A 57,671-nucleotide genomic window follows, 5' to 3' on the forward strand; every position below is an offset into this window, starting at 1 on the left:
GGAGATTCCGTTTCGCCGTGGCATTCCAAAGGTTAAAATTTCGCCCCATTTTGGCTCTATCGCTCAAAAATGGGGCAGACTATTTTTTATCCAACAGAATTACCCGTGTTCACCAGATAGCGATCTTACTGCCTGCGGACAATAATTATTCCTTTTCATAAAACGGTTTAATTAGCTGTTTTATAATGATTTAAAACCTCCTTCATTTATCTTGCATCTGCTTGCCTTCACCTTCAATTCGATAAATTGGCACGCTTAGTGCAAATTTATTTTTGGCGACTCAGATATCCACACTCATTGGTTTGTTAATCGGTTGAGCGGGAATAGCCGTTTCGCCGTTATTTTTGCCATTTGGGTAAACCGGTTTACAAGGAAAGGGAAATCGGTAATGGCGAATAACGGCGAGGCTAAATGCAGGCAATATCGGCCTTTTTCAGGCCCTGCCAATGTGCTTTCCGCCCGCCTCTTTCGTGATGGAGCAGATTTATGTCCAGAGACCTGTCAGGCCCGCCGAGGGTTGAGATGATTAATATCACCAAAACCTACGGTTCAATCCGCTCTCTTCGCGGCGTTAATCTCAGCCTTGCTCCGGGAGAAGTCCTCGGGCTGGTCGGCGATAACGGCGCGGGTAAATCCACACTCACTAAAATTCTGGCCGGCGCGGTGGTTCCCAGCAGCGGCACACTGCGTATCGACGGTGAAGAGGTTAATTTTAGCAACCCTTCAGATGCTCGTCGTTGTCACATCGAGATGGTTTATCAGGACCTGTCTCTTTGCGACACCGTTAACGTGGCGGGTAACCTGTTTATGGGCCGCGAGCCGCAAACTCGCTTGCTGGGCATTCCTTTTCTTGATGAAAAAAAGATGCATGAACAGGCCCACGAGATGCTGAAAGGTTTGGGGATTTCGATTCCTGATACCCGGCTTCTGGTGCGCAATCTGTCTGGCGGTCAGCGTCAGGCAATCGCCATCGCACGCGCTGCGGCGTTTGAACCCAAAGTGTTGATTATGGACGAACCCACCGCCGCATTGGCCGTTGCCGAGGTTGAGGCCGTGCTCGAACTGGTCAGGCGGGTTAGCGCTCGCGGCGTTTCGGTGATCCTGATAACTCACCGCTTGCAGGACCTGTTCCTGGTCTGCGATCGAATAATGGTGATGTACGAAGGCACTAACGTTGCTGACCGAAAAATTGCCGACACCAGCCTGTCTGACATCGTCAACCTGATTGTCGGGCAAAAATTCGAGGCACATTCGGCTCGTGAAACTGTCCCTCACTGAGTCTTTCATAAGGTAAGCCCATGAGCATTGTGAATATGTCCAGTCCACGACTGATTAAACATTCGCTATCACGCCGCATCCTGCACAATCATTCTGGCGTGGTCAGCATTGCGGTTTTCTTTATTTTTTGCTGCGTGGTTTTCACTTTCGCAACCGATGATTTTCTTTCGAAATACAACTGGCTGAATATTTTACGCCAAAGCGCCCCGCTGTTGATTGTCGCCGCAGCCATGACTCTGGTTATCACCACTGGCGGAATCGACCTCTCGGTAGGATCTACGCTGGCGTTGGTGGGCGCGCTTTCGGCTATCGCGCTAAACAACTGGGGCTGGCCGTGGCCGGTAGTATTGCTGGCAGGTCTGGCTTTAGGCGCAGTGATTGGTGCGATTAATGGTTATTTTATCGCTTACGAAGGCATACCGGCGTTTATTGTCACGCTGGCAACACTGGCAGTGATTCGCGGCGTTGCGCTGCTGCTGACGCAGGGTTATTCAATTCCAATCCCTGAAAACAGTGACTTTATCTGGCTGGGGCGAGCCTGGCTACTGGGGCTGCCGCTGCCGGCGATCCTTGGCGTGCTCGCACTGCTGGCAGGTCACGTGTTACTGACTCATACCCGTTTTGGTCGCTATGTTACCGCTATCGGTGCTAATGCCGAGGGCGTGCGCCGTGCGGGGGTGAACACACGATCTATCACGCTGTGGGTGTATATGCTGAGCGGCATGGCGGCGGCGCTGGCGGGAATGATTATCACCGCCCGCCTCGGCAGCGGTTCATCGAACCAGGGTGAAGGTTTCGAGCTACAGGTGATTGCGGCTGTGGTGTTGGGCAGCACCAGTCTGTTTGGCGGATTCGGCACTATCATCGGCACGCTGCTCGGCGCGCTGTCGATTGCGGTTATCCAAAACGGTTTGATCCTCTCCCACATGTCGCCGTTTTATACCCAAATCGCCACCGGGTTAATTATTTTACTGGCCATCTGGCTTAACACGCGCATTTTCAATCCCGCTCGAACTAGTAAAGGATAGCGCTCATGACTTCTGGTTCATTATTTCGCCATCCCGACCCGTTTCCGCTGGGTGTTACCAGCGGTCATGTGACTACCGTGCTCGGGCCAATGCCGGTGAGCAGCCTGGGTGTCACGCTGATGCATGAGCATATCCTGCTCGATGCTTCAGGTAAGTGGGTGCCGCCCTGCTGCTGTAGCGATCGCCATATTGCTGAAATGCCGGTCAAAATCGAAAATCTTGGCGAGCTTTCGCTAAATCCCCTGGCAAGTCGGGACAATTGCCAGCTTTTTGACGTCGATCTGGCAATTGAAGAGCTGATGAATTTCAAGGCGCAGGGCGGGCAAAGCGTGGTGGATCCGACCAATATCGGCATCGGGCGCGATCCGAAAGCGCTGCAACGGATTTCACGCCTGACCGGGCTGAACATCATTATGGGCACCGGTTTTTATCTGGAACCTTCGCATCCTGCCTATGTTAAAACCCATTCTTTGGAAACGCTGACCGATCAGATTATCTATGACGTGGGCGGTTTCACCGACAAGCCGGAAGTCATTGCCGGGCTGATTGGCGAAATCGGGGTCTCCAGCGCCTTTACCGCCAATGAGGAAAAGTCGCTGCGCGCCGCAGGACGGGCCAATGCCGCAACCGGCGTGCCCATTGAGGTGCACCTGCCTGGATGGGAGCGTTTGGGCCATAAAGTGCTGGATATTCTGGCGGAAGAAGGGGCTGACCTGCATCACACCGTGCTGTGTCATATGAATCCCAGCTTTGATGATAAAAATTATCAAAGAACGCTGGCCGAACGCGGCGCTTTTTTGGAGTACGACATGATAGGCATGAACTATTTCTATGCCGATGAGAGTGCCCAGTCTCCTTCAGACGAGGAAAATGCGCAGGCGATTAAATCGCTTATCGACGATGGATTCATTAATCAGGTATTACTTTCTCAAGACGTGTTTCTTAAAACAATGCTGACCCGCTTTGGCGGCCACGGCTATGGTTATATTTTAAAACATTTTGTTCCCCGCCTGCGCCGTCATGGGGTGAGCGGCGAACAGCTGGAACAGCTGCTGATTAACAATCCGCAGCGCGTTTTCGGCACTATTATTGTTTGATACTCGTTTGCCCACACCAGGGAAACCTATGAAATCTGAACTTTCAGTGATTGAACTGACGCAAAAACTGCTGGCTTTTGACACCATCAATCCACCGGGCAATGAGAAAGACTGCCTGCTGTGGCTCAGTGAATATCTTCGCCAGCACGGCTTTGAGGTCGCCGAGCATCCGTTTGGTGAAAAAAGAATGAATATTATCGCCAGTATCCGCGGGAATTCGTCAGGAAAGCCCTTGGCATTTTCGGGACATCTGGACACTGTGCCGCTGGGCAATGCCCCGTGGCAGTATGATCCGTTTGGCCGCGACGTGGAAAAGGGTCGGCTGTATGGCCGTGGCAGCAGCGATATGAAAGCGGCCGTGGCGGCGTTTATTGTGGCCTGCATCAACGAATACGAGTCGTGCAAAACTGGCAGTGGCGTAGTGCTGTTACTGACAGGCGGTGAAGAAACAGGTTGTGACGGCGCGCGGGCGTTGATTCAAAACGCCGAAATCGAGCTTCCACTGCCCTCGGCGGTGATTGTCGGCGAGGCTACCGCCAACTATCCGGTGATTGGTCACAAAGGGGCATTATGGCTACGTTGCGAAACTCATGGAAAAACCGCGCACGGCTCAATGCCGGAACTGGGAATCAACGCCATTTATCTGGCGGTGGATGCGATGGGTAAAATTCGCAGCTTCGAACTCGGCCCCGCGCATCCGTTGATGAAAAAGCCCACGCTAAACGTCGGCGTTATTCGTGGCGGGTTAAATATTAACTCAGTGCCGGATCGCGCCAATTTTGACGTCGATATGAGAACCGACCCTACACTAAACCATTCAGATATCAGGCAAAAATTGCAGTATCATTTAAGTGACGCCGTCACTATTTCAACACTGGTTGACCTGCCTGCGGTGTTAACCGATCGCCTGCACGGCTGGGTCCAGCAAACCATCGCACTGTGCCAGCCTTATCACTCCACGCCGATAGAGCCGCGTATTGTGCCCTATTTTACCGATGCCGCCCTGCTGCTTGCTGCGCTGGGCAATCCCCCCTGCGTGATCCTCGGACCGGGCGAACCTTCCATGGCTCACCAAACAGATGAATACTGCGAAGTGCAGCGTTTGGAGCAGTGCCTGACAATTTACCAACAGCTTGTCAGGGCGACGGCGACGCCTAAATCATAAATCCCAACCTGGGCATGGCAAAAGGGATGGGAACTGGCATAAACGTGGTCGCAGTAGCATTCTTGAATAAACGTTTTTTCACCCTTGCCACTTCAATATCTTTCAACAAAGCCCGATCCCGCGGAACCAATACCATTGGCTTGCCAGTGGCTGCCCGCTTCAGCGTAGAGCACGTATATATAGTATCCTCTCCATAGGCTATCACTGGGCAATTCAATCTGTTGGCAAGCTTCTGAGCATGTAAATTGCCGTAACAGCTGATTAGGTGCAGTGATTTTCCTCGAACGTTCTGCTCAAGGTCAATTTGGAACTTATCTTTCACCCGTGAAACCATGCCACAGGCGTCCACCTGATTAGTGCCATCGACCGAAAGATAGTCCGGCTTACCGTGCATGATGACGGCCGGATTGTCCCCTGCCGCGAAATTCCTGATGTAACCATTTTCACCGATGGCAATTTTTTCCCCATTTGCAGCTATATCATAATCGTAATAAAAAACGCGTGTTTCTGGATTGGTATCTATATTTTCCACGTTTTCTTCTAATGTGGCCGAGCCAGCCATTTTGCCAACCAAACCCTCACTGCTTCTCAGCGCCCCTGTAAATCCCGCCCCCATCGATAGAATGCCCGTCGCCATAGACAACCAGCCCAAAGTTGCCGAGGCCTTTGGTTGGCTATCTTCGGTGACTGCGCTGGCGATGCCGGTGATATCTGCTGCCAGAGTACTTCCCCCGACAACCAACGTTACGCTGGAGGCTCCAGCCAAAGCTCCCATGATACTTCCCGCAGCGGCAATTGACGCGCCACCGGTGTAAACGGCCGCCAAAACGCCCACAATACTCAGCCCTATTCCCAACCCGGCTTGCCAGCTCATATGGCCAGAGGGATCGGCACGATTAATCGGGCCACCCTCACAATAGGCATAGGGATTAATTCCCCCGGAACCAAACGGGCTCCAGCTGTCCGGGTTGTTAAAGCGCATCAGTAGCGGACTGTAAGCCCGATATCCATTACCTAAATGGCTTACACAGCCAAGAGGATCGCTGCGTTCGCCGCTAAATCCTAAAATTGTTTCAGTCATAAACGTTCCAATTGAGTAAAAGGCGTATTTATGACCTCTCTACCGGCATATTAGAAATCATATAACATCACAATAATCATACTGTTGGCCCAGACCCCGTAGCGGGTGCGTAGACTTAACAAATCCTCAATCCAACCATAATAAAAATCGGACTTAGTTCACAATTCACGAAAATTCCATTTTAAAATGTATCATTCGGTTCGCAATAGCACTTATTGTATAACCCTAGATAAGACAAGGCTTTGCGCACGGTTTTGTATAAATTATCATCATAAATCACCCTAACCATTTACTTTAGTTACGAAACTATCTATTCACCCATTAAAAGAAGTGAATTAACATCAGCGAAACATTTAACAATATATCGGTCACATTTAGTCAATGACGTACCTAATGATTCGATATTTTCAAACAATGGCGTTTTTTGCATCACCTTTACATCAGTTTTTTTACACGACAGGGCTCCGAACTAAACGGAATGTTTTAACCGACTGATTTTACGGAAAACCACCATGATCAATCTTTCACGCCGCCGAGTTGTACTTGGTACTGCGAGCGTTCTTGCGGCCGGTTTCGGCAGCCAGTTGCTTGGCAGCAGTGTGTTCACCAATCTGGCGCTGGCAGCGCCGCCTCTGGCCTCGGCGATAACGATGCCAGACAACTTTATGCAACTCTCGAAAAAGCTGACCGCAATGGACAACCTGGAATCCCATTTGGGTCAGGCTCTGTACAGCTGGCTGCATCATGCAGAGTTGGATGCTCAACTTGATGCGTTGACTACCCTGCTTGACGCCCACAGCGATGTGATTGGCGATCCTTTGCATCAGTTGTTGGCACAGCAGCCCGCGGCGTTGGGGCAGCTTTACCAACAGCTGGTTAATGGCTGGTATCTAGGCGTAGTTGGCCAGCCCGGCACACAGGTCTGTATCGGCTTTGAAAATATTGTGAGCTATGAACTCGTGAAAGACAGTCTATTACCCCCAAGTTATGCGGTTGGCGAACCGAACTTCTGGATCCACAAGCCTGAAAGCGAGGTAGCAACCCATGGCTGAAGCATTGAACGCTGACGTAATCGTCATTGGTGCAGGTATTGCCGGTTCTCTGGCTGCCGAAAAGATGGCTAAAGCCGGAGTTTCCGTGCTGATGCTGGACTCAGGCCCGTTTTTCAAGCGTGACGAAGCGGTTGAACTGTTCCGCCAGTCGCCGCTGAAAGGCGATTTTACCGAGCCTTATCCGGCAAAACCGTGGGCACCACAGCCAAAGTTCCAGCCAAAAGATAATAACTATCTGATTCAAAAAGGCCCGGACGTGTATGCAGCGCAGTATCTGCGCGGTGTCGGCGGTACTACCTGGCACTGGGCCGGACAGGCTTTCCGTCTGCTGCCTAACGATATGAAAATCAACACCCTTTATGGCGTGGGTCGCGACTGGCCAATCAGCTATGAAGACTTGGAGCCTTATTACTCCGAAGCTGAAATTAAAATGGGCGTTTCAGGTGATGACGATTTAGGGTCACCGCGTTCTCAGCCTTACCCGCTGCCAGGCATCCCATTGTCTTACGGCTTTGAACGAATTAAAGAACGCGTTGCGCCGCTGGGCTACATTGTCGGTATCGGCCCTCAGGCCCGTAACAGTATTCCTTACGACGGTCGCCCTGCCTGCTGCGGTAACAATAACTGTATGCCGGTTTGCCCGATCGACGCGCAGTATCACGGCGGTATCTCTGCTCGCCGCGCCTATGAGGCTGGCGTACGCATCATCGCCAATGCCGTGGTTTACAAAATTGAAGCCGACGACAGCGGTAATATCGTGGCAATCCATTATCTGGATAAAGAAAAGCAGACGCACAAAGTTACGGGTAAACGTTTCGTTCTGACCGCTAACGGGCTGGAAAGTCCAAAACTGCTGCTGATCTCTACCAGCGACAAGTATCCCAACGGTATCGCCAATAGCTCTGGCATGGTGGGTCGTAACCTGATGGACCACCCTGGCACCTCGGTCGAATTCCTGGCCGACGAGCCGGTTTATTTTGGTCGTGGTCCAATGCGTCCGGGCAGTATTAACAACCTGCGTGACGGCTCTTGGCGTAACGAGCGCTCTGCGCTCCGCGTTGACCTGGCAAACACCTCGCCGGTGCGTTCTCTGACCGAACGTCTGGTGAAACAGGGCTATTACGGCAAGGCACTGAATGACAAGCTGGCCTATCAGGCACCCCGCTACGTGCTACTGAACTGCCTGCTGGAAATGCTGCCAGAGCCGGAGAACCGCGTTGTTCCCAGCAAGACCGAGAAGGACGAATGGGGTATTCCACGCCTCGAGGTGTATTACAAGTTCCCGGAATACGTCAACAAAGGCTATGACCAGTCGATGATTGACTTCAAGAAGATCGCCGAAGCCATGGGCGGAACGGAAGTTGTTTACAGCAAACGCGGCGTTTACAACAACAACCAGCACATTACCGGCACCATGATCATGGGCAGCGATCCTAAGGATTCGGTCGTGGACGGCAACTGTCGTACCCACGATCACCCGAACTTGTTTATCGCCGGTACCGGCATCATGCCTTCTGCTTCAACCGTTAACTCGACGTTAACGGGAACAGCGCTGGCGCTTCGCATGGCGGACTCGGTGCTGAAAAGCCTGGCCTGATTCTTCTGAGGAACTGCGATAACTCACCGGTGGGTATCGTATGAGGATGTGGAAATGAAATTAAAATATTTGCTGGCAGCACTGTTGCCGCTGGCGGCCGCGACCAGTGCTTTTGCCGATGATGCGTCAAACTCTGCTGACATGATTAAACGCGGTGCCTATCTGGCAACAGCGGCGGACTGTACTGCCTGTCATACCGCGCCCAACGCCGATAAAAATGCTCAATTTGGCGGCGGTTATCCGCTAGCATCGCCATTTGGGGTAATTTATGGCACTAACATCTCTTCCGATAAACAGTTTGGTATCGGTAACTGGACAGACGACGAGTTTGTGCGTGCCGTGCAGGACGGCGTAGGTAAAGACGGGCAGCAACTTTATCCGGCAATGCCTTATGACTCCTTCACCAAAATGAAACGTGAAGACGTGCTGGCGATTAAAGCCTATTTGCTGTCATTGCCGGGCGTACATTCGGCACCGGCTAAAACTGACCTCTCCTTCCCGTTCAACCAACGTTGGGGCATGACCTTCTGGAAATGGTTCAACTTTGATAAAGGCGAGCTTAAGAACGATCCGAGCAAAAGCGATGACTGGAACCGTGGTCGTTATCTGGTGGATGCGATGGAGCACTGCGGCACCTGCCACACTCCGCGTAACTTGACCATGGGTATGGACAACAGCAAAGCCTTTGCCGGTGGCGATTTGGGGTCCTGGGTAGCATTTAACATTACTCCAGACAAAAATGCCGGCATCGGCACCTGGTCACAGCAAGAGCTGGTCACTTACCTGAAAACCGGTGACGTGGCGGGCAAGGCGTCGGCATCCGGTGCTATGTCTGAAGCTATCGAGCACAGCCTGCAACATCTGACCGACAGCGACCTGAACGCGATTGCAACCTACATCCGCTCAGTGCCTGCCATTGCAGATGACAAGCAGACTCAGCCACGCGATTCCTGGGGCAAACCGGCAACCAACGTGTTCGCCGATCGCGCCAACGCCGTGCCGTTTGACCAGTCCGCCTCGGCGCTGTTCAACAGCAGCTGTGCGGCCTGCCATGGGCAATCGGGTGGCGGCATTGGTAAAGGCTTCCACGCCTATCCTTCGCTGTATAACCACACCAGCACTGGCGCGGCCGACAGTCGTAACATGGTTTCAGTCATTCTCAATGGCGTACAGCGCCATATGGATCAGGGTGAAGTCATGATGCCATCCTTTGCCAACCAGCTGAACGATGAGCAAATTGCCCAGATAAGCAACTATGTTAGCAATCAGTTTGGTAATCCGGCGGGCGCTACGGTCACGGCGAAAGAAGTTGCCAAGATGCGTAAAGCGGCAGACCTGACTTATCCTTCAAAAACTGAAGACGGTACTCAGAAATAAATCAGGGGCTATATTGAGATTGAGACAATCTCAGATAAGATTTAAGGCAATATCAGACTTAAATCAGAAGCAACGCCTTGACTATCTCTGAAAAAACCACCTAAAGGCCGAACTCACGTTCGGCCTTTTTATTGCCATTGGGCAAGGGAAATTGCACAAGATTATTCGCCGAAGCGGGCGACCAGAGTCGAATTATCAATGGCGTGACCTTTAAGCTTTTCGAACAACTGTTCGTAACTCAGCCCTTTGGGTAACGCATCAGGCGCTAAATCAGTGGCTATAAGCTGCACGATATAATGATGAGAGCCAGTGCCTACCGGTGGGCAAGGCCCGTTATAATAGCCGTGCTTCATCGTGTTGCTTCCGCCGATAAACCCTTTCCCCTCACTCAACGCGTCGCCAGCAAAACCTGTGGTTGAGGCAGGTATGCCATAAGCCACCAGATGGTTCACGCCGAGGCCATGATTGGCATCTACATCCCTGATGGTCAGGGTAAAGCTTTTGGTGCCTCCGGGCGCATTATGCCAGCTAAAAGCCGGTGAAAAGTTATCGCCAACGCAGGCCGGGTTCTCTTTAATGTTACCGGCGTATTTTTTAGCCAATACGCCATTGTCGTTAAACGCCGGAGAGCTCAAAGTGAACATCGGCGCCGCGTTGGCCAAGGGTAACCAGGCACACACGGCCAATCCCGCGATGACCTTGTTAATCGAATGAGAGTTTAATAAAGCCATGTTCGACATCCTTGATAAATAAGCATAAGAACCTTAAGGATAGCAGCCAGGATTGCCAACAACGGCGAATAGGTCTTTTAAAATGAAGTTTATGTTAACAGTCATAAACATGAGGGTTGAATTGCAGAGCAAAAAAAAGCGTCCTGTTAGCGCTCAGTCTCCTGAACGCTAACGGACGCCTTTGTTTTTAAACGCTGACTAAGCCAGCTCAACTCAATATTGCGCGACTTAGTGCTGTGCCATACTTTCTATCCGAAATTATAAAGCAGTTTACATGCCACTTTTAAACATCAAGATAATAAAAATATAAATCATATAATTATAAATTTATGGCATTTTAATCAGCTTCAATTACCGCGCAGCCATGCACCACCAAGGAGTCAGTGCACCTTTTATTGGCAGCCCCACGATGTCAAAACTAAAACTCGGAACGTAAGAATGATAACCCACCAGCAAATTTAATATTTCATAGTCATGATTAATTGAAATAAATAATTCATATTGCTAATTTTGATTCAGGCTCTGATTTTGAATCATTATTAATAGGTGGATAAACACAATGTTAAAAGTTGCGCTGTTGGGGGCGGGCAGAATTGCCAGGGTTCATGCAAAACACATCGACGATAATCCTGACTCGGTGCTGTTCTCGGTCTCAGGTTCGTCCTCAGGGAATGCCGGGGAATTAGCTGAAAAATATCACGCTAAAGTGCTTTCGGTCACAGAGGCGATTAATCATCCCGAAGTCGACATTGTGTTGATCGCCACGCCAAATGATACTCATGCTGATTTCGCTCTTCAGGCAGCGCGGGCGGGCAAAGCTATCTTTTGCGAAAAACCAATCGACTTGCATATCGAGCGGGTACGAGCCTGCGTAGAAGAGATAAATCAGCTAGCCGTGCCGTTTATGATTGGTTTCAACCGACGCTTTGACCCAAACCATGCGGCGCTGCACCGCGCCCTGAGTGCCGGTGAAATTGGCGAGCTTGAGCATTTGCAGATATCTTCCCGCGACCCTTCGCCCCCGCCGCAGGAAAATTATCCGGATTCCGGCGGCATCTTCCGTGATATGACGATTCATGATTTTGATATGGCGCGTTTTCTGCTGCAGGAAGAACCGATTGCTGTTTCAGCCATCGCCGCTGCGCTGGTGAACCCAAAAATCAAGGCTGGCGGTGATGTTGATGTTGTCGTGGTAACACTGCAAACCGCGTCAGGAAAAATTGTGGTTATCAATAACAGCCGCCGCTCAGGCTATGGCTACGATCAGCGCATTGAAGCGCACGGCCAGCTGGGCTGTTTGCAGGTCAACAATGTGCCCGCGACTACGCTGGTGAAATTTACTGAAAACAATGCCGTCCAGTCACAAAAGCCGCTTTATTCTGTGCTTGACCGTTATCACGCGGCTTTCCAACAGCAGTGGCAGGCGTTTGTTACGGCAGTGAAAGAAAATAAAACATTGCCAATTACTGCTGACGATGGCCTCAAGGCCCTAATGCTGGCCGAGGCGGCCATTGAATCATTGAAAACGCAGAAAGTGGTGACGGTGACGCTTTGACAAAACTCCCCCTAAATCTGCCTGATAGAATTACCCGCAAATGCTGGAGGGAGTTTTTCATCATCAACCCAGCACAAACCCTTTAGCCATAGTGACATGCCGGTCACACATGTGGTCAATCACGTCGGCGTCGTGGCTGACCAAAATCATCGTCAACTCACCCGCCTCTTTCAACTCATTGAGCAAGTTGAGGATTTCTGCCTGCACTGACATATCCAGCGCCGAGGTCGGTTCGTCGAGCAGCAGCAGTTTTGGCTTTAGCAACAGCGCACGCACGATCGCCACGCGCTGGCGCTGTCCGCCGGAAAGCTGATGTGGATAACGATGGATAAGCGCCGGGTCGAGACCAACCTGACGAAAACCGTCGGCCACCTTTTGCTCGATATCCTGTTCTTTCAAAAGCTTAAGCGGCTCACTTAGCGTGCGCAGCAGTTTGTGTTTTGGGTGCAGCGACGCATAAGGGTCTTGAAACACCATCTGCACTTCACGGCGCAAGATGCCGGTAAAAGGTTTCCCCGGCGATAATCGATGCCCCAGCAGAGTCATGTTACCGCTCCACTGCGTATTTAATCCCGCCAGCACCCACAGCAGTGAGGATTTACCACAGCCCGATGGGCCAACCAGACCAAAACATTCGTCCTGATGAATAGTCAGGTCCACGTCGTGCACCACCGTGCGAACGTCATAACCTTGGCGATGTGAAACGCTGAGCTGATGCAGCTGGGCAATAATTTCCTGACTCATAACTGCCCCTCTTCACTAAGTTTCGCCAGCAACGCGCGGTCCAATACTGGCAGCATTTCGCCGTGAGTGGCTTTGCTCGGGCGGCATGACCACAGCGTGTGAGTGTAAGGATGCGTGGCGTGAGCCAGCTGGCTTGACGGCAGGCTATCGACAATTTGCCCTTTGTACATCACCATCACCTGCTCGGTATATTCCGCTACCTGCTGTAAATCATGGCTAATCAGAATCAGGCCCATATTGCGCTCATCAACCAGTCGCTCGATCAACTTCAACACTTGCTCGCGCACTGCAAAATCCAGCGCTGAGGTTGGCTCATCGGCAATCAGAAATTGTGGATGATTAATCAGCGCAATCGCCAGCATCACTCTTTGCCCCATACCACCGGAAAGCTGGTGCGGATAAAGCTTGCTGAGCTGCGCCGGATGCGGCAAACCCACCGCGTTAAGCATGTCGAGCCGCTGCTCTTTGCGCTCACTGCCGCTAAACTTACCGTGCAGGCGCAGCGGTTCCTCAACCTGTTTGCCGATCGGCTGTGCCGGATTCAGCGCATGTTTCGGGTCCTGCATTACCATCGCAATGCGATTGCCACGCAGCTGGTTCCACTGCCTTTCTTTCAAATGAGTTAAATCCTGCTCACCCAACGTCAACTGACTTGCGTGCATTACGCAAGGATTGGGCAGCAGCCCCATCAGCGCACGAGCAGTCATCGACTTGCCCGAGCCTGATTCGCCAACCAGCGCGATTCGCTGCTGACCGACGCTAAAGGAAATCGATTTAACCAGCTCAATCGGCTGCGGTCCCGGAATGTAGACAGTCAAGTCACGAGCAATCAGGCGATCGTTGTGCAAATTTGCCGCGTGGGGCTGAGAATTAGTTACCATGACGGGTATCCATTTTATCGCGCAGGCCATCGCCTATCAGGTTAAACGCCAGACTGGCAAACAAAATCGCGCCACCGGGTGCGGCAGCGACCCACCATTGGTCGAAAATGACTTTGCTACCTTCGGCGACCATCGCCCCCCATTCGGCGGTCGGCGGTTGAATGCCCATGCCGAGAAAGCCTAAACCAGCCGAAGAAAGGATAATACCGCCCAGACTCAGTGCAGCACGAACGACCGCGCTAGGCAGGCATAATGGTAAAATATGGCCAAACATCAGGCGAAAACCACCAATGCCCTGCATCCGCGCTGCAGCCAGATAATCGCTGCGACGCAGAGCCAGTGTCTCGGCTCGCGCCTGACGCGCAAACGACGGCCAGCTGGTAAACGCCAGCGCCAGTGCGCCATTCATCAGCCCCGGCCCGAGGATTGCCACCAGCGCCAGCGCCATCACCAGACTGGGTAACGACAGGATAATATCGGTGAAACGCATCAGAATACGTTCTACCCAGCCGCCGAGATAACCGGCGCTGATGCCAATCAGCAAACCAAAGGGGATCGTCAGCAGCAGGATAAGCGACACCAGCAGCAGTGTCGGTCTGGCACCATAAATCACTCGCGACAGCAAGTCACGGCCAAAGCCGTCGGTGCCTAACCAGTGGACGGAAGACGGCGGCAACAGGCGGATTTCAATGTGTTGCAGATTAGGGTCGAACGGGGCCAGCCACGGGGCAAACAGCGCTGCCAGCAACAGCACCACTGCCAGCACAGTGCCCACCGACAGCGTGGTGACATGGCGCAGGCTTTTGCCAGTGGCCACACCCGCCAGTGGCGGTTTTTCAGGTATAAGTTGGGTCATAAATGCTTACCGGGTCCGCGGATCGAGTAAATAGGTCAGCGCATCCGCCAACGTATTAAGCAATACAAAACAGGTGCCTATCAGCAGCGTCGAGCCGAGGATAGCCGGGGTGTCTGAGGCAAACAGTGCGCTGGTCAGATAGCGGCCCACGCCCGGCCAGGCAAACACCGTTTCGGTTAGCACCGCGCCTTCCAACAGGCTGGCATATGACAGGCTCAGCACGGTAATCAGGGTGCCCAGTACGTTAGGAAACACGTGGCAAAGCAGCACGCGAGCGCGCCCAGCCCCTTTGGAACGGGCCAGTATCACGTACTCTTTGTTCATTTCGCCGAGCATCGAAGCACGCAACAGGCGGGTGATGCCTGCCATCGAAAGCAGACCCAGCACCGTTACCGGCAGCCACATGTGACGGATAGCGTTAAAGAACATCTCACGATCGCCGGAAAGCCAGGTGTCAATCAGCACGAAACCGGTACGCGGCTCCATAGTATAAAGATAGGCATCATCGAGCCTGCCCGGCCCGCCCGCCCAGTGTAATACGGCGTAAAACAGCAGCAACCCCAACAGGCTAAGCCAGAAAATCGGCACCGAATAGCCGAGCAGCGAAACCAGCCTGACCAGATTATCCTGCCAGCTGCCGGGCTTATATACCGACAGCAGCGCTAGCGTGATGCCCAATATAGCGCCGAGGATAATCGCGCAGGTTGCAAGCTCAATCGTGGCCGGGAAAGTATGCATCAGGTCGCTGGCCACCGGCTGACCGGTGATGCTCGACATGCCCATGTCACCGTGAGCCAGGTGTTGCAGATAATGCCAAAACTGCACTGGCATTGGCTTGTCCAGCCCCAGACTTTGGCGCACTTGAGCATAGGTCGCTGCGCTGGCGTGGTCACCGGCGATTTGAAGCGTTGGGTCAACCGGAGCAAGATGAGAAAGTGCGAAGGTAAAAGCCAGCAGCCCTAACAGAGTCAGCATTAAAGAAACCAGGCCGCCCACCAGGCGGCCTGACCAACGCCAACCCTGTCGGAAGAAACCGACCGGGGGAGTACTGTCTATCATTACTTAGTGACCTTGCTGTAGAACACCATGTCAGGATTGATGCCCTGCACGTACCCTTTGATGTTGTCACGTACGGCGATCAGGCTGCGTGCCTGTAGGCCAATCACGAACGGCGAGTTTTTCTGCACTTCAAGCTGCAACTGGCGATAGTCCGCCACGCGTTTTGCTTTGTCATTTTCAGCCGTTGCCGCGAGCGTTAACTTGCTCAGCGCTGGAATACTCCAGTTGGCGCGCCATGCCAGCGTATTACTGCCATCTTCCGGATTATAGGCAAAGGCCGCGGCGTTGGTGTTCGGATCGAAATAATCCGGTCCCCATGAAGACAGCGTCGCGTCATAGTTGTGGGCCTTCACGCGCAGGGAAATCTGCGAACTGACTCCTGGCTCCAGCTTGACGGTAATACCGCCCAGCGCGAAGTTGGCCTGCAGCGCCTGTGCGATATCCAGATAAGGCGGCTGGTTGGTCACGGCGATAGTGAAAGTCACGTTTTTCAGGCCGGCTTTGGCCAGAATTTCTTTTGCCTTGGCCGGGTCAAACTTGTAGGGATTGTCGTTCAACGCGCCCAAATAACCGTCCGGCAGGAATGCTTGATGCACCTGGAACTGGCCTTTCAACAGGTCTTTGGCGATACCGTTATAATCCCACAGGTAACGAGCCGCTTCCCACAGTGCCGGATTGCCCAGCGCCGGAGAGGCCTTGGTGTTGAAATACAGGAAATACAGTGAAGCGTAAGGCACGGCCAGAGGTTTAACGCCCGGTTTGCCCTGTAGGCTAGCCATTTGGTCGGCGCCCAGATTACGTGCGATATCGGCATCGCCCTGCTCAATCAGCAGGCTACGCGCAGCGGCATCGGGCACGTTTTTAATCAACACGGTCGGGATCTTTGGCGCGCCTTCAGGCGAACTTGGATTAGCCTGCAACACCAGTACCTGATGTGGAACATAAGTGCGGATCTTGTACGGGCCGCTGCCCGCCGAGTGGTCACTCAACCACTGGTGTCCGAGATCGTCACCCTTGGCATTCTGCGTAACCAGTTTGGAGTCAACAATCGATGAAACCGGCGCAGAAAGCAGGCTCAACACGAAACTCGGGCTGACATTCTCGGTCCAGCTGATTTTAACGTGCCGGGCATCTACTTTAGTCAGAAAACCATCCACATTTTTGGCATTCCAACCCAGCTGGGTCAGGATAAATGAAGGTTCGAGATTAAGTTTCACCACGCGCGACAGCGAGTAAATGATGTCGTCGGCGGTGAGCGGATTGCCGCTGGCGAAGGTCGCTTTTGGATTCAGAGTAAAAGTCAGGCTCTTGCCGTCACTGCCCGCCTGCCATGAGGAGGCCAGCACTGGTTTCAAATCAATGGGGTTGTTAGGGTCAGACTGAACCAGACGCTGATAAATATTATTAAACGCCTGCACGGTGGTCAGCTCAAAACCCTGCGCCGGGTCGAAGCTAGAGGCATCATCCAAAGATTGTGCAATGACCAGTGTATTGGCCGGTGTAGCCGCCTGTACGGTAAAAGTTGCAGCAATAGCGGCAAAAAGAACTGAAGGGATCAATTTCATTAGTTGTGCTCTTCAACATAGCGGAATTGCTAATAATTTCGCGAGTGTATGGTAGTTATGAACACACAATAAAGTCATTTGAGGTCTATGGTTATGCAATTTTTGCATAACATAATTTAAATGGATATAACTTGCTCAAAACGGTCAATATACCACCTATCCTCAACCGGCTTGCAGTGTATAAGCAGGAAGGACAAGCTCATTGAGAGGGGTCTTAGTGATGAAGTATTGTTTGAGTTGTAATCTCTATAAGGGGGTATTCCACCTGTTCGAAGACGTTTCTCCCAATGAATCTCCTTCATATCCATCTTTAAGTGCTGTTGCTTTCATTTCTTCTTTAACTTTCGCCTCTTTATCGGCCTGGTCCTTGGCTATCAACTCCCGATTAGCTATAGCGCCAGTTGAAAAATCCGATTCGTCAACAGGGCTTAATTTAGCTATTAAAACACGATTGCTGGCAATAAATTTTTTCGCGCTCTCGTATTTATCCTTTATCACAGCCAGTGTAATTTTAGTTTCCAGTGGCATCTTGTAGTTCTGGAATTCTTTTATGGCGGAGGTAATGGATGGGGCAATACCGTCATCTGTGGGGCTTAACCTTGATATTGGTAGCTGAACATTTTCATACTCTTTATTAAGAACATCTTCAAGCTGTTCAAGTAAATCAACAATCTTGCCCTGCTTATTAATGGATAAGGGCTTTTTGGCTTTGTTTCTTTCATATCCAATTTTATATAAATCAGACAATGGGAGATATTTCAAAACTTTCAAAATAATTTTTAGCTCACCAGAAATAATTGATTTATTAAGTCCTTTTTTAGCATGACCTTCAACACTATTTTTAAATTCTTTGGCATCTATATCAGCACCAAGATAGGCAGAAGCAATGCTGGCACCAATGTCTTTGGTAGAGGGATAAATCCCCTTGGCAGTTTTATTCCACCCCATTTTCTTTCCCAATTCACGTTCAACGTTTTTATAAACTTTCTTGCCAAAATAGCCGCCCATCGTCGCCCCTGCCAGTCCCCCCATCAATGTTCCTGCTGGTCCGGCAACCAATGTGCCAACACCTCCACCTAATGCCATACCGGCATAAGCGCCAGCAGATTTTACTCCGCTAGATACCATGGCTTTAGCCGTTTGAATTTTGAGCGCTTTGGCCAACTTAAGTTCATGCATGAAAGACAAACGAATATTCAAGTCCTCCATTTGAGTATCAGATTCGTCAATTAAATTATAGGCCTGCCGCACAGTATACCGGTCATCGCTATCCCTGGGAGATTGAGGGTAATTTTTGGAAAAGTGCTTTTTTATCGTCTCTCTGTAAAACTGATTATTAGAAAAACCACCAAAATCGCGATCTCTTTCCTCTCTTTCTTGCGTGGTTTGAGGCTGCTGGCGTAATTTATCGCTATAGTGCTTAAACATATAGGTTGATTGAGGCATAGTATTTTTTCCAATGGTTTACTGGATCTTGGCAAACCATTAGATACTGATTGATATTATTAAAAAGGAGGAAGACTTCCACGCCTAACTTGAAGTCAATATTACCCATATTTGTGAAAAATAACCAATCACACACCATTCACGTATTTTCATAATTAAGCCTTAGCCTTATTCTTTACTTACAACTCTTGATGCCAGTGGTTCTCGATGGCCATAAAAGAGTGGTATCTAGTGAAAGTCGACAAAATACCTTTCTCCTGCTTCGACCGCTCTGGTAGTGATATAAGCCATCAATCGGTTATTTACCTGCACGGCAGCAATATTATTTCCGCTCGGCGCAAACTCTTTAGGTAGATTGTTAGGGATAATGTTGCGCAAGATGTTACCGGTGGCAAAGGCGTCTGTGCTGAATTTTTCCGAGCTGGTTCCCCAATTATTAACATCGGGGTAAAAGCCCAGTACCGTATTTGCAGCAACCGTCTTGGGGCCGGGGTTAAAAACGCCCATCTTCGAATTTAATTCTTGATCATTTTTTTGTGACAGGGAATGTGAACCGACATTTTTCATCAAGCTATTCATCCACTCGCTCTGCTGAGTTCCTTCCATTATTTGTCGATGCAGTTCAGTGATAATTTTTAATTCCAACCTAATGCGATTTTTTTTCGGCATGGTGGCGAAAACGGCCTTCATGCTGCCCCAGTCCGTCACTTCGATATCTTTAACCTGTGCATGAGAATCAAGGCCCAGCACCTCATAAATCAGGCTATTACGAAGATTATCAGGATGATGATAAATAGGCTGGCTATTATTAATCACTGCTTTTTTCGGTAATGGGGATCGCTCAGAAAAAGGATTTCTCGAATCATTGACCGGCATATTATGCATGATTCCGGCTATTGCCGTTTTCTGTGGCTCGATTGACTTATTTGTCGCAACAAATAGCAGAGCCGTATCGATAACGGGCTGCGGCTGATTTCCTGAACGACGTTTAATTCTTATTATTGATTTGACTAAGGTATTCTCTTTTACCCCACAGCCACGGGAAAATCGTGACATACTTATCCCTCTAATTTTAAAAAAATCTTTATTATCCAACCAGGCAAACACGCTTTTGATGGTATCACCCCTGCAATCGTAGCTCTTAATTACGTTATTAATAAATTTTTGGTCATTGTTTCCAAAATCTATTATTAGCCGCGGCAGGCCTGTATTCAGCAGTTCTCGAGACTGCAAGCGATTAACGATTACCACCAGCGAGTGAGGAGTTACCTCATTAAGGCGAGCGAACTGAGCCGGGATGATCCCGGCATTCTGCAGCGTGGTTTGATTTGCAATCCACGCCCGAGATGCCTTGCCAGGATCTTTAAAACACTGCGCATCCAAAATAACCTGCTCCACTATAGTTTGCTGAAACACCGTCAGCGGCAATCGTGCTTTCTTCTCTTGGTTAATATAATTTTGGAATGTCCGATAATTAACATAGCAAAATTCGGAAAAGTCTTTGGGCTTAATATCATGGCTGTCCATGGCTGGCAGGTTATCCATCCAGGCAGTGACGCTTTTGGCGGGTATATTCAGGCATTCAGTATGGTTAACGATGCAGTTCAGTAAGTTATTTTGCTGCGCTGTCAGCCTGCCGATGACCTCTGCTCTCTTCTTTTCAACAGATATTGATGTCTGGAGAAACGCATGTCTGAGCATTATGCTACAACTATCCCGTATTGACGATTGATTATCCGGTGTCGTCGCGGTTGGCTGTGAAGCGGGTATTTTAATGCTATGGTTAACGTCTAATAAATTATTTGAAATTAAATTATAACCCGCAGCAGCCTGTGATGTTGAACTACCAGGGGTAATTAATACATTCTCGCCAGTTAGTATTGAAAAATCACTCATTATTATTTAACTCCAATTTAATTTAAAAAACCCCATTAATAATCCGCGACGAGTAACAAAATTACAATCTCACTTCGATTATTAATAAATAATTTTAGTATTATTACAAAGTTATCAGTGACATTGCTTGATAATTGCACTTTATAAAAAAACAGGCTTAAACGCTCACAATTATTTTCATTGAGGAAATAACCTTCGCTACTTCTGCCTTAATCTTATTCCATGCTTAGCGCTGTTAATTTTTGTGATTTTTAATCGCCATAAACGGGTTGGATCTAACGCCGTAATCGACGAAGTACTCCTCTCCCGCCGCGATCTCTCGAAGAGTGACATAAGCCGTCAATTTGGAGTTCACCTGCACCGCTGCAACATTATTTTCGACCAGAAGTGGCTCTTTGGCTAACTTGCCACTGTTAATGTTGTGCGCAATGCTGCCCGCCGCCAAGGTGTCTGCGTTGAACCTTTCCAGGCTGCTTCCACCTTTATAAATAAGAGTGTTCACTGGACCAGTGTTGTCCACTACTTTCCCCGCAGCCCCTTGTTCTAAAAATATGCCATCATAAAAATCTATTACCGTATTGGCAGCAATTGGCTCCGAGCCGAGATTAAAAACCCCTATCCCCATAATTATAATTTCATTAGCACGATGTGGCAGAGAGTGCGGTTCAGAATTCTCCATCAAGCAATTAACCTGCCCGTCATTCTGAGATTTATCCTTTATTTGCTGATATAATTCGCTGACAATTTTTGATTCCAGCTTTATACGGCTTTTAATAGGCATTTTCTCTAAAACCGTCTTCATGCCGCCCCAGCTCGTCACCTTACTATTTTTAACCTCATTAGCAGAATCAAGACCCAACACCTCAACACTTGGATTTTGTCGAGGATTTTCAGGATGGTGATAAACAGGCAGGCTATTATCACTCCCGGCGGCTTCCTGCAAACGAGGCTCGGTAATAATACGGCATTCCGATTCATTTCCCGATTCATCAAGAGTAATTTCGACTATTCCCCTGTTTGACGGATCGATTTCCTTTTTTATCGCAATCATTGGAATCTCTGGGTTTAGGACTGGGTTTAGGACTGGCTTTATAACTGGGTTCATCTGATGGCGAAGACGGAATTTCATATAGGCTATAGCTTTACTTAAAACTTTGGCGCTGACCCCACAGCGGCTGGCAAATTGTGACCTGGTTATTCCTCTAACCTCAAAAGTATGCTGATTAGCCAACCAGGCACGTGCGCTTTCTTTGCTATTTTTGCTGCAATTATGGCTTTTGACCATATTATCCACAAACGGTAAGTCTTTGTGTCCAGGCCCTAAGGTTAACTGCGGCAAATGTTTCTGCGGCTGCAAACATTTGATGAGCACAATCAAGGTTTGCGGAGGGACTTCAGCCAGGCGGGAGAACTGAAACGGGGTGATCCCCACGCCCTGCAGCGTGGTTTGATGCTGAATCCACGCCTGAGTTGCCTTGTGTGGTTCTCTTGCGCACTGTGCATCTCTGACCACCTGCTGACCCAGGGCTTGCTGAGACGCCGTCAGTGGCAATCGTGCCCGTTGCTCGTGAGAGATATAGTTCCTTAATGTACTCTCGTTAACACCACAAAAGTCGGCAAAGTCTTTAAGCTTGATATTATTGCTAATCATGGTGGGCAGGTAATCTAGCCAGGCGCAGACAGCTCTGGCCTTTGCCCCGAGGCAATCTGCGTGGTGAGTGATTTGGTTCAGTACCTGGTTTTGCTGCACTGTTAGCCTGTTGGTGACTTCCTGCTTTCTCATCTGCAGACACATAAACTCATGTCTGAGCCTTAGGTTGCAATTATCCAGTATTGCCGATTGATTATCCGCTGTCGTGCTGGGTGACAGCGATAAAGGCATTTTGGTGCTGTGGCTGAGGTCTAGAATATTATTTGAAATAGAACTAAAACTAGCGGCAGCCATTGATGTTGAATCGGCAGAGCCAATTAATACGCTTTCGCTCCCTAATATAGAAAAATCACTCATTATTATTTAATTAAAATGTAATTGAAAGTTAGCACAATAATAACCTTTGCCGAGTGATTTATCTTTTATTTTTCACTCATCATGTCGTAATAAAAAATGAAGTTATTAATTCAGCAGTGCGTTATTTAACAAGTACAGTTTTTTATTTAAAAAATAACCGGTTAATATTTAACCCACATTTTTATTATATGAAAAAAGCCCTTCTTCACAGGAAGAAAGGCGTGGGTATTAAAGCTGTCAGAAATTTGACGGTTTTAGAAATCGTAGGTCGCAGAGAGTTTAAACTCACGCGGATCGCCCTGTGTCAGATACCCGCCGGTAGCCGAGGCCCAGTATTTCTCGTTGGTGACATTTTCCACGGTCGCGCGCCAGGTCAGCGTGCTGTCTTTGAGCGGCATGGTATAACGCAAACCCACGTCCAAACGGGTCCAGGCATCAACCTTCAAGGTGTTTGCTTCATCAGCATACTGGGAACCGGTGCGGATAAGCTTGCTGGTCGCCGTGACGCCGGTTAAGCCCGGTAAATCCCACTCGCCGCCCAATACCCACTGATAACGCGGAACGCCAACGGCGTCATTACCGTTGTAGGTTCCGCTTTGGGTCTTGGTGACATCCGGATTCATCAGCGTTGCGCTGCCGTTGATGCGAACGCCCAGCACCGGCTCACCGAAGAAGTTCCACTCAATGCCCCGATTACGCTCTTCGCCGTAGTTGCCAAAGGTATAGCTATCGCCTACAAGCGTGTACATCCCGATAGGTTTCTTGATTTCAAACAAGGCCAGAGAGGTGGCAACACGGCCAAAGTCGGCCTTCACGCCTACTTCATTTTGTTTGGAGGTTTCAATACCAGAAACTTGACCACCGTTGGTAACCGCTACGCCGCCATAGGTCGTTCCAGCCGTTTCACCCGCCTGTAGCGCTTCTATGTGGTTAGCGTAGAAGGAAATGTGTTCCCACGGCTTGATGACCAATCCAACTGCAGGAGTGACTTTTGTCTGGTCGAACGACGAACTTTCGGAACCGTCGTAGTTGTAGTTCATCACCATCACGTTTTGACGGCGCAATCCGGCTATCAACTGACCGCGACCGTCAAGTACGGACAAGGTATCGGAAAGCATCACCCCCTGCGAGCGCGTGCGGTTGGTAACGCCCGGATCAGACATATTGCCGCCGCTGTAAAGCGTGGTTGGCTGCACGTCGACGGCGATCGGATCATAAAGATTGCTGCTAATCGTGGTGCCGCTCAAGGTGTAGGCAGAACGCGTTTTGCGATACAGCGAGGTTACGCCCAGATTGACATGATGAGTGATAAATCCGGTATCAAATTTACCGCGAATACCCGCCTGCCCCGCAATGCTGTCTGCGCGATACGGCACCGTCATGCGGCTCATTTTAGTATCGCCGCTGTTATCAGTCAGCGTTGGCGAACTGTAGATCCCGTCTTCATGATCGTGATTTGCTCCACCAGCGGCGTAAACGGTCCAGTTATCGGAAAGATCATATTCAGCTTTCAACAGACCAAACTCGTTGGTCATGTCGGTGTAGGCCCACTTTTGGCCATAATTACGGGTGGCCTTAGGCGCGTCCGGGATCTCGGTCGCGCTGCCGAGATAAACCACCGGACGTCCACCGTGAATCGTTTGCCTGGTCACGCCAAAATCAAACGAGGTGTGGAAACGGTCGCTGCGATAGTCCAGGCCAACCGTGCCCATGGTCAGGCGCTTTTTCTCGTTGTCGATGGCCGTGTCGCCTTCGCGGTGTACCATGTTGACCCGCACACCAAACTGATTGTTATCACCAAAACGGCGGCCAACATCCAGCGCGCCGCCAATCTGCGACTTGGCATTGTAATCAACCGACACGCGATTGATTGGCTCGTCGGTGGCGTGTTTCGGTTCAATATTGACACTGCCACCTACGCCAGTGCCGCCGGGAGGAACGCCGTTCAAGAAAGCGCTTGACCCTTTAAGCAGCTCGACGCGCTCAGCCAGCTCCATAGGCACTACCTGCCGAGGCAAGATGCCGTAAAGGCCGCCGTATGCAATATCTTCGCCGTCGAGTGGAAAGCCGCGAATCACGAAAGTTTCGGCATAATTGCCGTAACCATAGCCGGTTTGTACCGAGGCATCATTGTTTAACACATCGCCCAGAGTCCGGCTTTGCTGGTCTTGAATCAGTTTTGAGGTATAGCTGACGATACTGAACGGCACGTTTTGCGCGCTCTGCTCTCCCAGTATCCCCAAACGGCCGCCGTTGGCGAAACCGCCATCAAGATAGGCAGGTACCAGCTGGTCGCCGCCGGACTTAAAAACTGTAGGTGATGCGGTGACTGTAATGGTATCACCGGCGTTGCTTGTCGCAGTTTTCGCAGGCGAAACAGTTTTGGCTATTGGGGAAACCACGGTGGCGGTGTTATCAACGTTGGCAGCCAGCACCGGCACACTACTTAAGGTTAAGGCAATAGAAATCGAAAGAGATAGCAGCGTGCGTCGAGAAATTTTGCCTCGCGCCGCCTTATTTTGCTCGTGCATAATCAACCCTGGATGAAATGATAATGAGAATAGTTATTAGATCGATTCGGATTATGCTGAATGAGATGAAAATTGCAAGTCCCTGAGCCGGGATTACACATTCCTTACCTGTTTAAAAGTCGATAAAAAACCCGGAAGCTAAAAGCGTTCCGGGTCAATGAAGGTTGCTATTGCGCTGTTTGCGGAGGCTAAACCTTAAATTAGTTGGATATCTGACGAGGTGTTTGCTGAAATACCTAATAACATTCTTACCTGATTGACCAGCTCACTCATGCAGTCATCACTCATGCCGTAAGTTTTTAGCTCTTTCTCTAGCGCAAACAGATATTGCGCATTGGTCCCCAGCGGCCCGCTGGCTTTGGCGATTAGCGGGGCAATAACCTCATAGCGGGTATCAGACTCGAAAAACGGGTGCTTGGGATCCATGATAAACACCAGCGCCGTGACGATTCGGCCATCAGTCAGTTCAAGCTCACACCAGGTCGGGCAGTAGCTGCCAGTGAGCATTTCACGTTTCCACAGCAGCTCAAGGTCTTCACGCAACTTTTCTTCCGGCAGGCGGAATGCCAGACCGGTAGTCATGCCGCCTTCAGTCAGCGCCAGCATGCGACCAGGTTGGGCATGGGAACCTCGCCCTGCGGTTAAACGAAGACAAAATGCGCGATGAAAACCGTGCAACGTGGCGGGGCAAGATTCTTCGGAGTCAAAGATAGGATTCCACATCAGCGATCCATAGCCGAAAATCCACACTGGGCTTTTGTCCGGTCTTTTCGCCAATGTACAGTCAAGCGAGGCCGAGCGCTGCTCTGCAGTCAGTAAAATTGACTCATCAATGCTGCCGAATGCTGTTTTGCAGTCTGCGTTACGCAGAAAATCTCGAGTTAACACCATTCAATACCTCCACTCATTAACCTTGCCATAGCTTTGTACGCGTCTTCTCCCCTACAAAGGATTCATGTAACTTTAAATTTTATGCCCACACATAACTTAGGCTGATAGAACAAACCTTATTCGTTTATTAACCAGCAATCAAGAATGAGTTGGGTCACAAAACGAAAATAAACAATAAAAGTGTAAGAAAATGAGCATTAATTTGAAATAAACGACTCCGCCGCCGTTTCAGCGCCGGAGAGGTGAGAAAAAGATGAGGTTAATTGGTATTTTGCATCTGCTGGGTAAGCAACGTGCGCAGTGGAACGCTGCTTTTAATAATCGGGGATTTGATCACGATGTAGCTAAAATACTTGTCGATACCAATGTTCTTATCCAATAAAGATTCTATGACTTCCTGATAGTGTTCGATGCTGCGAGTGATGAAACGCAGCAGGTAGTCATAGCCGCCAGTGATGAGATGGCATTCAATCAGTTCGTCATATTCACGGATACAGTTTTCGAATTTTGAAAACTCTTCGCGGCGGTGTCCCTGCAGGGTTACCTCGGTGAATACGGTGACAGAATCGGTGATTTTTGGCAGGTTAACGTGAGCCTCGTAACCGGTTATATAGCCAGCACTTTCCAGCCGTTTTACCCGCTGCAGGCAGGGACTTGGTGATAACCCCACCGCATCGGCCAAATTGACGTTGCTGATGCGACCGTCTTTTTGCAGTTGAACCAGTATATTGATGTCGATACGATCAAGTTTTAAAAAGCCGTTCATAGCACCTCACTGTCTTCTTGAGCGTCGACCCGGAATAAAGAGCAGGTTTCCCTCTGCGCCTGATTCGACCCTGAATGTCATAAAACCATTACTAGGATATACCACGGTTTTATGGGTAAACACCAGAGCCAGACGCAGAGAGTTCATTAGCCTGTTTTGTAACAAAACCCTATGAAATTTCAGGGGAAAATATTAGTCGAGACGGCCAGTTCCACGCGCCAGTGCGATATCAAAGATATGCATGGCTTCTTCAAGCTGCGCATCGGTGGTCACCAGCGGTGCCAGGAAACGAATCGTGTTGCGATACAGCCCGCATTTAATTAACAGCAGCCCTTCTTCGCAGGCGCAGTTAAGGATCTTTTCAGTCAGGGCCGCGTCCGGTTTGCCGGTATCGTAATCAACGATTTCTACCGCCTGCATAAAGCCAACGCCGCGAACATCACCGATACAGGCATATTTTTCAGCCAGTTGGCGCAGACGGCTTTCCAGCTGTTTGCCAAGCTCGACAGAACGTTCAAGTAAACGCTCGTTTTCCAGCACGTCGAGCACCGCCAATGCCGCAGCACAGGCCAGCGCGTTGCCGCCGTAAGTACCGCCGAGGCCGCCTGGGGTTGGCGAATCCATGATTTCTGCTTTGCCCACAACGCCAGAAATAGGCAATCCACCGCCAAGACTTTTCGCTACGGTTATCAAGTCAGGAGTAATATCCAGATGCTGGAAACCGAACATTTTGCCGGTGCGACCAAAGCCGGTTTGCACTTCATCACAGATTAACAGAATGCCGTGGCGCTCGGTCAACTCGCGCAAGGCCTGCATAAAGGCTTTTGGCGCTGGCAGGAAACCGCCGTCGCCCTGCACCGGCTCAATTAAAATAGCCGCAACGCGATCGGGCAAAGTCTGCGTGGCAAATAAAGTATCCAGCGCTTTCAGGGAGTCTTCCGGCGTAATACCGTGGAACGCATTAGGATAAGGGATACGATAAATATCGCCGGGGAAAGGTCCAAAATTCTGCTTATAAGGCTGGCTCATGCCGGTAAGCGCACAACCTAATAACGTTCGACCGTGGAACGCGCCGTCAAATACAATCACGCCGGAACGATTAGTATAAGAACGGGCGATCTTCACGGCATTTTCTACCGCCTCGGCACCCGAGGTAAACAGCACTGACTTATAATGCTCGCCTTTGCCAACTAATTTATTTAAGCGTTTTGCCAATTCAATATAAGGAGGGTAAGCCACGACCTGGAAACAGGCGTGAGAAACATTTTCCAGCTGACGCTGAACGGCTTTAACTACTTCAGGATGATTGTGCCCAACGTTTAATACGCCGATGCCGCCTACAAAATCGAGATAGCGACGACCGTCGTCACTCCACACTTCCGAGCCTTTGGCCTTGGCGACCACCAGGCTATGTGCTGTCACTACTCCGCGTGGAACATGTTGTTCACGCAGCGCAAGCCAGTCGATATCATCTTCAGTCACAGGTTGTGTGCTTAATACATTGTGCATTGCTATACCTCATCCGGTTAATTCGGGCGCTGTCAGAATTTGAATCAGTATCTCAATACACCGCTTTATTTCGTGCCGTAATGACGGTTCAGAAAAAATATCATGCGGTAATTAGGCGCTGACAGCGCAGGAGGTATCTTTAAATCTCAATCATGCCGGTTTCCACGCTAAATAAGCGCGATTCACCGGCGGCCAATTGCAGCAAGGTCCCTGCTTGCTGCGCTGCAAGAAAGCCTTCCGGGCGACAGGTGGCAGGCAGAACGAATGCCGCAACCTGCTGATCGGCATTATTCAATATCCAACGCGTGGCGTGACTGAACTGGCGAGTATCAAACAGCGTGCTGAAACCATAGCCTAATGGCGAGGAAATACTGAAACTGACCTTTTCGCCATACTGCGGCAGGTTATCGGCAAAAAACACAATTTCAGGATCGCACATTTCTGGACGATTCATCCCATCAAAGCGGGTCGGTTCCGCCTCAAGCCCGCGGGTATAATCGAGCCATTTCGGCGTTGGGTGGACGTGTCCCGGAATTGAGGTCCGCAGCCTGAAAGCCTCGTCAGGAATCGTTTGGGCAAACACGCCGTCGGCCACCCAGGCATAGTTCATATGACACATATACTGAAGCGGCATCGCGTTGCCTGAAAGATTAGTCACCGCCATCTCGATACACAGCCGAGGCCGGTCCGCCAATAGAGTGACTGCCGGATTAGCCCGATAATGGTGCCCAAAACCTTTGATATATTCCACTTCGCCGCGCAGTGAAACACCCTGTTCGTCGAGTTCCAGCCAGGCGCTGTCCATGCGAGCGCAGGCCATTTCGCCGTGCAATGGATGAGTATCTTCCGCAGCCGGACATCCATTAGCCAGCAAGCCTGAGTGAAAGGCAAAACAGCCGTAAGTATCGACAATATCCTTACCGGGCAGTGGCTGCTTAAAGCCGCTACCCATAGTCAATGAACGACCATCAAAGGTGGCATCCCAGACAATCTGCCCGTAATACGGCAACACAGTCACGGTTCCACGGCTATTGTTCAGCTTTACGGCTTCAATTCCACAAGGATATCGAAATAGCTCGACCTTAAATTTATCGTTAGTCAACAACACCCGCGGCGTGTCGGTAAACATCGCCGTGGTCAACGGTATAGTGGTTTTCATTGTGCTTCCCCGGCCAGATTTCCCTGGGTTGCGGGCTGTTTTTTATGACGCAGCTCGCCCCAGAAGTAAAAACCAACCCAGGCGAAGCACAGCAGCGATACGCCAAACGCCAGCTGCATAGAGCCGGTGCGGTCAGAAACCAGTCCCTGCAATGCAGGTACAAAGGCGGCACCAACGATAGCCATCACGATAAATGCGCCTGCTACTTCTGTGTATTTATTATCAACGGTCGACAGCGTGCCGGCATAAATGGTCGCCCAGCAGGGTCCGAAGAGCACGCTGACGAAGACTGCCGCATAGACTGCCGTGAAGTTGGGTACAAACATCACATAAAGCAGCGTGGCAACGCCGATGATCGAATAAGCAATCAGCACTTTTTCGGCGCGGAACCGGGTCATCAGGAAATTGGCGACAAACTTGCCGATAAAGAAGCAGATAAAGCCATAAATCATAAAGTTGGAGGCGTGGCGCTCGTTAACTGCCCCCAGATTCAGGGCGAGACGAATGGTGAATGACCACACGGCAACCTGCATGCCGACATAGATAAACTGAGTAATAATGCCGCGTTTAAAGTGACGATTTTTCGCCAGATAACTGAAGGTTTCCCCCAGACTCGGCAGCTTTTTCTCGGCACTCTTCGGCTTGCAGCGCGGATAGCGCGTCATCAGGAACAGCACCATGACCACAACCAGAACCATCACCAGATATTTGTAAGGTGCCAGCGTATGCTCCAGCATCGTCAGGCGAAACTGATGCAACTGTTCTGCGTTGAGACCTGCCATCTGGCTGTGCAGGCTATCACCGTCCTGAAACACCAGATATTTACCCAGCACAATGCCCATCAGCGCGCCAACAGGGTAGAAGGTCTGACTGATGTTCAGGCGCAGCGTGGCGTAATCGCGGTGACCAATCATTGAACTGTAAGTGTTGGCCGCGGTTTCAAGAAAGCTCAGGCCGATGGCAATCGCAAAAATTGCCGCCAGAAACATGGTGTAAGTCGCCATGTGTGAAGCCGGGTAAAACAGCACGCAGCCGACAATGTACAGCGCCAGCCCAAGCAAGATAGCAATCTTGTAGCTACTGCTGCGGATAACCAGCGAAGCCGGGATGGCAATCAGAAAATAGCCGCCGTAGAACGCGCTTTGCACCAGCGCGCTGGCAAAGTCACTAAGCTCGAAAACACTTTTAAACTGGGTGATCAAAATATCATTGAGGCTGGCGGCGCATCCCCACAGCGGGAACAGGCAAGACAGCAGAATAAACTGCAGCAGTGGCGTCTTGTTCAAATAGCCATCGGGTTGTTGAATGATGTTCTGGTGCATGATGAATCCTCAGTTAGCAGTGAGAAAACCATGAAAAGTATCGGCATCGGGGTAAGACAGTTGAGTTCCCCGTTGGGTAACGCTGCAGGCGGCATAGGCGGAAGCCGACTGCATGGCTGTGGCAATATCGCCATCTTTGACCAGGTAATGGGCGAAGCAGCCAATAAAGGCATCGCCCGCGCCACTGGTATCCACCGCCTGCACCGGAGTTGGGCTGACACGATGAATTTGATCACCTTGCATCCACACCGAACCACGGTTGCCCAGAGTAATAATCAAGTTTTTCAAGCCGCGTCCCAGCAGCATACGCCCTGCCCTTAGCACTTCTTCTTCCGTCGCCGTGGGTAAACCGGTGAGGATCTCCAGCTCGGTTTCGTTGGGCATAAAGAACTCACACTGGCAGGCATAGTCGATATCAAGGTCGGCGACCGCAGGTGCCGGATTGAGGATCACGGGAATGCCATGCCTGCGGGCAAAATCGATGGCGTAATACACCGTCGGCAGCGGGATTTCCAACTGCAAGACGATAAGACGACAGGCTTTTAGCGCCTCGGCGGCGGCATCAATATCAGCCGGAGCCAGCTTTGCGTTTGCCCCTTTGATAATCAAAATGCGGTTTTGCGACTGATCGTCGACAAAAATTGGCGCTACGCCGCTGGAAGTTCCCGCTGCGACCGTGACATAGCGCGTATCAATGCCAAATTGCTGCAGATTCTTTACCGTATTTTCAGCAAATAAATCTTCCCCCACCTTGCTGACCATCATGACTTTGGCACCCAGTTTGGCAGCGGCAACGGCCTGATTGGCCCCCTTTCCCCCACAGCCCAGCGCGAAGTCCGGCGCTTCCAGCGTCTCTCCGGCTTTAGGCATCGAATTGGTGTAAGTAATCAGATCAACCATGTTTGAACCAATGACGGCAATTTCCATCACATCTCCCCTGTAAAATTAACTCTATAAATGTTGTAGAAATAACAATAACAGCGGTTGAATGTTAAATGCGTGACATCAATCCCACTCTTGAGATTACGTTGTACGGGGCTTAACGAGTTAATACCGCTGATGTCAAAATGTTATAATTTTAACAAAAAGGGCGTTTTTGACAGAAGAGCTTTGAATTTACGACGCTTTTAAAGTGAATTGAGTAAACCTGATTACTGAGGAGGCGGCGAACGAGAATCAAGCAGAGAGTTCAGCAGTAAAACCGGCAACTCATGCTGCCGGATTGAACGGATAGTAAAACGGGAAATTCGAGAGATTAAGCCCCCAATTGACACCTGACTACCTCGGCAAACCAGCGCACGCCGTGAGTAATGATGTTGTCATTGAAGTCATAGCGCGGGTGATGCAGCGGGGCGAGTGGTTTCGCGCTGCCGTCGCCTTGCCCAAGCCACAGATAAGCGCCCGGTTTTTCCTGCAACATAAACGAGAAATCTTCCGAGGTCAGCGCCGGTTTCGGGGCCACGCTGGCATCCAGTCCGGCAGCGCGGGCGGCTTTCAGCGCAACTTCGGCTTCTTCCGGTGTATTGATGGTCGCCGGATAGTAGCGGTGATATTTCACGTCGGCGTCGAGGCCGTGCGCGGCGGGAACGTGTTCTGCGATACGGCGCAGGCTGGCTTCGATAATGTCCTGCGCGCGCAGGTCAAAACTGCGCACCGTGCCGGTGATTTTGGCTTCCGCCGGGATCATGTTATGCGAGAATCCGCCCTGCACCTGCGTAACAGTCAGCAACGCCGGATCAGTCGGGTCGATGCAGCGCGAAACGATAGTATTCAGCTGCACCACCAGCTCGCTGGTCGCCAGCATCGTATCTGGTGACAGGTGAGGCTGCGCCGCGTGGCCACCTCCGCCGAAAACGCGAATATCAAACCGGTCAGCTGCCGCCATAATCGGCCCTGGACGTGTCTGCGCTACGCCCTCTGCCAGTTCTGGCCAGTTGTGTACCGCAAATACGCTGTCACAGGGGAAGCGGCGAAATAATCCGTCATCGATCATCGCTTTAGCCCCGGCCTGCCCCTCTTCGGCGGGCTGGAAGATAAAGTTTACCGTGCCGTCAAAATCAGCGGTTTTAGATAATAGCCACGCCGCGCCGAGCAGCATGGTGGTATGTCCGTCATGGCCGCAGGCGTGCATGACGCCGGGATTCTGGCTGATATAGTCCGGCGTGCCTTGCTCGACAATCGGCAACGCGTCCATATCGGCACGCAGCCCAACGCTTTTCCCCCCGGTTCCCTTGCGTAATACGCCCACCACGCCGGTTTGGCCGATGCCTTCATGCACTTCAATACCCAATTCACGCAAAAATTCTGCCACCACTTTTGCGGTGCGATGAACCTCGAATCCCAGCTCGGGATGGGCGTGCAAATCGCGGCGAATATCAGTCAGTCGGGAAAGTATTTCTGCGATTAATGACTCGTCGCCAGTGGCGGCAATACTGCTCATATCAATACCCCTTGGTTTTATCTATTTCACCATGCATTGGCTGTCCTTGAGCAAACCGCTGCAGATTGGCCAGCAGCGCGGTCACTGCGGTTTCTGGCTGAGTCTGACTGGCGATATGCGGCGTGATCCACACTTGCGGATGCTGCCACAGCGCCTCTCCCGCCGGTAAGGGTTCGGGATCGAAAACGTCGAGCACCGCCGCGCGCAACTGCCCGCTATCCAGTGCGACGAGCAAATCTTCGGCGACCAGCTGTTGTCCGCGCCCCACCTGAATCAGGCCAGCCCCTTTTGGCAGTTGAGCAAACAGCTCGGCATTGAGCATTCCGCGCGTTTGCTCGGTCAGCGGCAGTAGGCAAACCAGAATATCACTGTGCGACAAAAATTCACCCAGTTGCTCGACGCCCGCCCAGCCCGTCACTCCTTCAGGCGCATTGCCGGAACGGCTCCAGCCGTGGCACTCAAAGCCGAAATTATTCAGCATCTTAAGTGTAGCCTGACCCAATTCGCCCAGCCCTAAAACGCCAATGCGTCGTTTAGCGGCGCCGAGCAACGGATGACTCTGCCAAAGCTGCTGTTTTTGCTGCTGTAAATACTGCGGAATATCGCGATGCAGCGCCAGTGCGGCAAAAGTAACATACTCCACCATGCCCTGCGTCAGGCCGGGTTCGACCATTCTCACCACCGGCAAAGACGCAGGCAACTGGCGTAAATCAAAATGATCGACACCGGCAGCTACCGAGAATAAAACTTTCAAATTTGGAAAACGATCGGCCAGGTTTTCCGGCGGTATCCAAGACACCAGAAAATCGACCTCAGCGAAAATTGCAGGATCACCGTCGCTGAAATCCAAATCATTCCACTGAATAAAACGATATTCCGGCGCAATTTCTGCCAGAATTTTTTGCCATACTTTGCCGCGTGCAGGGTCCGATTTATAGAGAAGGGTTTTCACGTTTGCTCCCGAACTTAGCCTTAGGCCAGCGCCTGCGTTGCCAGCACGAAGTTGCACCAACCCCCGGCGGAAACAGGAGGATGGCCGTCTTTGTACATCGTAGTTGGGCGGTCAACACAGGGTAATCCCAGCGTTTCCAGCCACTCTGCCAATCCGGACTCTGCCTCGACGTCAAGGCGCATGAATTTCCCGCTGCTTTCACTCAACAGCTGTTGAATCAACGCCTTGGCATCGTCAAGGCTGGCGGCAATCACCGGCCCGATGTTATAGCCACGGCCAAACTTGCGCAGCAGCGCGAAACCGGCGGGCTTGTCGTCGCGCGTCAACAGCAGGCCTTTTTCCATGCAAAACGGGCTCTGCGGGTCCAACAGCGCCTGATACAGCGCCGGACGCCGCATGCCGCTCGACAACGTATCCAGCTCGCTCAGCGTATTGACATCCTCCACGCACAATGGGCGAAAACGACAGTTATTTTCCAGCTCTGGAGCAGTAATTACAGGCAGTTCGCGGCTCTGCTGCTGGCGAATACCGCCCGTAGTGACAAAACCGAGCTTCTCATACAACGGCTTGCCTTCAGGCGTGGCGTGCAGGCGAATTTTGCTGCCGTCAAGCTTAGCGATAAGCGTGTTAAGCAATGCTTTGCCCACACCGCGCCCCTGACAGTCCGGGCTGACAATAACCAGCCCCAGCGTCGCGGACTCGCTGCCCCACCGCCAGTAAATCGCGCTGCCCAACACTTGACCGGCGGACTCGGCTACCCAGCCTTTGCCACAGTGAAAAGCCAGCTGCCAGTCTTCGACACGATGCGACCAGGACACCGCCTGAGATAATCCGTGGCACGCCGTTAAATCGGCGGCTGTCATTTCACGTAAAATAATTTCTGGCAAAATTTTTGCAGACTGCTCAGTCATTTACATCATCCCCGGTTTTTTGATATCGCTGCCGTCGCTGAAGCGGTCAAGGCGGAAAGGCGTAGGGTCAACCACTGGCGCGCTGTCGGTTACCAAATCAGACATCAGACTGCCCGCGCCCGGACCAATGCCGAAACCGTGTGCGCTGTACCCGGCTGAAATAAACAGTCCTGGCAGTTTATCAACGCTGGAAATCACCGGCACTGCGTCCGGCGTGCTGTCTATCATCCCGCCCCACGACTGCACCACTTTTACTGCGCCAAGTGCCGGATATTCGCGGCGCATGGCTTCAATACCCTCTTGCACCATAGCGTGGTCCGGCTCAGGGTCAAGCACGCGCACTTTTTCAAATGGCGATCGGCCATCAAATTCCCATGACCCCATGGCTTCCGGGCCTTCGATAAACGCGCCGGGACTGAAATGTACTTTGAGATTTTTTCGCCGCGCCTGAAAGGTCGGATAAAACTTCTTGGCATAACGCAAACCTTGTGGACCGATGGCCACCCTTCCACGTCCAGAAACTGACAGCGTGTAGCTACCGTCGAGCTGCGGGCGGCAGGCGAAACCTTCGGTATACAGCGGCATCTTGATCACCTGTTCGATAGGCGCGGTGCGCATCGCAGTGCCAATCACGTTGCCCAGCGGCAGGTCAATGCCGTGGCGACGACAGAACATTGAGCTCCACGCCCCGCCCGCCACCACCACCGAGCTGGCGCGAATCAGCCCGCGTTCGGTCCACACGCCGCTAACCCGACCAGCGGAAACATCCAGCCCGCGCACGGCACAATACTGAAACACCAGTGCGCCGAGCTTTTGGGCGGCAATTGCCAGACCCGGTGCGGCAAGTGAAGGTTCGGCGTGGCCGTCAGTCGGGGAATATACGCCGCCGAGCCAGGTCGATACGCTGCCCGCCGTCAGCTCTTTGGCCCGCGCAGCGGTAAGAATTTCGCTATGCATGCCGTAATTTTTCGCCATCTGGCCCCATTTTTCCCAGGCGTCAATCTCTTCCTGCTTTTTGGTCGCATACACCAGGCCGGTATTGCGGAAACCCAGCTCTTCGCCTGTTTCCTGTTTTAATTCTTTCCAACGTTGCAGCGCGTGGATCGAGAGCGGTAACTCGCGCTCATCGCGATTCTGCTGGCGGCACCAGCCCCAGTTGCGGCTCGACTGCTCCGCGCCAATCAGGCCTTTCTCGAGTAAAACCACCGAAACGCCCTTGCGCGCCAGTTCGTAAGCGGTAGCAGCACCGGCAATGCCTCCGCCAATAACCACCACGTCAACTGCATCGGGAAATAAATGACTGTCTTGTACAAACCTGATCGGTGCTGGCATCGACTGCTGTTCCTTATAAATCGTATAACTTGGTGCAAAGGATTAATTCAATAGAAGTTATTTACTGCCTACTTTCAAGCGTAATATTGAACAAATTTACATCGCTTATTCTGCCTGCTCGGCATCCTGCTCCTCAAGCCAACCCTGACGCAGCTCCGGCACCGCTCTTTTCAGCCGCTCGTAGTAAAGGCTGCTAGAGGTTTTATCGTAATCTTCACGGCTGACCTGGGTCGCAACTTTGCCGTTATTAATCACGATAATATCGTCGCAAACCGAGCGCACAGCGTGCAAATCATGGCTAATAAACAGGAACGACACATTCAGCTCGCGGCGCAGTTCGGAAATAAGATCCAAAACGGCAGCAGCGACTACGGAATCCAGCGCAGAAGTGACCTCGTCACAAAGTATCAGATCAGGCTCTGCCGCCAGCGCGCGCGCCAGATTGACGCGCTGCTTTTGACCGCCCGACAGTCCTGAAGGTTTGCGATGCAGAATGCTGTGTGGCAAACGGACGAGATCCAGTAGTTGTTTCAGTCGAGCATCCAGCGCCTTGCCGCGCAGGCCGTGGAAAAACACCAGCGGGCGTTTCAGGATAGTCGCGATTGTCTGGCTCGGGTTTAGCGCGGTATCGGCCATCTGGAATACAAACTGCACGCGGCGCAGCTCGTCAGGACTGCGAGCTGACATATCGCCTTTCAGATAACTGTCGTTAAAAAGAATATAACCTTCGCTCGGAGCAATCATGCCGGCAATTGCTCGCGCCAACGTCGTTTTACCGGAACCGGATTCACCAATAATGCCGATCGCCTGTCCGGGATAAAGTTTGAAATTAATGTCTTGCAGGATGCTGATTTTTGGCTTGCCGTTGGCATCCAATGGACCATAACCGGCAGAAAGTTCACGGACTTCCAGCAAACATTTAACCGGAGCCTCTTCCGGCTGCCATGGACTAACGCGCGGTTTATGCTGCGCTGCGGCAAGCAAACTGCGGGTATAAGGCGATTCTGGTCGTTGCAGCAGTGCTTCCGTGGTGCCGTACTCGGCAATCTGGCCTTTTAATAACACCAGAATCTTGTCGGCCATCTGCGCCACTACCGCTAAATCGTGGCTGACGTAAATCGCCGTGGTGCCGCGTTGCTTGACTACGCGACGAAAAGTTTTCAGCACTTCAAGCTGCGTGGTCACGTCCAGCGCGGTAGTTGGCTCGTCAAGAATCACGACTTCAGGATCGCCAATCAGCGCCATTGCGGCCATCACGCGCTGTAGCTGCCCGCCCGAAACCTGATGCGGATAGCGATTGCCGATGGTTTCCGGCGACGGCAGTGCCATCTCACGGAACAGGTCAACGGCTTTTTTCTCGGCATCAGCGCGTTTCATGGTGTGATGAATCAACACCGGTTCGATGACCTGATCCATTAATCTCATGGCCGGATTAAACGAGGCCGCTGCGCTTTGTGCAATATAGGCCACTTTCGAACCGCGAAACTCGCTAAGCTGGCGCGACGAAAGTTTCGTCACGTCCGTGCCCACAATGTCTAGCTGGCCGTGACTTATTTTACATCCGTGACGCGCATAGCCCATTAGCGCCAGCGCGATAGTGGTTTTGCCGGAACCGGACTCGCCAATCAGCGCCAGCACTTCGCCCTTTCGCACCTCGAAACTGATGTCTGAAACGAGAGTAATTATCTCGTCGCTGTCGTTTTTCGCCTGCACTTCCAGCTGGCTGACGTTAACCACCACCGGAGCCTGATTCTGCGTGGCCTGTGTCATATCCTTGATACCCGGCTGTGAATTAATGGGAAATGTATTCATGCCGCCTCCTCTTCCAGTTCGAGTCGAATCACGCGCCGAGACTGCAGGCTGTCAATAAACAAGTTCACGCCAATAGTGAGACTGGCAATCGCCACGGCCGGAACCAGCACCGACGGCGAGCCGTCAAACAGCGCCTGCAGGTTTTCGTGCACCAGCGTGCCCCAGTCGGCGTAAGGCGGTTGCACGCCCAGGCCAAGGAAACTCAGACCGCTGAGTAGCAGCACAATGTAAACGAAGCGCAGGCCAAAATCGGTCAACATCGGATGCAGCATATTGGGCAGCACATCCGTCAGCGCGATATAAACTTTACTCTCGCCGCGCAGGTGCGCCGCCTGCACGTATTCCATCGAGCGCAGATTGGAGGCCATGGCGTAGGCGATACGAAAAGCGCCGGGCCAATAGCTGATTACCGCGGTGAGGATCAGCATCGGCAGTGAAGAGCCGAACACCGCCACCATCAGCAGCGCCATGATCTTGCCGGGCATAATCAGCATCGCGTCATTGATACGGCCTAAAAGTTCTTCGATCCATTTACCTGACATTGCGGCGACCAACGCGAGCACGGTGCCAAGTACGCTGGCCAGAATTGCAGCGGAAAGTGCCAGTCCAATCGAGTAACGCGCGCCGTAAAGCACGCGGGTCAGCATGTCGCGCCCGAGATAATCCGTGCCGAGCAGGAAGGCGCGACTAAAACCTTCGTTAATACCGCCGCCGGCAATATCTTCTATGCTGTACGGCGCAAGCCAGCCGCCAAACAGCGCCATGCATAGCCAAAATAGAGAAATCACCAGGCCAACGCGGCCGGTAGTGGATAACGAACGCCAGAAGTTCAGAGTCGTTTTTAACACCATGACAGTTCTACGCATCACTGAGTCCCCTCTGGTAAATAACTTATTGTTTCAGCTTCGGATTAAAGGCAATGGTGGCGATATCGGCCATCAACAGCAGCAGAAGATAACAGCCGCTGAACAGCATCACGCACAGCTGCACGATGGGCAGGTCGCGGTTGCTCACCGCATCGACCATCTGACTGGCAAGCCCCGGATAGCTGAAAATAGTTTCGATAATAATGACGCCGCCAAACAGGTAGGAAAGGCTCAGCGAGATAGCATTGGCAATCGGCCCTACGGCGTTGGGCAAGGCGTGGCGCAACACGGCCCGCAGCGGGCGGACGCCCTTGAGCAGCGTCATTTCAAGATAAGAACTGTCGAGCTGGTTGATAATCGCCGAACGTGTCATGCGCGCCATTTGCGCCACCAGCACGCAGCACAGGGTAAATACCGGCAGCGCATAGGCCTGCAGGTAGCCAAGAAAATCCTGATTGGTGGAACCCAGCGACATCGCCGGGAACCAGTGCAGATGCACCGCAAACACCATTACCGAGACAGTTGCCACCAGGAATTCTGGCACGGCCACCACCGACATGGTGCCTACCACCAGGATGCGGTCAATCAGCGAACCCCGTTTCATCGCCGCCGTAATCCCGATAATCAATGCCAGCGGCACTGACACCAGCGTGGTAATCCCGGCCAGCTCAAAAGTGGCGGGAATACGCTGGGCGACCAGTTTGGTGACCGGCATATTGTTGGCAAACGACGTTCCAAAATCGCCGTGCAACATGCCGCCAAGCCACTCAAAATAGCGCTGCCAAATCGGCAGATTCAGGCCTAGCTCTTTACGCAGAGCGGCAACCGTTTCCGGCGTGGCCGCCTGTCCCAGCAGCTGCTGTGCCGCATCGCCCGGCAACATGCTGGTGATAATAAATACCAGCGCCGAAACGATAAACAGCGTCAAAATGCCCGAACCAATACGACGAAGAATAAGTAACAGGATAAGCTGATTCATGACTACCTCCGGATTATGCTGATAGCCAGACAAGCTCAGTGAAGCGATAGCCCATCATCATGCCCGACGGATAAGACTCTACCCCTTTGACCTTGTTGCTGTAGCCATCCAATGAACTGATAAACAAAGGAATAATGGTTCCGCAGTGGTTATAGACCAGTTCTTGCATATCGCCGTACATCTGCTTGCGCTTAGCCTGATCGCGCTCACCGCGTGCCGCAGTAACCAGCTGATCAAACTGGGCATTTTTCCAGCCGGACTCGTTCCACGGCGCGTCGGATTTATAAAACTGGCTAAACAGCAGGTCCAGCGTCGGACGCGGGTTGACCGAGCCGTAGGAAATCGGGTGTTTCATCCAGTGTTGCGACCAGTAACCGTCATAAGGCACGCGACGCACTTTCAGGTTCATACCGACCTGCGATCCCAACTGTTGCAGGAACTGCGCGCCTTCAATCGCCCCTTCGATGTTATCGGTGGTCACGATTTCCAGACTCGGCTTCACCAGACCTGACTTCTTGAGGTAAAACCTGGCTTTGTCGAGATCGTTAGGGCGCTGCGGCAGGTCCTTGTTGAAATACGGGTGCCAAGGTGGAACCGGATGGTCATTGGCTACGGTGCCAAAGCCCTGAACCGCCGTTTTCAGCAGGGTCTCGCGCGGTTGCAAATATTTCATCGCCAGGACGAAATCAGGATTGCTGGTGATCGCCGCGTCCTGACGCAGGATCAAATCGCTGTACATCCCGGATTTACTTTCCAGCACCGAACAAGAACCGGAACCGTTAATGCGTTTTACATCGCGGGAACTGATAGTCGAAACAAAATGTAGCTCACCGGAGAGCAGCGCATTGACGCGCCCGGCCTGATCGGTCACTCCCAGCAGCTCGACTTCATCAAGATGCGGCAGGCCTGGTTTCCAGAAATTCTTGTTGCGCTCGCCCACGGTGCGGGTGCCGGGGGAAAATTCCTTGCAGGTATAGGGGCCGGTGCCGATGGCTTTGCTGAAATCTTTAGTGCCGTCCTGCAGGATTAGGAAAGCTGGCGTGCCCAGAATCGACGGCAGGTCGAAGTTGGCCTGAGCGAGTATGATTTCAACTTCCATCAGTCCCACGGCTTTCACGCTGGTAAACTGTTTGGCCAACGAGATGGCAGTGGAGGCGACGGCGGGATCTTTATGGCGCGACAACGAGTAAACCACGTCTTGAGCGGTCAACGATTTACCGTCGTGGAAGGTCACCCCCTGACGCAGTTTAATGCTCCAAGTGACACCGTCACTGCTGCTGATGGATTCAGCCAGCCCCATCTGCGGGACAAGCTTGGTGTCCAACTCGGTAAGACCGCTGTAAAACATGTACTGGCGCATATAATCGCCGCTGTTGTTGCCCTTGGCAGGGTCCAACGTATCGGCAGCGGACGAGTTGGCCGCCGCAGCGCGCAGTTTCCCGCCTTTAACCGGCGTGGCTTCGGCAGCCCAGGCGCTGTTTGGCAGGCTGATAATGCCGGTGGTTAGTGCGGCACCGGCTGAAAACATTTTCATCACGCCGCGACGTGAAACGTTGATCTCTGGCAGGCCAGAATTCAGCGCTGTTGCAGCAGACTTCGGTGTGGCTGGACCTGATTCTTTACGAAATTTACTCATTGAAATCTCCCCGAATGCGGTATTTACCGAAAAAAGCCATGGATGTTAATGAATTATGCTTTGCCGCTGACTTACGACACCTTGTCTTTGGCTTTGTAATACAGGCCCGCCACTGGCAAGAACCAGGGTTTGCCAAAGTATCCAGGCATCGCGGCCCAATTGCTGCGCTGCCAAGGATTACTGACCGGTTTTCCGGTAACCAATGCCGCCATCACTTTGCCCATGTACACCGACATCTGCGTGCCGTGTCCGCTGTAGCCCATCGAGTAAAACAGTCCCTCGTGTTCACCGGCGCGCGGCAGGCGATCGGCGGTCATATCCACCAGTCCGCCCCAGCAATAATCGATATCGACATCGGCAATTTGCGGGAACAATTCACGCAGTCCCGATCTCAGTACTGCACCGCTGCGCGCGTCGGAAGTTGGGCTACTGATGGCGAAACGCGCACGGCCGCCGAAAATCAGTCGGTTATCAGCGGTAGTGCGGAAATAGTTGCCAATATTGAGTGAGGTCACATAGGTGCGATTATTGATAAACGCCTGCTTCAGCTGGGCCGGCGTCAACGGGGCGGTGGCGATAATAAAGCTGCCTACGGGCACGATGCGACGCTGGAACCAGGAGAAAGGCCCTTTGTCGGAGGTGCCGGTCGCCAGCAGGACGCGCCCGGCTTCAATTTCGCCGCGTGCGGTGCTGACTCGATAACGATGACCGTCGATCTGCTGCAAGCCTGTAACCGCAGTGTGGGCATGGATAACCGCGCCGCTGGCTACTGCCGCCTGAGCCAGGCCGATGCCAAACTTACCCATGTGCATCTGGCCGCCGCCTTTTTGCAGCAGGCCACCGTGGAAGGCGTCGGAGCCGATTTCATCGCGGATATGCGCCGCTTCAATTAATTCGACGTTGCTGTCGACGGTGCGTTTTAGCAGTTCATAGGTCTTGACCAGCGAAGGAAAATGCTTGGCCTTGCTGGCCAGTTTGAGTTTGCCGGTGCGAATAAAATCGCAGTCGATGGCTTCATCTTTAATAATCGACTGCACGTATTCCACGGCATCGGTGTAGGCATGGTAATAAATAGAGGCTTGTTCCAGGCCGATACTTTCTACCAGAGAGGCAAAGTTCTGCGCGACGCCAGTGTTGCAGTGGCCGCCGTTGCGACCGGATGCCTGACTCAGCACCTCACCGGCCTCCAGCACCACCACATCGACCCCGGCTTTCGCCAGGTTATAGGCCGCCGACAGCCCGGTAAATCCACCGCCGACCACCACAACCTCGGCCTTTTTCGGGAGTTCTCCCGCTGCCGCGCCGCTGAAAACCGGTGCTGTTGCCTGCCAAAATGATTCAAGTTTCATGCCTGTGCCTCATCCAGTGACTAATCTATGTACCGCCTGCCTTGCTCTATCCATTCTTCACAACTCGATTCGACTTACAGCCCGACGACGCCCGGCAGTCCGCCAATATCCTTGATTTCTGTGTAGCCATAAGCCGGGTTGGCAGGATCGTGCCCACGGTTCACCCAAACCTTGTTTTTGATGCCCATATCGTGGCAGGTCATCAGGTCATAACGCAGGCTGGAAGAAACGTGCAGAATATCTTCCGGACCACAGCCCAGCTCATCGAGCATGTATTCAAAGCCGCGCATTCTTGGCTTGTAGGACTGTGCCTGCTCGGCGGTAAACACGCGGTGGATAGGTGCGCCAAGGCGCGGTACGTGATGAGTGATAAGGTCGTTCATGGTGTTGGAAAGCAGCACCAGCGGGAACTCTTTGGCGACTTTCGCCAGTCCGGCAGGGACGTCTGGATGAGGACCCCAGGTCGCACAGGCTTCCATGATCCCGGCACCATCGCTGTCTTTATATTCCACGCCCCATTTTTTGCAGGTGCGAATCATCGCCTGGCAAACTACGTCGCCGTAAGGTTTCCACGCGCCCAGCACTTCATCCATGCGGTAACGCGCAAAATCGGTGGTGAATGCCAGCATCTGGTCTGCGCTGACGCGGTCAGCAAAAATAGCGCTTGCCGCTCCGGCCATGTCGAAATTAATCAGCGTGCCGTAGCAGTCGAAAGTAATGAACTTAGGTTTGAATACCGCCATGATAATCCCCTTCTCCGATAGTGTTTTCGTGTGTTGAAAAGTAGTAGAAAGTATTAAAAATCAATCAGTACACTTTTATAACGCAGGCAGGCTTCGAACGCCTGACGGCCTAAATCTTTACCAATACCGGACCCGTTAAAACCGCCGGTTGGGATAATAAAGTCTCCGGAACGGCCGTAGCGGTTGATCCAAACGGTTCCGGCCGCCAGCCGACGCATGGCACGCAGCGCCCGGTCGATATTCAGGGTGTGAACTCCGGCAGCCAATCCGTAAATCGCGTGGTCGGCCAGCGCTAGCCCCTGTTCTTCAGTTTCAAAGGTTTGAATGGTCAGCACCGGTCCAAAAATTTCTTCCTGCACGGCGGCAGATTCGGCACCGACACCGGCCAGCAGCGTCGGTTTGAAGAAATATCCGGCGTCGGTATTGGCGAAGAATTCGCCACCGGTCAGCAGCTGTGCGCCCTCGTTAATAGCCGCTTGAACAATGGATTGGATTTTGTTTGCCTGACGAGCGTCGATGATTGGCGCATAGCGGCAAGCGCTGTTCCAGGTATTGCCCGCTTCGACGCCTTCGCAAAGCGCAACCAGTTTGGCGACAAGCGCATCGGCAATGCCGGACTGCACCACTAAACGCGTTCCGGCTACGCAGGCCTGTCCGCCGTTGGCGGTAAAGCCACGGAAAATTCGTCCGGCAACCACGTCGATATCACCGGCATCGTCGAACACCAGCTGCGGGCTTTTGCCACCCAGTTCCAGAGTGACCGGTTTCATGCCGTTTAGCGCCGCCTGGCTCATGATTTGCGCGCCGGTAGCCGTCGAGCCGGTAAAGGAAATTTTGCGCACCAACGGATGATTGACTAACGCGCTGCCGCAGCTCAAACCGCGCCCCTGCACAATGTTCAGCACCCCGGCCGGCAGCCCGGCCTCAATCGCCAGTTCCGCTAACATCACGCTGGAAAACGGGGTCAATTCAGAAGGTTTCAACACCACGGCATTTCCTGCTGCCAGCGCCGGACCTAATTTCCACGAAGCCATCGACAGCGGAAAATTCCATGGGGTAATCGCGCCAATCACGCCATACGGTTCCGGTACCAACATGCCGAGGCTGTTTGCGCGAGTCGGCAGCACGTCACCGCTGTATTTGTCACAGCACTCGGCGTAAAAACGAATAGCTTCGGCAGTGAACGGGATTTCGTGATTCACCACGTCATAGATAGGACGCGTTGAGCCGATCGCCTCAAGCTGGCCCAGCGCCACGGCGTTTTGTTCAATCAAGTCCGCCCAGCGGCGCAGCACTTTGCCACGTTCGCGCGGAGGGCGTGTTCCCCAGCCGCTTTCGAGCCAGGACTGATGGGCGTTGGTGACCGCCAGATTAACCAGCTCGGCGTCGCCGTCGGGGATTTCGCCAAGGAATTGCCCGTCAGACGGACGGTTAACGCTGATACGTTCGCCGTTACCGGCGATGATTTTGCCGCCAATCAGGTGCCCGGCAGGTAAAGGCACTTTTTCAGGATCAAAACTCAACATGATCAACAATTCCTCATTCAATACGGATAAAGGGTCGGAAAATATTTATGACCTGCCAATAAAAACGACCATTAAATAAGCAGGCAATGCTTTGACGATTATTTATCGATCAAAATCTGCATATTCAACGCTATGAAGAAAATTAATACTTTGTTCGCGTATTAATTTCCCCGACTGCCGTGCAAGCCACAATAAATAATTTCTCTGATACTAATAAGCATAAAGCGTGCCATATTATTAAAAACGGAAAATGCGGAATCCGCGGTCCAAAAAACGTTTTATGCCGTAGCAGAGGGTAAAAGTTCATAAATCCGTTTTTAAATATTATCTGAAGCCCCAGAGAACGTTTTTTTGCACCAAAAGAATGAATATCACGGTTACTGATGCACCAAAATAACCACGAGTGATTAAGCCTATTTACCTAACCCACTATTTAATATGGATTTAATAGTATTGCACTTAGAAAGCACCTCAGATAAAGGTCTTGAGTCATTGATATGGCAGAAAAATTCGCGACCCCAAAAAAAACGGCTACCTATTGTGAGGTAGCCGTTTATCAGCTTAAGTACGATAAAATTTCTGCTGATCGAGGAATATTTAACTTTAGAAATTAATCCAGCCCGCCAATATGAAATGACTTCATTTCTAAATATTCTTCGATACCTGCCTTAGCCCCTTCGCGCCCTATTCCCGAGAGTTTAACCCCGCCGAATGGGGCTATTTCTAAAGAAACAGAACCGGTATTCAAACCTACCATGCCAAATTCAAGTTTCTCGGCGACTCGCCATGAACGACGTAAATTTTCGGTAAAGAAATAGGCCGCTAAACCAAATGGCGTAGCATTGGCTAAATCAATCGCCTGCTGCTCATCATCAAAACAAAATAATGGCGCAACGGGACCAAAAGTTTCTTCATTGGCGATAAGCATCTTGGCGGTGACATCGGCCAGAACCGTAGGCTGGGCAAAATTATTACCACTTTCGGCGATACCGCCGGTCAGCAGACGAGCGCCCTGGCTTAATGCATCATCGATATGTCGATTGACCTTTTCAACCGCGGCTTTATTAATCAACGGTCCGATTTGCGTTCCAGCCGCAAAACCGTCTCCAACTTTCAGTTTGTTAGTTTCTTCTACCAAACGTGCGGCAAACTTGTCGTAAATACCGCGCTGTACCAAAATGCGGTTGGCACAAACACAGGTCTGGCCGCCATTGCGGAATTTACTCACCATTACGCCGGCAATCGCCAACTCGATATCCGCATCATCAAAGACAATAAACGGCGCATTGCCGCCTAACTCAAAACTCAGCCGCTTAACAGAATCTGCACACTGGCGCATCAGCAATTGGCCGACGCGGGTGGAACCGGTAAACGACAGCTTGCGCACCAGCGGATTGCTGGTCAATTCTGCGCCAATACCCTGCGGCATGCCGGTCACGACTTGCAGTACACCGGCGGGAATTCCCGCACGCGAGGCCAGCTCGGCCAGCGCCAGCGCGCAAAGCGGCGTCAGGTCAGAAGGTTTGACAATAATCGGACAACCTGCGGCGATAGCGGGAGCACATTTACGGGTGATCATCGCTATCGGAAAATTCCACGGCGTAATCGCAGCAGCAATACCTACCGGCTGTTTCAACACCAAAATGCGGCGGTCACGAGTCGGCGCGGGAATGGTTTCTCCATAAATACGCCTTGCTTCTTCGGCAAACCATTTAACAAAACTGGCACCGTAGCGCACTTCACCGCGCGCCTCTTCCAGCGACTTGCCCTGCTCGGCAGTCATTAATACGGCCAAGTCTTCAGTGTTGTCCAAAATCAGCTGATACCATTTTTCGAGCATCGCGGCACGATCTGCTGCCGGCGTTTCGGCGAAACTGATGCGCACGTTTTCAGCGGCTGTAATGGCTGCACGAGTATCTATTTCGCCCATTGCTGGAACCAAAGCGATAACTTCAGATGTAGAAGGGTTAACCACTTCTATTGTTTCTTTGCTGTTTGCATCGACCCAACTACCGGCGATACACGCCTGCTGGCGGTAAAGTGTTGGGTCCTTTAAAGGCAATGGCGACATGTTTTCTCCAATCGATGCAGATTCAGTAAATGGCCCTAGCAGCGAGCCAAGGTAAAAGGCTGTTGATTTACTCTACCGCCAATGACGAATTTTTTGTGGGGAATGCGCAGTTTGCTACAGCAGAATGTGCGTTATCGGTTTGCGAAAGGAAATTTCATGTTGATGCTGCTCTCAAGCCGCTAAAACTTATGATTGAGGGCTAACACGGCAATTCAGCTTACGGTCAACAGTGTTTAAAACTGACAACTTGCAAACTTAACTTAAATTTCAAACCAACAATAGGTCACTAAATTAATTTATCAGCACAACACGCTTTATAATGAGGATTTAAAGCATTTGCTAAGCCTTTAGTCGTCAATTAAAGGTTAATGTTTAAATCACAGACTTGAATAGGCGGCAAAAAAAGGTGGTATTGGCTAACTTCTCTTAAACACCTTTGATTCTGTTATAAAATAATTGTTTAAAAATCCCCCCTGCTGAAGCAATCGCATTTTTCGCTTCTTTAAAAACCTGATCTAAAGTTTGTATCAGACCCTGGGTAAACAGATGCTCTGTCCGATGACCGCAAGGTACGCCTGAATGGGTTGGCACCATATTCTAACCGGAGATTATTATCATGAAAGAACTCAATATGAATGAATTGGAAATGGTTGCAGGCGGTGGATTGGTAAGTGGTGCTCAGGCCTCTATATTTACTGTAATAAATAACGCAACTGCTGGAGCAGTAGGTGCAGCATCTGGAGCACTTGGTGCTCTACCTGGTGCTTTCACAACTTTGGAAAGCGACGTAACCGGATTAGAAGGTAGTTTACTTAATTAATTAAATCAGTGCAATACGTTGAATATATAAGCCTACACAATGTAGATTTATTATACGGCTCCCAACCTATGGGAGCCGATTTGTTCACCATTGTCATTTGAAATGGATTGCATTATATCGCCATTATTCCGCCAGAGAGAGTGAGAAAATAAAGTAGTTACAGCAGTAAAAGTGTTAGAGAACAATGTGGCTAAAGACGTAGAAGCACTAGAAGAAATTGCTGTTTATGATATCTAGTAGATGTAATTCAATTAATTAAACTCAAGGCAGGCTGCATTGCTGTGACACGTTTACAAGCCGCCTGGCACGGGTTTTAACAACTATCACAATTTCGGAGATTATTATCATGAAAGAACTCAATATGAATGAATTGGAAATGGTTGCAGGCGGTGAAGGAATATTAGATGGTATTTTGAATGCCACCTCGGATACATACAATGAAGCAATTAATGTCGGCAATCAAGCCCTTAAGGAAACAGATATTTTTGTTGCTGTATCCACCCAAAACTTACAGACTGTCTTTGGCGGTGACATATGATTTTTTAAAATAACGGATTAAATACATAAGCCTACACAATGTAGATTAATTATACGGCTCCCAACCTATGGGAGCCGATTTATTCCCCATGGTCATTTGTAATGGATTGCATTACATCGCCACTGTTCCGCCTAATAAGGCGAGGAAATACATTGGGTAAAGTAGTAGAAGTGTTAGAGAACGATGTGGTTAAAGACGTAGAAGCACTAAAAGAAATTGCTTTTGATACTATCTAGCATGTGTAGTTCAATTAATTAAACTCAAGGCAGGCTGCATTGCTGTGACACTTTTACAAGCCGCCTGACACGGGTTTTAACAACCGTCACAATTTCGGAGATTATTATCATGAAAGAACTCAATATGAATGAATTGGAAATGGTTGCAGGCGGTGGAGTAATATATGACACTGTATATGATTTAAACAACGAAATCAATACAATAGTCATGGATACTGATCTTACCACTCAAGAAAAAAATGAGGCAATTAATACTCTCCATCTTGTAACCCGTGGCACATCTGATCTTATTAACCTTTTATAGCCATTTCGACCAGCACTGTGGATTGAGCATATAAGGTTAAATGATTTAGATTTATTATACGGCTCCCAACCTATGGGAGCCGAGTTAATCACAATTGTCATTTGTAATGGATTCCATTATGCCCCCACTCTTCCGCCCTGAAGTCGCCGAAAATAAACAGTCTCAGTGGCTGGGTAAAGCGCTATTACTCAAAGGCTGGCCACCTTGGGTTACCGCACTGCTGACCGCCGGATTTATGATTGCCCTGCTCATATTCCTAATTTTCGCACAATACGCCAGACGCATCACGGTAAGTGCAGAAGTCATTACTCAGCCGCATACTATTAACTTATTTTCTCCTGTAGAGGGTGTTATTTCACAACTGTTAGTCAGCAATGGCCAAAAGGTTATTGCCGGAACACCGCTGTATCAGCTAGACCTCAGCCGCGTCGGGCAAACGGGCAATGCCAGCACCACCACGCTGGCGGCAATAAATAAACAAAGACACCAGCTCGACGATATTATTGCTCAGCTTGAAAATAATAAACGTGCCACTTTATCTAATCTGCAAGACCAACTGGATCAATATCAACAGGCGCAAACAGGATTAAACAAGATGGTGGCATCTGCCGCAGACGGTTTAAACGCCATGCGCATTACTCTGGATTCCTACAATATTTCGCTGCGCAAAGGGTTAATTAATACCGATCAGCTGAACAATCAGCGCTATCTCTATTACCAGCAACAAAGCTCATACCAAAATTTGCATGCACAGGCGATACAGCAGTCATTGCAAATCAGCGGTCTGCAAAGCGCCAAAGTGACGAAATCCTCAGATTTTGATAATCAAATTTCACAGTCGCGCTATCAGCAGCAGGGACTGGACCGCGAATTAGCCGAAGCTAACGTTAAAAACTTACTGTTAATCACCGCGCCCGCGGCGGGAAGTATTTCATCTCTCAGCGTGACACCGGGGCAAATGGTCAATGCAGGCGACAGTTTGGTACAGCTGGTGCCGGGAAATAATGAAATTTTTTTTCTCGTCGCCTGGCTACCCGATGAAAGCCGCCCCTTTGTAACCCTGGGTGAAACAATCAATATCCGCTATGCGGCGTTTCCCTCTGAAAAATATGGGCAGTTTCCCGGCAAGGTCATTTCTATTGCCGATGCGCCCAGTACCGCGCAAGAAATGAAAGATTATCTCAGCGCCCCGCGTAACAGCAGTGGAATGATCACCGGCTCCTATTTTAAAGCCATTATTGGTCTCAACTCGGCCTCAGTCACCTGGCATCAACAGCATCTGGCATTGACGAGCGGCATGCAGGCGCAAACGACGCTGTTTCTTGAGCAGCGTCCGTTATATCAGTGGATGCTCTCACCTTATTACAGCCTTAAGAACAGCATCACGGGACCAATAAATGAATAATTTGGAGCTAAAAGCGCTGATGCAAAAACTTCATTTCGGCTTTCGTCGCCAAGTGCCGCAAATTATCCAGACGGAAGCGGCGGAATGTGGGCTGGCTTGCGTGGCGATGGTCTGTGGCTTTCACGGATTGCAGACTGATCTTCTGAGCCTGCGCCAACAGTTTGATGTATCGACCCGAGGGGTGAACTTAAAAACTCTGATGGGTATCACCAGCCAACTGCATCTTAAATCGCGCGCCTTACAGGTTGATATCGATAATATAAACGCACTTAAAACACCCTGTATTTTGCACTGGGACATGAACCATTTTGTGGTGTTGATAAGCTCGAATAAAGGCAAGGTGCGGGTTCACGATCCTGCTTTTGGCAAACGAACGTTGAGTATGCAGGAAGTGTCGGCGCATTTTACCGGAGTGGCATTGGAGCTGTGGCCAGACGCAGAGTTTAGCCAGGATAAAAAGCTTAACCGACTGAATCTTAGGAAAATGGTCGGCAACGTTGGCGGGCTGTTCGCTACCCTGAGCAAGCTTTTTTGTTTTTCGTTAATGATTGAATCGGTGAATTTGTTGCTGCCGGTGGGTATGCAACTGGTAATGGACCACGTAATTCCTGCACAGGACGCTAATCTGCTGACCCTGATTTGCCTTGGCTTGCTGTTTTTTGTGTTTTTTCGCACCGGAGTCAGCATTCTTAAATCCTGGACCCAACTGGTAATGAGCACGCTGATTGACGTGCAATGGAAAGCCCGCCTGTTCGACCACTTGCTGGCGTTGCCTTTGTCATATTTTGAGAAGCGCAAACTCGGCGACATTCAATCACGCTTTATTTCACTTGATACCCTGCGCACCACACTGACCACCAATGTGGTTAATAGCTTGATGGACGGCATTATGTCCGTTGGGCTGATAATGATGATGGCGCTTTATGGCGGTTGGCTGGTTTGGGTAATTCTCGGATTTACCGTGCTTTATAGTCTCTTCCGACTGGTGACTTACTCGCGTTATCGGCAGATTTCAGAAGAACAGCTTGTCAAAACCGCCCGCGCCAGCTCGCATTTTATGGAAACACTGTACGGCATGGGGACCCTAAAGGCGCTGGGTTTGTCATCAAATCGTGCCCAGCGCTGGCTGAACATGAACATTGATACCGCCAACGCCAACGTGAGAAAAACCCGTTTCGATATGTTATTTGCGGGTGGGAACACCTTAATCTCTACCCTCGATCAAATTTTACTGCTATGGCTGGGAGCAACTCAGGTAATCGATGGCCATATGACGCTGGGTATGTTTGTGGCTTTTAATACCTATCGTGGCCAGTTTTCGGAAAGAGCGGCCAACCTGCTGAATATGGTGTTGCAGCTGCGAATGCTATCGCTGCACTCGGAACGTATTGCCGATATTGCCCTCACTGAGGTTGAACACAACCTGCCTGCTCGCGCACTTTTACAGGCCGGGGAAGCGGCAGCCTTGGAAGTTAACGACGTCTCATTTCAATACGATGTGATGTCTGCACCGCTGATTAAAAATCTGTTCATGACGGTTGCAGCCGGTGAGAGTGTGGCAATCACAGGTCCATCGGGCCAGGGCAAGACAACACTGATGAAATTACTGTCCGGCCTGCTGCCGCCAACATCAGGAGAGATTCGATTAAACAGCTTGGATATCAGCAAGGTAGGGGTTAATAATTATCGCGCCTGTATTGCCTGTGTGTTGCAGGACGATACGCTGTTCGCAGGTTCCATTGCCGAAAATATTGCAGGCTTTGCAGAGTTGCGAGAACCCGAGCATTTGCTGGATTGTGCTCAACGTTGCAGTATTCACGAAGATATCCTGCGCATGCCCATGGGTTATGAGACCTTGATCAGTGAGCTGGGCGGCAGCCTTTCAGGCGGTCAAAAACAGCGTTTGCTGATTGCCCGAGCATTATATCGCCGTCCTGGAATTCTATTTTTGGATGAAGCCACCAGCCATTTAGATGTAGAAAATGAAGCTCGCATAAATGCCGCCATTTCGGCATTGAAGATCACTCGTATAATTATTGCTCACCGCCCTTCCACCATCGCTTCTGCCGATCGCGTCATTGTTCTTGGCGATTGATATAAAAAAACACCACTTGTAATAATTAGTTTTTTATTTAAATAAAAATTTACATATTTAGTCTTTAATAAAAAAACCCCAAAACACAAGCGATCAAAAAACAACCAAAATCATTAAGTCTCTATGTCAATTAATCTTGATGACTTAAAAACATAAAGAAAATTAATGTTATCCCGCATGGTTTAGGCATAGGAATTTATCTGAATTAGGCGCTAAATCCTTGGTGTTTATTTTTCAAAACAGAATAATAAGCTGCACTAAACTAAACGTAAAGAATCTTACTATTTTCTATCAAAACAATAACCTAAATTCAATCATTTCGTTTAGAGTAAATGCGTGGTTGCAAGGAGCAGCTATGCGGCAAGCTGGAAATTAACCTCAGCTGCCTTTCAAATATTAATCCAGTATTAATTGATAATTTCTCGAGGTTATTATGAAAGTTCTAGACACTATGGAAGTTGAACAAGTTGTAGGTGCTGGTGGTTTTCTTACCGACACACTGGGCACTGTTATTGGCGCGGTAAGTAATGTTGTAAGCCCATTGGTAGGACAAACCGTGCAATCTTTAGACAATGATGTCGATGGACTTTTAAAGTTGTTAATCACCTTTTAAATCCTAGGTCTAACGCTTATTAAATACGCTAATCCTGGAGACTGGCATGAAAGAACTCAATGTTACTGAAATTGATCAAGTTGCCGGGGCCGGTGGCGTTATCACCGATCTGCTGGGAACTGTTCTGGGCAGCACAAATGACGCAATAAGTAACGCGATCAGCCCAGTTGTAGGACAAACCGTACAATTTGCAGAAATTGATGTCGACAGTATTTTAAAATCGTTAATCACCTTCTAAAGCGAAGGTTGGACGTTTAATAAATACGCTTAATTTGCCTGTGACCCATGATGCTGTTTCATATATACGCAGACAGAGTCGCGCCTGCGAATATTATGACTCACATTGGCAACCCAGCCTTGCTTGCTTAAGTAACATCAGTGACCTGTCAATTACTGTTGAAACCATTAGCCATTGCATATCAATTTTTTAAAATCCTGGAGACTGAGATGAAAGAACTCAATTCTATTGAAACTGAACAAGTTGCTGGCGGCGGTTTAGCTATCAGTGCAGTGAATGATGTTGTTAGTGCTTTGGACCCATTATTACACCAAGTGCTGGCGATCTCTGTTCCGAATGCATTAACCAGTGTTGAAACAGCGGCTACCAGCCTATTTTCAACCTTGGCCTAAAATTTAGTAGCAACGGCATTATGCAACTCAATTAACTGGCTATTAAAACCTCCATTAATAGCTGATATGGGTTATGTCGACCACCTGCTGTTTAACCAGCAGGTGGATTATCTTTATGTCTTAATTTACTCCTGCGCAAGTTTGTAACAAAGCGCGCCTTATTCGCCTACATTCTGCCCAAACCTCCCTCGAACTCAACTCTGCACTTTTATCGATAATTTTAGCTTCCTGCCTAACCACATTTCATTACTAACAATGAGTTACATATTTTTTTCAGACCTAGATCACAGAATGCTACCAGATTGCTCAAAAATCACCCACCCTGCTTATATACTTAAGTAAAATAGATATCACAAAAATAAAATATAAATTTAATTAATGTTAAAAATTACATTCACTTCCTAGGAGGCCGATCGGCCATTTCGACCAATGCGTTGATGATTTGATTATAGATAGAATAAAAAACCATGAATTACAAACCATAAAGAATTTAAAACTTTTATAACGAAATAATATGCCAATTTTAAGAAGATAGTTTAGAGTGATTGAGTGGTCGGAAAGAATCAAACAGCGTAATCCTTACATTGTTTGCAGGATCACAATTAAACTTTTGTTAACTATTCCTGAGGTTACTATGAAAGAACTCAATACTATGGAAGTTGAACAGGTTGCTGGTGGCGGTTTAGTGTCAGACCTGTTGGGTGAAGTCGCTAGCACTGTTAACCCACTGGTTAATGAACTGGTTCAAACGACTATTCCTAACGCCGTTTCAAGCGTTGCGACAGGTGTTAACGGTATCCTGACTGCTTTGTTCTAAGAATTGTATCGATGTCATATACTAGTAAATCAGCAAGCCAGCGCTTTATTACCAGCATATGACACTGTTCCCCCTGCAGCTTCTATTGTTGGGGGAACAAAAAGGCCAAATTAGTTCCGCTCAATGCTTCCAACTAAATATTTTATTGAATTACCCCACCTTGCACTGCTTAAATCCAGTCTGAATAAAAGTGTGATTGCCTTTGCATTTTTAATATCTGAATCACCCATCAAATCCCTACATTTATTAATACAATATGAATCCAACTGTATTTCTCCTGGCAACATCCACTGCATCAATCTGCCGTCGTAGATTTGTCGTTCTACCAAACACCCAGACAATAGTTTCAAACTGAAATAATATTTCAATTTTAACAAAAAGTTACAATAGATCCCTGCCGCCAACGCTCAATAAATCACCAGCAGAATACCCCCTTTGGCTCATGGCTTATTTACTTAAGCTAAATGGATATCTAACAATTGAAATATAAAGAAAAATTAATGTATTATCTCCATAAGAAAGGTCTAGGAACGCGGCAGGATTTTCCGTCAAAAGAGTGGCATTAACTTTATAATCAGTCTTAAACACTGCCATTTTAAATTTAAAAAGAATTTTTAACTTTTCTCACGATAGAATAAGCCAAATTCAATTAGATAGTTTAGAGTGAATCCAAGGTCGCAAGGGGTTACTTGCTGATGTATGAGGAAATAATCAGCGACTGTAGTTAAGCATCTATTATTAATTTCGGAGATTATTATGAAAGAACTAAACACTATCGAAGTTGAGCAAGTTGCGGGCGGCGGTTTGCTGTCAAGCCTGTTGGGTAATGTTGCGAGCACCGTTGGTGTTGCATTAGGTACAGTAGGAACTGTTGTTACTAGCACTGTTCCTAATATTCTTGGCACCACCGTATCCGATGTTGGCGCAGCGTTGAACGACCTGGGTATTCCTGCTGCAGTTTCAGAGCTGGTTTAATATCTGAAATAAATATATGTCTGTCTCCTACTCGTCAATATTCAAGCCATTTTGAATAACTTGTAAGAGATATTCTTCCACCTGCAGTTAAGGCTGCAGGTGATTTAATCGCTTCTACCAGAGTATTTTGATGTCTGCACTTTTCCGTAAGGAAGTTGCCACTCAGCAACAAACTCAGTGGCTAGGCAAAGCGCTGCTGCTTAAAGGCTGGCCACTATGGATTACTTTATCCTTAACCAGTACATTCCTTGTATTGCTGCTGCTATTTCTGACGTTTGCAAACTACACTCGCCGAATTAACGTCAGTGCCGAAGTCATTACCCAGCCCTACACGATTAACCTGTTCTCACCTCAGCAAGGGGTCATTTCCAAACTGCTGGTTAAAAATGGACAACAGGTCGCTGCCGGCACTCCGCTTTATAAAATAGATGTCAGCCAGATTTCACAATCAGGTAATGTCAGTACCTCAACGCTTGATGCTATCAATAAGCAGAAGTTGCAGTTGGACAACATTATCGCTCAGCAACGAAATAATAAGCAGGCCACGTTAGATAATCTCCAGCAGCAGCTAGAGCAATACCAGCAGGCACAGATTGGCCTGAATAAAATGGTCGCCTCAGCCAGGCAAGGGTTAGAGTCGATGGGCAAAAGTCTTGACTCTTATAATGTGTAGCTTAAAAAAGGTCTGATTACTACCGACCAGCTAAATAACCAGCGCTACCTTTATTACCAGCAGCAGAGTTCCTTCCAAAGCCTTACTGCACAGGTTATTCAGCAGTCACTCCAGATTAGCAACCTGCAAAGTCAGAAAGTGACCAAGGCGGCCGAGTTTGATAATCAGATCTCGCAATCGCTTTATCAACAGCAAACGCTGGACCGCGATCTTGCCGAAGCTAATGCAAGAAATCTAATTATCATCACTGCTCCGACGGCAGGAAATATCTCTTCACTGAGCGTAACGCCGGGCCAAATGGTCAATACCGGTGACAGCCTGGTGCAGCTGGTGCCAGAGAGTGAACACGCCTTTTATCTGGTTGCCTGGCTGCCTGATGCAAGCCGCCCTTACGTGCAACTGGGCGAAAAAATTAATGTCAGCTACGCCGCGTTCCCATTCCAAAAATATGGCCAATTCCCGGGAAAGATAATTTCGGTCGCCAGTGCGCCAAGTACGGCAAAAGAAATGTCGGGCTATGTGAGCGCGCCTCGACAGAACCAGGTTACCGATGGCAGTTATTTCAAAGCCATTGTAGCGCTTGATAAAGGCTCGCTTAGCTGGCACGGACAACCTTTAGCTTTATCCAGCGGCATGCAGGCGGAATCCACGCTGTTTCTCGAAAAACGCCCGCTCTATCAATGGATGCTTTCCCCTTATTACAGCTTGAAGAAAAGTATTACCGGACCGGTGAATGAATAATGAATAAAGCGCAGTTAGACGAACTCGTACAAAAATTACATTTCAGCTTTCGCCGCCGAGTGCCACAAATCATTCAGACCGAAGCGGCTGAGTGCGGGCTAGCCTGTGTGGCCATGATTTGTGGTTATCACGGATTACAGACTGACCTGCTCACGCTGCGCCAGCAGTTTGATGTTTCCACTCGCGGCGTCACGCTGAAAACCCTGATGGCGGTGACTCAGCAGCTGAATTTAAAATCTCGTGCGCTACGCCTGGATATCGACGAACTTATCGAGCTTAAGACGCCGTGCATTTTGCACTGGGACATGAATCATTTTGTGGTGCTGCTCTCCGCCAAACGTGGGCGAATTGTGGTGCATGATCCGGCGTTCGGGCGGCGCGTTTTGGGCTTGCAGGAAGTGTCGGCGCACTTTACCGGCGTTGCGCTCGAGCTATGGCCAGATGCCAATTTCAGCCATAAAAAGAACACCAACCGGCTCAATCTGCGCAAGATGGCGAGCAATGTCAGCGGCATTTTTGCTACCTTGACCAAACTGTTTTGTTTCTCGCTGATGATAGAGGCGGTAAATCTGCTGTTACCGGTCGGTATGCAGTTGGTGATGGACCATGTGAT

General features: G+C 50.2%; 49 protein-coding genes and 2 pseudogenes (1 of these 51 running past the window's edge). 21 read left to right on the top strand and 30 right to left on the bottom strand.

Going from position 1 to position 57,671, the window contains the following annotated elements:
• The first annotated feature begins 522 nt into the window (after positions 1 to 522).
• From SPM24T3_RS07855 to SPM24T3_RS07870, 4 genes are read left to right on the top strand one after another with little or no spacing between them, the layout of a single operon-like run.
• On the top strand, positions 523 to 1,278 hold the full coding sequence (locus SPM24T3_RS07855; RefSeq protein WP_192807937.1) for an ATP-binding cassette domain-containing protein: 756 nt from the start codon (positions 523 to 525) through the stop codon (positions 1,276 to 1,278).
• Positions 1,279 to 1,307: 29 nt separating this feature from the next.
• The gene (locus SPM24T3_RS07860; protein ID WP_192807938.1) at positions 1,308 to 2,306 is read left to right on the top strand and encodes an ABC transporter permease; all 999 of its coding nucleotides are present in this window, start codon (positions 1,308 to 1,310) and stop codon (positions 2,304 to 2,306) included.
• Between the two features lie 5 nt (positions 2,307 to 2,311).
• Positions 2,312 to 3,403 (top strand): phosphotriesterase, encoded by a 1,092-nt coding sequence (locus SPM24T3_RS07865; protein ID WP_009636201.1) that lies wholly within the window; start codon positions 2,312 to 2,314, stop codon positions 3,401 to 3,403.
• A gap of 28 nt (positions 3,404 to 3,431) precedes the next feature.
• Entirely contained in the window at positions 3,432 to 4,568 is a 1,137-nt protein-coding gene (locus SPM24T3_RS07870; protein ID WP_009636202.1) for a M20 family metallopeptidase, read from the top strand.
• Here SPM24T3_RS07870 and SPM24T3_RS07875 read toward each other — a convergent pair.
• Positions 4,558 to 5,649, bottom strand: a complete 1,092-nt coding sequence (locus SPM24T3_RS07875; RefSeq protein ID WP_009636203.1) for an RHS repeat-associated core domain-containing protein — start codon at positions 5,647 to 5,649, stop codon at positions 4,558 to 4,560. The genes SPM24T3_RS07870 and SPM24T3_RS07875 overlap by 11 nt on opposite strands.
• 512 nt (positions 5,650 to 6,161) lie before the next feature.
• Between SPM24T3_RS07875 and SPM24T3_RS07880 the strand changes: the two genes are divergently transcribed.
• From SPM24T3_RS07880 to SPM24T3_RS07890, 3 genes are read left to right on the top strand one after another with little or no spacing between them, the layout of a single operon-like run.
• The gene (locus SPM24T3_RS07880; protein WP_009636204.1) at positions 6,162 to 6,701 is read left to right on the top strand and encodes a sugar dehydrogenase complex small subunit; all 540 of its coding nucleotides are present in this window, start codon (positions 6,162 to 6,164) and stop codon (positions 6,699 to 6,701) included.
• Positions 6,694 to 8,298 carry a GMC family oxidoreductase gene (locus SPM24T3_RS07885; protein ID WP_009636205.1) on the top strand — a complete coding sequence of 535 codons (1,605 nt, stop codon included), beginning with the start codon at positions 6,694 to 6,696 and terminating at the stop codon, positions 8,296 to 8,298. The genes SPM24T3_RS07880 and SPM24T3_RS07885 overlap by 8 nt, the downstream gene beginning before the upstream one ends.
• 54 nt (positions 8,299 to 8,352) lie before the next feature.
• Positions 8,353 to 9,675: a cytochrome c gene (locus SPM24T3_RS07890; RefSeq protein WP_009636206.1), complete on the top strand. Its 1,323-nt coding sequence runs from the start codon at positions 8,353 to 8,355 to the stop codon at positions 9,673 to 9,675.
• A 161-nt stretch (positions 9,676 to 9,836) separates the two neighbouring features.
• Here the strand turns inward: SPM24T3_RS07890 and SPM24T3_RS07895 are convergent, their stop codons facing one another.
• Positions 9,837 to 10,406, bottom strand: coding sequence for a YbhB/YbcL family Raf kinase inhibitor-like protein (locus SPM24T3_RS07895; RefSeq protein WP_009636207.1), 570 nt, complete (start codon positions 10,404 to 10,406; stop codon positions 9,837 to 9,839).
• Between the two features lie 559 nt (positions 10,407 to 10,965).
• Between SPM24T3_RS07895 and iolG the strand changes: the two genes are divergently transcribed.
• A complete protein-coding gene (gene iolG / locus SPM24T3_RS07900) occupies positions 10,966 to 11,961 on the top strand; it encodes an inositol 2-dehydrogenase (RefSeq protein ID WP_009636208.1) in 996 nt (331 codons plus the stop codon).
• Positions 11,962 to 12,024: 63 nt separating this feature from the next.
• On the opposite strand, the gene SPM24T3_RS07905 is transcribed toward iolG, so the two are convergent.
• The 27 genes from SPM24T3_RS07905 to SPM24T3_RS08035 all read right to left on the bottom strand — a co-directional run bounded on the left by SPM24T3_RS07905 (position 12,025) and on the right by SPM24T3_RS08035 (position 47,211).
• Positions 12,025 to 12,705, bottom strand: a complete 681-nt coding sequence (locus tag SPM24T3_RS07905; RefSeq protein WP_009636209.1) for an ABC transporter ATP-binding protein — start codon at positions 12,703 to 12,705, stop codon at positions 12,025 to 12,027.
• Entirely contained in the window at positions 12,702 to 13,586 is an 885-nt protein-coding gene (locus SPM24T3_RS07910) for an ABC transporter ATP-binding protein (RefSeq protein ID WP_009636210.1), read from the bottom strand. The genes SPM24T3_RS07905 and SPM24T3_RS07910 overlap by 4 nt, the downstream gene beginning before the upstream one ends.
• Positions 13,576 to 14,442 (bottom strand): ABC transporter permease, encoded by an 867-nt coding sequence (locus SPM24T3_RS07915; protein WP_009636211.1) that lies wholly within the window; start codon positions 14,440 to 14,442, stop codon positions 13,576 to 13,578. Before SPM24T3_RS07915 ends, SPM24T3_RS07910 begins: the two co-directional genes overlap by 11 nt.
• A 6-nt stretch (positions 14,443 to 14,448) precedes the next feature.
• The gene (locus SPM24T3_RS07920) at positions 14,449 to 15,501 is read right to left on the bottom strand and encodes an ABC transporter permease (protein WP_009636212.1); all 1,053 of its coding nucleotides are present in this window, start codon (positions 15,499 to 15,501) and stop codon (positions 14,449 to 14,451) included.
• Positions 15,501 to 17,066 (bottom strand): ABC transporter substrate-binding protein, encoded by a 1,566-nt coding sequence (locus SPM24T3_RS07925; RefSeq protein ID WP_009636213.1) that lies wholly within the window; start codon positions 17,064 to 17,066, stop codon positions 15,501 to 15,503. The genes SPM24T3_RS07920 and SPM24T3_RS07925 overlap by 1 nt, the downstream gene beginning before the upstream one ends.
• A 246-nt stretch (positions 17,067 to 17,312) precedes the next feature.
• Complete coding sequence (locus tag SPM24T3_RS07930; RefSeq protein ID WP_009636214.1) at positions 17,313 to 18,512, bottom strand: glycine zipper family protein; 1,200 nt, start codon at positions 18,510 to 18,512, stop codon at positions 17,313 to 17,315.
• A 228-nt stretch (positions 18,513 to 18,740) separates the two neighbouring features.
• Entirely contained in the window at positions 18,741 to 20,408 is a 1,668-nt protein-coding gene (locus SPM24T3_RS07935; RefSeq protein ID WP_157135274.1) for a hypothetical protein, read from the bottom strand.
• A gap of 235 nt (positions 20,409 to 20,643) precedes the next feature.
• A complete protein-coding gene (locus tag SPM24T3_RS07940) occupies positions 20,644 to 22,416 on the bottom strand; it encodes a hypothetical protein (protein ID WP_157135275.1) in 1,773 nt (590 codons plus the stop codon).
• 254 nt (positions 22,417 to 22,670) lie between these two features.
• Positions 22,671 to 24,947 (bottom strand): TonB-dependent siderophore receptor, encoded by a 2,277-nt coding sequence (locus tag SPM24T3_RS07945; RefSeq protein ID WP_009636217.1) that lies wholly within the window; start codon positions 24,945 to 24,947, stop codon positions 22,671 to 22,673.
• Between the two features lie 195 nt (positions 24,948 to 25,142).
• Positions 25,143 to 25,835 carry a gamma-glutamylcyclotransferase gene (locus SPM24T3_RS07950; RefSeq protein WP_192807939.1) on the bottom strand — a complete coding sequence of 231 codons (693 nt, stop codon included), beginning with the start codon at positions 25,833 to 25,835 and terminating at the stop codon, positions 25,143 to 25,145.
• A 262-nt stretch (positions 25,836 to 26,097) separates the two neighbouring features.
• Complete coding sequence (locus SPM24T3_RS07955; RefSeq protein WP_009636219.1) at positions 26,098 to 26,604, bottom strand: Lrp/AsnC family transcriptional regulator; 507 nt, start codon at positions 26,602 to 26,604, stop codon at positions 26,098 to 26,100.
• Positions 26,605 to 26,796: 192 nt separating this feature from the next.
• A complete protein-coding gene (gene gabT / locus SPM24T3_RS07960; RefSeq protein WP_009636220.1) occupies positions 26,797 to 28,113 on the bottom strand; it encodes a 4-aminobutyrate--2-oxoglutarate transaminase in 1,317 nt (438 codons plus the stop codon).
• 139 nt (positions 28,114 to 28,252) lie between these two features.
• Positions 28,253 to 29,272: an aldose 1-epimerase family protein gene (locus SPM24T3_RS07965; protein ID WP_009636221.1), complete on the bottom strand. Its 1,020-nt coding sequence runs from the start codon at positions 29,270 to 29,272 to the stop codon at positions 28,253 to 28,255.
• Positions 29,269 to 30,594 (bottom strand): L-fucose:H+ symporter permease, encoded by a 1,326-nt coding sequence (gene fucP / locus SPM24T3_RS07970; RefSeq protein WP_009636222.1) that lies wholly within the window; start codon positions 30,592 to 30,594, stop codon positions 29,269 to 29,271. Before fucP ends, SPM24T3_RS07965 begins: the two co-directional genes overlap by 4 nt.
• 9 nt (positions 30,595 to 30,603) lie before the next feature.
• Positions 30,604 to 31,521 (bottom strand): ribokinase, encoded by a 918-nt coding sequence (gene rbsK, locus SPM24T3_RS07975; protein ID WP_009636223.1) that lies wholly within the window; start codon positions 31,519 to 31,521, stop codon positions 30,604 to 30,606.
• Positions 31,522 to 31,849: 328 nt separating this feature from the next.
• Entirely contained in the window at positions 31,850 to 33,034 is a 1,185-nt protein-coding gene (locus SPM24T3_RS07980) for a M20 aminoacylase family protein (protein ID WP_009636224.1), read from the bottom strand.
• Between the two features lies 1 nt (position 33,035).
• A complete protein-coding gene (locus SPM24T3_RS07985; RefSeq protein WP_009636225.1) occupies positions 33,036 to 33,986 on the bottom strand; it encodes a glyoxylate/hydroxypyruvate reductase A in 951 nt (316 codons plus the stop codon).
• A 20-nt stretch (positions 33,987 to 34,006) separates the two neighbouring features.
• A complete protein-coding gene (locus SPM24T3_RS07990) occupies positions 34,007 to 34,897 on the bottom strand; it encodes a GNAT family N-acetyltransferase (RefSeq protein WP_009636226.1) in 891 nt (296 codons plus the stop codon).
• On the bottom strand, positions 34,898 to 36,229 hold the full coding sequence (locus SPM24T3_RS07995) for an FAD-binding oxidoreductase (RefSeq protein ID WP_009636227.1): 1,332 nt from the start codon (positions 36,227 to 36,229) through the stop codon (positions 34,898 to 34,900). It abuts the gene before it with no gap.
• A 105-nt stretch (positions 36,230 to 36,334) separates the two neighbouring features.
• Entirely contained in the window at positions 36,335 to 38,041 is a 1,707-nt protein-coding gene (locus SPM24T3_RS08000; protein ID WP_009636228.1) for an ABC transporter ATP-binding protein, read from the bottom strand.
• Positions 38,038 to 38,907 carry an ABC transporter permease gene (locus tag SPM24T3_RS08005; protein ID WP_009636229.1) on the bottom strand — a complete coding sequence of 290 codons (870 nt, stop codon included), beginning with the start codon at positions 38,905 to 38,907 and terminating at the stop codon, positions 38,038 to 38,040. Before SPM24T3_RS08005 ends, SPM24T3_RS08000 begins: the two co-directional genes overlap by 4 nt.
• 25 nt (positions 38,908 to 38,932) lie before the next feature.
• Entirely contained in the window at positions 38,933 to 39,886 is a 954-nt protein-coding gene (locus SPM24T3_RS08010) for an ABC transporter permease (RefSeq protein WP_009636230.1), read from the bottom strand.
• A gap of 13 nt (positions 39,887 to 39,899) precedes the next feature.
• Positions 39,900 to 41,522, bottom strand: a complete 1,623-nt coding sequence (locus SPM24T3_RS08015) for an ABC transporter substrate-binding protein (protein ID WP_009636231.1) — start codon at positions 41,520 to 41,522, stop codon at positions 39,900 to 39,902.
• A gap of 71 nt (positions 41,523 to 41,593) precedes the next feature.
• Positions 41,594 to 42,871: an FAD-binding oxidoreductase gene (locus tag SPM24T3_RS08020; protein ID WP_009636232.1), complete on the bottom strand. Its 1,278-nt coding sequence runs from the start codon at positions 42,869 to 42,871 to the stop codon at positions 41,594 to 41,596.
• Between the two features lie 74 nt (positions 42,872 to 42,945).
• Positions 42,946 to 43,614 carry a haloacid dehalogenase type II gene (locus SPM24T3_RS08025; RefSeq protein ID WP_009636234.1) on the bottom strand — a complete coding sequence of 223 codons (669 nt, stop codon included), beginning with the start codon at positions 43,612 to 43,614 and terminating at the stop codon, positions 42,946 to 42,948.
• A 53-nt stretch (positions 43,615 to 43,667) separates the two neighbouring features.
• The gene (locus SPM24T3_RS08030; RefSeq protein WP_009636235.1) at positions 43,668 to 45,140 is read right to left on the bottom strand and encodes an aldehyde dehydrogenase; all 1,473 of its coding nucleotides are present in this window, start codon (positions 45,138 to 45,140) and stop codon (positions 43,668 to 43,670) included.
• Between the two features lie 610 nt (positions 45,141 to 45,750).
• A complete protein-coding gene (locus SPM24T3_RS08035) occupies positions 45,751 to 47,211 on the bottom strand; it encodes an NAD-dependent succinate-semialdehyde dehydrogenase (protein ID WP_037377947.1) in 1,461 nt (486 codons plus the stop codon).
• Positions 47,212 to 47,240: 29 nt separating this feature from the next.
• Between SPM24T3_RS08035 and SPM24T3_RS25870 the strand changes: the two genes are divergently transcribed.
• Positions 47,241 to 47,414 (top strand): hypothetical protein, encoded by a 174-nt coding sequence (locus SPM24T3_RS25870; RefSeq protein WP_237713010.1) that lies wholly within the window; start codon positions 47,241 to 47,243, stop codon positions 47,412 to 47,414.
• A gap of 223 nt (positions 47,415 to 47,637) precedes the next feature.
• Here the strand turns inward: SPM24T3_RS25870 and SPM24T3_RS25435 are convergent, their stop codons facing one another.
• Complete coding sequence (locus SPM24T3_RS25435; RefSeq protein WP_157135276.1) at positions 47,638 to 47,805, bottom strand: hypothetical protein; 168 nt, start codon at positions 47,803 to 47,805, stop codon at positions 47,638 to 47,640.
• 22 nt (positions 47,806 to 47,827) lie between these two features.
• Between SPM24T3_RS25435 and SPM24T3_RS08040 the strand changes: the two genes are divergently transcribed.
• The 12 genes and pseudogenes from SPM24T3_RS08040 to SPM24T3_RS08095 all read left to right on the top strand — a co-directional run.
• Positions 47,828 to 48,031 (top strand): hypothetical protein, encoded by a 204-nt coding sequence (locus SPM24T3_RS08040; protein WP_009636237.1) that lies wholly within the window; start codon positions 47,828 to 47,830, stop codon positions 48,029 to 48,031.
• A gap of 346 nt (positions 48,032 to 48,377) precedes the next feature.
• Positions 48,378 to 48,569 carry a hypothetical protein gene (locus tag SPM24T3_RS08045; protein ID WP_009636238.1) on the top strand — a complete coding sequence of 64 codons (192 nt, stop codon included), beginning with the start codon at positions 48,378 to 48,380 and terminating at the stop codon, positions 48,567 to 48,569.
• 345 nt (positions 48,570 to 48,914) lie between these two features.
• Positions 48,915 to 49,109 carry a hypothetical protein gene (locus SPM24T3_RS08050; protein WP_009636239.1) on the top strand — a complete coding sequence of 65 codons (195 nt, stop codon included), beginning with the start codon at positions 48,915 to 48,917 and terminating at the stop codon, positions 49,107 to 49,109.
• 118 nt (positions 49,110 to 49,227) lie between these two features.
• A complete protein-coding gene (locus tag SPM24T3_RS08055; RefSeq protein ID WP_009636240.1) occupies positions 49,228 to 50,514 on the top strand; it encodes an HlyD family secretion protein in 1,287 nt (428 codons plus the stop codon).
• Positions 50,507 to 52,609, top strand: a complete 2,103-nt coding sequence (locus SPM24T3_RS08060) for a peptidase domain-containing ABC transporter (RefSeq protein WP_009636241.1) — start codon at positions 50,507 to 50,509, stop codon at positions 52,607 to 52,609. The genes SPM24T3_RS08055 and SPM24T3_RS08060 overlap by 8 nt, the downstream gene beginning before the upstream one ends.
• Positions 52,610 to 53,042: 433 nt before the next feature.
• Positions 53,043 to 53,222 carry a hypothetical protein gene (locus SPM24T3_RS08065; RefSeq protein ID WP_037377950.1) on the top strand — a complete coding sequence of 60 codons (180 nt, stop codon included), beginning with the start codon at positions 53,043 to 53,045 and terminating at the stop codon, positions 53,220 to 53,222.
• Positions 53,223 to 53,268: 46 nt separating this feature from the next.
• Positions 53,269 to 53,460, top strand: a complete 192-nt coding sequence (locus SPM24T3_RS08070; RefSeq protein ID WP_009636242.1) for a hypothetical protein — start codon at positions 53,269 to 53,271, stop codon at positions 53,458 to 53,460.
• 209 nt (positions 53,461 to 53,669) lie between these two features.
• Entirely contained in the window at positions 53,670 to 53,852 is a 183-nt protein-coding gene (locus tag SPM24T3_RS08075; RefSeq protein ID WP_009636243.1) for a hypothetical protein, read from the top strand.
• A 634-nt stretch (positions 53,853 to 54,486) separates the two neighbouring features.
• On the top strand, positions 54,487 to 54,669 hold the full coding sequence (locus SPM24T3_RS08080; RefSeq protein ID WP_037377991.1) for a hypothetical protein: 183 nt from the start codon (positions 54,487 to 54,489) through the stop codon (positions 54,667 to 54,669).
• Between the two features lie 756 nt (positions 54,670 to 55,425).
• Complete coding sequence (locus SPM24T3_RS08085; RefSeq protein WP_009636246.1) at positions 55,426 to 55,644, top strand: hypothetical protein; 219 nt, start codon at positions 55,426 to 55,428, stop codon at positions 55,642 to 55,644.
• A 124-nt stretch (positions 55,645 to 55,768) separates the two neighbouring features.
• Positions 55,769 to 57,058 (top strand): annotated as a pseudogene (locus tag SPM24T3_RS08090) (HlyD family secretion protein).
• Positions 57,058 to 57,671 (top strand): annotated as a pseudogene (locus SPM24T3_RS08095) (peptidase domain-containing ABC transporter); it runs 1,489 nt beyond the window's last position. Before SPM24T3_RS08090 ends, SPM24T3_RS08095 begins: the two co-directional pseudogenes overlap by 1 nt.

It is taken from the genome of Serratia sp. M24T3 (assembly GCF_000257645.1).
In the GTDB taxonomy this organism is placed as follows: Bacteria; Pseudomonadota; Gammaproteobacteria; order Enterobacterales; family Enterobacteriaceae; genus Rouxiella.

Excerpts from the sequence above, each read along its gene's own strand:
- SPM24T3_RS07870 (WP_009636202.1), top strand. The coding sequence starts at position 3,432 with ATGAAATCTGAACTTTCAGTGATTGAACTGACGCAAAAACTGCTGGCT.
- SPM24T3_RS07915 (WP_009636211.1), bottom strand. The coding sequence starts at position 14,442 with ATGACCCAACTTATACCTGAAAAACCGCCACTGGCGGGTGTGGCCACT.
- SPM24T3_RS08035 (WP_037377947.1), bottom strand. The coding sequence starts at position 47,211 with ATGTCGCCATTGCCTTTAAAGGACCCAACACTTTACCGCCAGCAGGCG.
- fucP (WP_009636222.1), bottom strand. The coding sequence starts at position 30,594 with ATGCACCAGAACATCATTCAACAACCCGATGGCTATTTGAACAAGACG.
- SPM24T3_RS08000 (WP_009636228.1), bottom strand. The coding sequence starts at position 38,041 with ATGAATACATTTCCCATTAATTCACAGCCGGGTATCAAGGATATGACA.
- SPM24T3_RS07880 (WP_009636204.1), top strand. The coding sequence starts at position 6,162 with ATGATCAATCTTTCACGCCGCCGAGTTGTACTTGGTACTGCGAGCGTT.
- SPM24T3_RS08065 (WP_037377950.1), top strand. The coding sequence starts at position 53,043 with ATGAAAGTTCTAGACACTATGGAAGTTGAACAAGTTGTAGGTGCTGGT.
- SPM24T3_RS08010 (WP_009636230.1), bottom strand. The coding sequence starts at position 39,886 with ATGAATCAGCTTATCCTGTTACTTATTCTTCGTCGTATTGGTTCGGGC.
- SPM24T3_RS07910 (WP_009636210.1), bottom strand. The coding sequence starts at position 13,586 with ATGGTAACTAATTCTCAGCCCCACGCGGCAAATTTGCACAACGATCGC.
- SPM24T3_RS07890 (WP_009636206.1), top strand. The coding sequence starts at position 8,353 with ATGAAATTAAAATATTTGCTGGCAGCACTGTTGCCGCTGGCGGCCGCG.
- SPM24T3_RS07885 (WP_009636205.1), top strand. The coding sequence starts at position 6,694 with ATGGCTGAAGCATTGAACGCTGACGTAATCGTCATTGGTGCAGGTATT.
- SPM24T3_RS08050 (WP_009636239.1), top strand. The coding sequence starts at position 48,915 with ATGAAAGAACTCAATATGAATGAATTGGAAATGGTTGCAGGCGGTGGA.
- SPM24T3_RS08055 (WP_009636240.1), top strand. The coding sequence starts at position 49,228 with ATGCCCCCACTCTTCCGCCCTGAAGTCGCCGAAAATAAACAGTCTCAG.
- SPM24T3_RS08075 (WP_009636243.1), top strand. The coding sequence starts at position 53,670 with ATGAAAGAACTCAATTCTATTGAAACTGAACAAGTTGCTGGCGGCGGT.
- SPM24T3_RS07920 (WP_009636212.1), bottom strand. The coding sequence starts at position 15,501 with ATGATAGACAGTACTCCCCCGGTCGGTTTCTTCCGACAGGGTTGGCGT.
- SPM24T3_RS08005 (WP_009636229.1), bottom strand. The coding sequence starts at position 38,907 with ATGCGTAGAACTGTCATGGTGTTAAAAACGACTCTGAACTTCTGGCGT.
- SPM24T3_RS25435 (WP_157135276.1), bottom strand. The coding sequence starts at position 47,805 with ATGGTGCCAACCCATTCAGGCGTACCTTGCGGTCATCGGACAGAGCAT.
- SPM24T3_RS07995 (WP_009636227.1), bottom strand. The coding sequence starts at position 36,229 with ATGCCAGCACCGATCAGGTTTGTACAAGACAGTCATTTATTTCCCGAT.
- SPM24T3_RS08045 (WP_009636238.1), top strand. The coding sequence starts at position 48,378 with ATGAAAGAACTCAATATGAATGAATTGGAAATGGTTGCAGGCGGTGAA.
- SPM24T3_RS08025 (WP_009636234.1), bottom strand. The coding sequence starts at position 43,614 with ATGGCGGTATTCAAACCTAAGTTCATTACTTTCGACTGCTACGGCACG.
- rbsK (WP_009636223.1), bottom strand. The coding sequence starts at position 31,521 with ATGGAAATTGCCGTCATTGGTTCAAACATGGTTGATCTGATTACTTAC.
- SPM24T3_RS07955 (WP_009636219.1), bottom strand. The coding sequence starts at position 26,604 with ATGAACGGCTTTTTAAAACTTGATCGTATCGACATCAATATACTGGTT.
- SPM24T3_RS07855 (WP_192807937.1), top strand. The coding sequence starts at position 523 with ATGATTAATATCACCAAAACCTACGGTTCAATCCGCTCTCTTCGCGGC.
- SPM24T3_RS08080 (WP_037377991.1), top strand. The coding sequence starts at position 54,487 with ATGAAAGAACTCAATACTATGGAAGTTGAACAGGTTGCTGGTGGCGGT.
- SPM24T3_RS07935 (WP_157135274.1), bottom strand. The coding sequence starts at position 20,408 with ATGAGTGATTTTTCAATACTAACTGGCGAGAATGTATTAATTACCCCT.
- SPM24T3_RS07930 (WP_009636214.1), bottom strand. The coding sequence starts at position 18,512 with ATGCCTCAATCAACCTATATGTTTAAGCACTATAGCGATAAATTACGC.
- SPM24T3_RS07865 (WP_009636201.1), top strand. The coding sequence starts at position 2,312 with ATGACTTCTGGTTCATTATTTCGCCATCCCGACCCGTTTCCGCTGGGT.
- SPM24T3_RS08085 (WP_009636246.1), top strand. The coding sequence starts at position 55,426 with ATGAAAGAACTAAACACTATCGAAGTTGAGCAAGTTGCGGGCGGCGGT.
- SPM24T3_RS08030 (WP_009636235.1), bottom strand. The coding sequence starts at position 45,140 with ATGTTGAGTTTTGATCCTGAAAAAGTGCCTTTACCTGCCGGGCACCTG.
- SPM24T3_RS07945 (WP_009636217.1), bottom strand. The coding sequence starts at position 24,947 with ATGCACGAGCAAAATAAGGCGGCGCGAGGCAAAATTTCTCGACGCACG.
- SPM24T3_RS25870 (WP_237713010.1), top strand. The coding sequence starts at position 47,241 with ATGGCCCTAGCAGCGAGCCAAGGTAAAAGGCTGTTGATTTACTCTACC.
- SPM24T3_RS08020 (WP_009636232.1), bottom strand. The coding sequence starts at position 42,871 with ATGAAACTTGAATCATTTTGGCAGGCAACAGCACCGGTTTTCAGCGGC.
- SPM24T3_RS07940 (WP_157135275.1), bottom strand. The coding sequence starts at position 22,416 with ATGAGTGATTTTTCTATATTAGGGAGCGAAAGCGTATTAATTGGCTCT.
- iolG (WP_009636208.1), top strand. The coding sequence starts at position 10,966 with ATGTTAAAAGTTGCGCTGTTGGGGGCGGGCAGAATTGCCAGGGTTCAT.
- SPM24T3_RS07965 (WP_009636221.1), bottom strand. The coding sequence starts at position 29,272 with ATGAAAACCACTATACCGTTGACCACGGCGATGTTTACCGACACGCCG.
- SPM24T3_RS08015 (WP_009636231.1), bottom strand. The coding sequence starts at position 41,522 with ATGAGTAAATTTCGTAAAGAATCAGGTCCAGCCACACCGAAGTCTGCT.
- SPM24T3_RS08040 (WP_009636237.1), top strand. The coding sequence starts at position 47,828 with ATGAAAGAACTCAATATGAATGAATTGGAAATGGTTGCAGGCGGTGGA.
- SPM24T3_RS07980 (WP_009636224.1), bottom strand. The coding sequence starts at position 33,034 with ATGAGCAGTATTGCCGCCACTGGCGACGAGTCATTAATCGCAGAAATA.
- SPM24T3_RS07925 (WP_009636213.1), bottom strand. The coding sequence starts at position 17,066 with ATGAAATTGATCCCTTCAGTTCTTTTTGCCGCTATTGCTGCAACTTTT.
- SPM24T3_RS07905 (WP_009636209.1), bottom strand. The coding sequence starts at position 12,705 with ATGAGTCAGGAAATTATTGCCCAGCTGCATCAGCTCAGCGTTTCACAT.
- SPM24T3_RS08070 (WP_009636242.1), top strand. The coding sequence starts at position 53,269 with ATGAAAGAACTCAATGTTACTGAAATTGATCAAGTTGCCGGGGCCGGT.
- SPM24T3_RS08060 (WP_009636241.1), top strand. The coding sequence starts at position 50,507 with ATGAATAATTTGGAGCTAAAAGCGCTGATGCAAAAACTTCATTTCGGC.
- gabT (WP_009636220.1), bottom strand. The coding sequence starts at position 28,113 with ATGCACAATGTATTAAGCACACAACCTGTGACTGAAGATGATATCGAC.
- SPM24T3_RS07895 (WP_009636207.1), bottom strand. The coding sequence starts at position 10,406 with ATGGCTTTATTAAACTCTCATTCGATTAACAAGGTCATCGCGGGATTG.
- SPM24T3_RS07990 (WP_009636226.1), bottom strand. The coding sequence starts at position 34,897 with ATGACTGAGCAGTCTGCAAAAATTTTGCCAGAAATTATTTTACGTGAA.
- SPM24T3_RS07875 (WP_009636203.1), bottom strand. The coding sequence starts at position 5,649 with ATGACTGAAACAATTTTAGGATTTAGCGGCGAACGCAGCGATCCTCTT.